56 protein-coding genes, 2 pseudogenes and 1 riboswitch (2 of these 59 cut by a window edge) are annotated in these 54644 nt (G+C 73.4%); of the genes and pseudogenes, 28 read left to right on the top strand and 30 right to left on the bottom strand.

Going from position 1 to position 54644, the window contains the following annotated elements; translation table 11 throughout:
- From ACIP9H_RS08670 to ACIP9H_RS08660, 3 genes are all read right to left on the bottom strand, one after another.
- Positions 1 to 624: the 5' portion of a BMP family protein gene (locus tag ACIP9H_RS08670; protein WP_401580996.1), read on the bottom strand. 429 nt of this gene lie to the left of the window's left edge; only the first 624 of its 1053 coding nucleotides appear in the window; its start codon is at positions 622 to 624; its stop codon lies off the left edge, out of view.
- A gap of 154 nt (positions 625 to 778) precedes the next feature.
- Positions 779 to 1981: an amidohydrolase gene (locus ACIP9H_RS08665; protein ID WP_401958341.1), complete on the bottom strand. Its 1203-nt coding sequence runs from the start codon at positions 1979 to 1981 to the stop codon at positions 779 to 781.
- Between the two features lie 257 nt (positions 1982 to 2238).
- Entirely contained in the window at positions 2239 to 3813 is a 1575-nt protein-coding gene (locus ACIP9H_RS08660; RefSeq protein WP_401580998.1) for a glycosyltransferase, read from the bottom strand.
- A gap of 207 nt (positions 3814 to 4020) precedes the next feature.
- Here ACIP9H_RS08660 and ACIP9H_RS08655 point away from each other — a divergent pair, with 207 nt between their 5' ends.
- Genes ACIP9H_RS08655 through ACIP9H_RS08645 form a run of 3 tightly spaced genes read left to right on the top strand, consistent with a single transcriptional unit; the run spans position 4021 to position 7137 of the window.
- Positions 4021 to 5907, top strand: a complete 1887-nt coding sequence (locus ACIP9H_RS08655; protein ID WP_401958337.1) for a hypothetical protein — start codon at positions 4021 to 4023, stop codon at positions 5905 to 5907.
- The gene (locus tag ACIP9H_RS08650; RefSeq protein WP_401958335.1) at positions 5904 to 6293 is read left to right on the top strand and encodes a hypothetical protein; all 390 of its coding nucleotides are present in this window, start codon (positions 5904 to 5906) and stop codon (positions 6291 to 6293) included. Before ACIP9H_RS08655 ends, ACIP9H_RS08650 begins: the two co-directional genes overlap by 4 nt.
- Positions 6286 to 7137, top strand: coding sequence for a SecDF P1 head subdomain-containing protein (locus tag ACIP9H_RS08645; RefSeq protein ID WP_401958332.1), 852 nt, complete (start codon positions 6286 to 6288; stop codon positions 7135 to 7137). The genes ACIP9H_RS08650 and ACIP9H_RS08645 overlap by 8 nt, the downstream gene beginning before the upstream one ends.
- Before the next feature lie 35 nt (positions 7138 to 7172).
- Here the strand turns inward: ACIP9H_RS08645 and ACIP9H_RS08640 are convergent, their stop codons facing one another.
- From ACIP9H_RS08640 to ACIP9H_RS08625, 4 genes are read right to left on the bottom strand one after another with little or no spacing between them, the layout of a single operon-like run.
- Complete coding sequence (locus tag ACIP9H_RS08640; protein ID WP_401581006.1) at positions 7173 to 8294, bottom strand: hypothetical protein; 1122 nt, start codon at positions 8292 to 8294, stop codon at positions 7173 to 7175.
- A 3-nt stretch (positions 8295 to 8297) separates the two neighbouring features.
- A complete protein-coding gene (locus ACIP9H_RS08635; protein ID WP_401581007.1) occupies positions 8298 to 9251 on the bottom strand; it encodes an N-acetylneuraminate synthase family protein in 954 nt (317 codons plus the stop codon).
- Positions 9248 to 10564 (bottom strand): cytidylyltransferase domain-containing protein, encoded by a 1317-nt coding sequence (locus ACIP9H_RS08630; protein ID WP_401958327.1) that lies wholly within the window; start codon positions 10562 to 10564, stop codon positions 9248 to 9250. The genes ACIP9H_RS08635 and ACIP9H_RS08630 overlap by 4 nt, the downstream gene beginning before the upstream one ends.
- Positions 10565 to 10590: 26 nt before the next feature.
- Complete coding sequence (locus ACIP9H_RS08625; protein ID WP_401581011.1) at positions 10591 to 11901, bottom strand: DUF6716 putative glycosyltransferase; 1311 nt, start codon at positions 11899 to 11901, stop codon at positions 10591 to 10593.
- Between the two features lie 186 nt (positions 11902 to 12087).
- Here ACIP9H_RS08625 and ACIP9H_RS08620 point away from each other — a divergent pair, with 186 nt between their 5' ends.
- The gene (locus ACIP9H_RS08620) at positions 12088 to 13068 is read left to right on the top strand and encodes a glycosyltransferase family 2 protein (protein WP_401581013.1); all 981 of its coding nucleotides are present in this window, start codon (positions 12088 to 12090) and stop codon (positions 13066 to 13068) included.
- Positions 13068 to 14417, top strand: coding sequence for a polysialyltransferase family glycosyltransferase (locus ACIP9H_RS08615; protein ID WP_401958323.1), 1350 nt, complete (start codon positions 13068 to 13070; stop codon positions 14415 to 14417). Before ACIP9H_RS08620 ends, ACIP9H_RS08615 begins: the two co-directional genes overlap by 1 nt.
- A 19-nt stretch (positions 14418 to 14436) precedes the next feature.
- On the opposite strand, the pseudogene ACIP9H_RS08610 reads toward ACIP9H_RS08615, so the two are convergent.
- Positions 14437 to 14814, bottom strand: a pseudogene (locus ACIP9H_RS08610) (TetR/AcrR family transcriptional regulator C-terminal domain-containing protein); the annotation flags it as partial.
- Positions 14815 to 14852: 38 nt separating this feature from the next.
- Here ACIP9H_RS08610 and ACIP9H_RS08605 point away from each other — a divergent pair.
- Positions 14853 to 15044 carry a hypothetical protein gene (locus ACIP9H_RS08605; RefSeq protein ID WP_401958320.1) on the top strand — a complete coding sequence of 64 codons (192 nt, stop codon included), beginning with the start codon at positions 14853 to 14855 and terminating at the stop codon, positions 15042 to 15044.
- 7 nt (positions 15045 to 15051) lie between these two features.
- On the opposite strand, the gene ACIP9H_RS08600 is transcribed toward ACIP9H_RS08605, so the two are convergent.
- Positions 15052 to 16641, bottom strand: a complete 1590-nt coding sequence (locus ACIP9H_RS08600) for a methylmalonyl-CoA mutase (protein WP_401958318.1) — start codon at positions 16639 to 16641, stop codon at positions 15052 to 15054.
- 124 nt (positions 16642 to 16765) lie between these two features.
- On the opposite strand from ACIP9H_RS08600, the gene ACIP9H_RS08595 reads away from it, so the two are divergent.
- The gene (locus ACIP9H_RS08595; protein WP_401958316.1) at positions 16766 to 17668 is read left to right on the top strand and encodes a L,D-transpeptidase family protein; all 903 of its coding nucleotides are present in this window, start codon (positions 16766 to 16768) and stop codon (positions 17666 to 17668) included.
- Positions 17669 to 17685: 17 nt separating this feature from the next.
- Here ACIP9H_RS08595 and ACIP9H_RS08590 read toward each other — a convergent pair whose 3' ends face one another.
- The 3 genes from ACIP9H_RS08590 to ACIP9H_RS08580 form a co-directional block, all read right to left on the bottom strand.
- Positions 17686 to 18123: an SRPBCC family protein gene (locus ACIP9H_RS08590; protein WP_401581174.1), complete on the bottom strand. Its 438-nt coding sequence runs from the start codon at positions 18121 to 18123 to the stop codon at positions 17686 to 17688.
- A 242-nt stretch (positions 18124 to 18365) separates the two neighbouring features.
- Positions 18366 to 19301 carry a hypothetical protein gene (locus ACIP9H_RS08585; protein WP_401958313.1) on the bottom strand — a complete coding sequence of 312 codons (936 nt, stop codon included), beginning with the start codon at positions 19299 to 19301 and terminating at the stop codon, positions 18366 to 18368.
- Positions 19298 to 19930: an RNA polymerase sigma factor gene (locus ACIP9H_RS08580; protein ID WP_401581025.1), complete on the bottom strand. Its 633-nt coding sequence runs from the start codon at positions 19928 to 19930 to the stop codon at positions 19298 to 19300. The genes ACIP9H_RS08585 and ACIP9H_RS08580 overlap by 4 nt, the downstream gene beginning before the upstream one ends.
- A gap of 993 nt (positions 19931 to 20923) precedes the next feature.
- On the opposite strand from ACIP9H_RS08580, the gene ACIP9H_RS08575 reads away from it, so the two are divergent.
- From ACIP9H_RS08575 to ACIP9H_RS08555, 5 genes are all read left to right on the top strand, one after another.
- Positions 20924 to 21739: a 2-oxo-4-hydroxy-4-carboxy-5-ureidoimidazoline decarboxylase gene (locus ACIP9H_RS08575; protein WP_401581026.1), complete on the top strand. Its 816-nt coding sequence runs from the start codon at positions 20924 to 20926 to the stop codon at positions 21737 to 21739.
- Between the two features lie 128 nt (positions 21740 to 21867).
- Entirely contained in the window at positions 21868 to 22248 is a 381-nt protein-coding gene (sdhC, locus tag ACIP9H_RS08570; RefSeq protein ID WP_319658631.1) for a succinate dehydrogenase, cytochrome b556 subunit, read from the top strand.
- Between the two features lie 8 nt (positions 22249 to 22256).
- Positions 22257 to 22727, top strand: coding sequence for a succinate dehydrogenase hydrophobic membrane anchor subunit (locus ACIP9H_RS08565; protein WP_401958309.1), 471 nt, complete (start codon positions 22257 to 22259; stop codon positions 22725 to 22727).
- A gap of 27 nt (positions 22728 to 22754) precedes the next feature.
- On the top strand, positions 22755 to 24509 hold the full coding sequence (gene sdhA / locus ACIP9H_RS08560) for a succinate dehydrogenase flavoprotein subunit (protein WP_401581030.1): 1755 nt from the start codon (positions 22755 to 22757) through the stop codon (positions 24507 to 24509).
- Complete coding sequence (locus ACIP9H_RS08555; protein WP_401581032.1) at positions 24509 to 25267, top strand: succinate dehydrogenase iron-sulfur subunit; 759 nt, start codon at positions 24509 to 24511, stop codon at positions 25265 to 25267. Before sdhA ends, ACIP9H_RS08555 begins: the two co-directional genes overlap by 1 nt.
- A 65-nt stretch (positions 25268 to 25332) precedes the next feature.
- Here ACIP9H_RS08555 and ACIP9H_RS08550 read toward each other — a convergent pair whose 3' ends face one another.
- Both ACIP9H_RS08550 and ACIP9H_RS08545 read right to left on the bottom strand, forming a co-directional pair.
- Positions 25333 to 26331, bottom strand: coding sequence for a hypothetical protein (locus ACIP9H_RS08550; RefSeq protein ID WP_401958306.1), 999 nt, complete (start codon positions 26329 to 26331; stop codon positions 25333 to 25335).
- Complete coding sequence (locus tag ACIP9H_RS08545) at positions 26328 to 27575, bottom strand: DUF4132 domain-containing protein (protein WP_401958303.1); 1248 nt, start codon at positions 27573 to 27575, stop codon at positions 26328 to 26330. Before ACIP9H_RS08545 ends, ACIP9H_RS08550 begins: the two co-directional genes overlap by 4 nt.
- A 127-nt stretch (positions 27576 to 27702) precedes the next feature.
- On the opposite strand from ACIP9H_RS08545, the gene ACIP9H_RS08540 reads away from it, so the two are divergent.
- Positions 27703 to 28929 (top strand): D-alanyl-D-alanine carboxypeptidase family protein, encoded by a 1227-nt coding sequence (locus ACIP9H_RS08540; RefSeq protein ID WP_401581036.1) that lies wholly within the window; start codon positions 27703 to 27705, stop codon positions 28927 to 28929.
- 28 nt (positions 28930 to 28957) lie between these two features.
- Here ACIP9H_RS08540 and ACIP9H_RS08535 read toward each other — a convergent pair whose 3' ends face one another.
- Complete coding sequence (locus ACIP9H_RS08535) at positions 28958 to 29395, bottom strand: DUF4234 domain-containing protein (protein ID WP_401581038.1); 438 nt, start codon at positions 29393 to 29395, stop codon at positions 28958 to 28960.
- A 159-nt stretch (positions 29396 to 29554) separates the two neighbouring features.
- Positions 29555 to 30130 (bottom strand): MarR family winged helix-turn-helix transcriptional regulator, encoded by a 576-nt coding sequence (locus ACIP9H_RS08530; RefSeq protein ID WP_401958300.1) that lies wholly within the window; start codon positions 30128 to 30130, stop codon positions 29555 to 29557.
- A gap of 68 nt (positions 30131 to 30198) precedes the next feature.
- Here ACIP9H_RS08530 and ACIP9H_RS08525 point away from each other — a divergent pair, with 68 nt between their 5' ends.
- The 4 genes from ACIP9H_RS08525 (at position 30199) to ACIP9H_RS08510 (ending at position 33254) form a co-directional block, all read left to right on the top strand.
- A complete protein-coding gene (locus tag ACIP9H_RS08525) occupies positions 30199 to 31482 on the top strand; it encodes an MFS transporter (RefSeq protein WP_401958298.1) in 1284 nt (427 codons plus the stop codon).
- A 71-nt stretch (positions 31483 to 31553) separates the two neighbouring features.
- Positions 31554 to 31964, top strand: a complete 411-nt coding sequence (locus ACIP9H_RS08520) for a hypothetical protein (RefSeq protein WP_401581043.1) — start codon at positions 31554 to 31556, stop codon at positions 31962 to 31964.
- 5 nt (positions 31965 to 31969) lie between these two features.
- On the top strand, positions 31970 to 32536 hold the full coding sequence (locus tag ACIP9H_RS08515) for a thiol-disulfide oxidoreductase DCC family protein (protein WP_401958295.1): 567 nt from the start codon (positions 31970 to 31972) through the stop codon (positions 32534 to 32536).
- Positions 32537 to 32546: 10 nt separating this feature from the next.
- Positions 32547 to 33254 carry a TetR/AcrR family transcriptional regulator gene (locus ACIP9H_RS08510; RefSeq protein WP_401581047.1) on the top strand — a complete coding sequence of 236 codons (708 nt, stop codon included), beginning with the start codon at positions 32547 to 32549 and terminating at the stop codon, positions 33252 to 33254.
- Positions 33255 to 33284: 30 nt separating this feature from the next.
- On the opposite strand, the gene ACIP9H_RS08505 is transcribed toward ACIP9H_RS08510, so the two are convergent.
- A complete protein-coding gene (locus ACIP9H_RS08505) occupies positions 33285 to 33680 on the bottom strand; it encodes an ATP-binding protein (RefSeq protein WP_401581177.1) in 396 nt (131 codons plus the stop codon).
- A gap of 239 nt (positions 33681 to 33919) precedes the next feature.
- On the opposite strand from ACIP9H_RS08505, the gene ACIP9H_RS08500 reads away from it, so the two are divergent.
- Together ACIP9H_RS08500 and ACIP9H_RS08495 are read left to right on the top strand one after the other, a co-directional pair.
- Positions 33920 to 34099, top strand: coding sequence for a hypothetical protein (locus tag ACIP9H_RS08500; RefSeq protein WP_401581049.1), 180 nt, complete (start codon positions 33920 to 33922; stop codon positions 34097 to 34099).
- Positions 34096 to 35121, top strand: coding sequence for a UbiA prenyltransferase family protein (locus ACIP9H_RS08495; protein ID WP_401581052.1), 1026 nt, complete (start codon positions 34096 to 34098; stop codon positions 35119 to 35121). The genes ACIP9H_RS08500 and ACIP9H_RS08495 overlap by 4 nt, the downstream gene beginning before the upstream one ends.
- A gap of 63 nt (positions 35122 to 35184) precedes the next feature.
- Here ACIP9H_RS08495 and ACIP9H_RS08490 read toward each other — a convergent pair whose 3' ends face one another.
- Entirely contained in the window at positions 35185 to 35433 is a 249-nt protein-coding gene (locus ACIP9H_RS08490; protein WP_401581054.1) for an SCO4848 family membrane protein, read from the bottom strand.
- A 270-nt stretch (positions 35434 to 35703) separates the two neighbouring features.
- On the opposite strand from ACIP9H_RS08490, the gene ACIP9H_RS08485 reads away from it, so the two are divergent.
- Positions 35704 to 37008, top strand: coding sequence for a D-alanyl-D-alanine carboxypeptidase family protein (locus tag ACIP9H_RS08485; protein ID WP_401581057.1), 1305 nt, complete (start codon positions 35704 to 35706; stop codon positions 37006 to 37008).
- Positions 37009 to 37154: 146 nt separating this feature from the next.
- Complete coding sequence (locus ACIP9H_RS08480) at positions 37155 to 37373, top strand: hypothetical protein (RefSeq protein WP_384294810.1); 219 nt, start codon at positions 37155 to 37157, stop codon at positions 37371 to 37373.
- Positions 37374 to 37392: 19 nt separating this feature from the next.
- Here the strand turns inward: ACIP9H_RS08480 and ACIP9H_RS08475 are convergent, their stop codons facing one another.
- Together ACIP9H_RS08475 and ACIP9H_RS08470 are read right to left on the bottom strand one after the other, a co-directional pair.
- Entirely contained in the window at positions 37393 to 37596 is a 204-nt protein-coding gene (locus ACIP9H_RS08475; RefSeq protein WP_401581059.1) for a DUF397 domain-containing protein, read from the bottom strand.
- On the bottom strand, positions 37593 to 38405 hold the full coding sequence (locus ACIP9H_RS08470; RefSeq protein ID WP_401581062.1) for a Scr1 family TA system antitoxin-like transcriptional regulator: 813 nt from the start codon (positions 38403 to 38405) through the stop codon (positions 37593 to 37595). The genes ACIP9H_RS08475 and ACIP9H_RS08470 overlap by 4 nt, the downstream gene beginning before the upstream one ends.
- On the opposite strand from ACIP9H_RS08470, the pseudogene ACIP9H_RS08465 reads away from it, so the two are divergent.
- Together ACIP9H_RS08465 and ACIP9H_RS08460 are read left to right on the top strand one after the other, a co-directional pair.
- Positions 38404 to 38847 (top strand): annotated as a pseudogene (locus ACIP9H_RS08465) (ATP-binding protein); the annotation flags it as partial. The gene ACIP9H_RS08470 and the pseudogene ACIP9H_RS08465 overlap by 2 nt on opposite strands.
- Positions 38848 to 38934: 87 nt before the next feature.
- Entirely contained in the window at positions 38935 to 39507 is a 573-nt protein-coding gene (locus ACIP9H_RS08460) for an exonuclease domain-containing protein (protein WP_401581180.1), read from the top strand.
- Between the two features lie 18 nt (positions 39508 to 39525).
- Here ACIP9H_RS08460 and ACIP9H_RS08455 read toward each other — a convergent pair whose 3' ends face one another.
- From ACIP9H_RS08455 to trpS, 5 genes are all read right to left on the bottom strand, one after another.
- Positions 39526 to 39990, bottom strand: coding sequence for a hypothetical protein (locus ACIP9H_RS08455; protein WP_401581064.1), 465 nt, complete (start codon positions 39988 to 39990; stop codon positions 39526 to 39528).
- The gene (locus ACIP9H_RS08450; protein WP_360902186.1) at positions 39987 to 40874 is read right to left on the bottom strand and encodes a YihY/virulence factor BrkB family protein; all 888 of its coding nucleotides are present in this window, start codon (positions 40872 to 40874) and stop codon (positions 39987 to 39989) included. The genes ACIP9H_RS08455 and ACIP9H_RS08450 overlap by 4 nt, the downstream gene beginning before the upstream one ends.
- Before the next feature lie 33 nt (positions 40875 to 40907).
- Positions 40908 to 42320 carry a pyridoxal phosphate-dependent decarboxylase family protein gene (locus tag ACIP9H_RS08445; RefSeq protein ID WP_401581066.1) on the bottom strand — a complete coding sequence of 471 codons (1413 nt, stop codon included), beginning with the start codon at positions 42318 to 42320 and terminating at the stop codon, positions 40908 to 40910.
- 96 nt (positions 42321 to 42416) lie between these two features.
- Positions 42417 to 43019, bottom strand: a complete 603-nt coding sequence (locus tag ACIP9H_RS08440) for a 2'-5' RNA ligase family protein (protein WP_401581068.1) — start codon at positions 43017 to 43019, stop codon at positions 42417 to 42419.
- A 217-nt stretch (positions 43020 to 43236) separates the two neighbouring features.
- A complete protein-coding gene (trpS, locus tag ACIP9H_RS08435; protein ID WP_360902195.1) occupies positions 43237 to 44250 on the bottom strand; it encodes a tryptophan--tRNA ligase in 1014 nt (337 codons plus the stop codon).
- A gap of 140 nt (positions 44251 to 44390) precedes the next feature.
- Here trpS and ACIP9H_RS08430 point away from each other — a divergent pair, with 140 nt between their 5' ends.
- The 3 genes from ACIP9H_RS08430 (at position 44391) to ACIP9H_RS08420 (ending at position 46581) form a co-directional block, all read left to right on the top strand.
- Positions 44391 to 44942, top strand: coding sequence for an RNA polymerase sigma factor (locus ACIP9H_RS08430; RefSeq protein ID WP_401958287.1), 552 nt, complete (start codon positions 44391 to 44393; stop codon positions 44940 to 44942).
- Positions 44939 to 45679, top strand: a complete 741-nt coding sequence (locus tag ACIP9H_RS08425; protein WP_401581074.1) for a hypothetical protein — start codon at positions 44939 to 44941, stop codon at positions 45677 to 45679. The genes ACIP9H_RS08430 and ACIP9H_RS08425 overlap by 4 nt, the downstream gene beginning before the upstream one ends.
- A gap of 197 nt (positions 45680 to 45876) precedes the next feature.
- On the top strand, positions 45877 to 46581 hold the full coding sequence (locus tag ACIP9H_RS08420; RefSeq protein WP_401581075.1) for a hypothetical protein: 705 nt from the start codon (positions 45877 to 45879) through the stop codon (positions 46579 to 46581).
- A 216-nt stretch (positions 46582 to 46797) separates the two neighbouring features.
- Here the strand turns inward: ACIP9H_RS08420 and ACIP9H_RS08415 are convergent, their stop codons facing one another.
- The gene (locus ACIP9H_RS08415) at positions 46798 to 48240 is read right to left on the bottom strand and encodes a glycine hydroxymethyltransferase (RefSeq protein ID WP_401594952.1); all 1443 of its coding nucleotides are present in this window, start codon (positions 48238 to 48240) and stop codon (positions 46798 to 46800) included.
- A gap of 26 nt (positions 48241 to 48266) precedes the next feature.
- A riboswitch (ZMP/ZTP riboswitch) is annotated at positions 48267 to 48353 on the bottom strand.
- A 137-nt stretch (positions 48354 to 48490) separates the two neighbouring features.
- Between ACIP9H_RS08415 and rocD the strand changes: the two genes are divergently transcribed.
- A complete protein-coding gene (gene rocD, locus ACIP9H_RS08410; protein ID WP_360902210.1) occupies positions 48491 to 49696 on the top strand; it encodes an ornithine--oxo-acid transaminase in 1206 nt (401 codons plus the stop codon).
- Positions 49697 to 49712: 16 nt separating this feature from the next.
- Here the strand turns inward: rocD and ACIP9H_RS08405 are convergent, their stop codons facing one another.
- Positions 49713 to 50231 (bottom strand): carboxymuconolactone decarboxylase family protein, encoded by a 519-nt coding sequence (locus ACIP9H_RS08405; RefSeq protein WP_401594955.1) that lies wholly within the window; start codon positions 50229 to 50231, stop codon positions 49713 to 49715.
- 50 nt (positions 50232 to 50281) lie between these two features.
- On the opposite strand from ACIP9H_RS08405, the gene ACIP9H_RS08400 reads away from it, so the two are divergent.
- Positions 50282 to 51730, top strand: a complete 1449-nt coding sequence (locus tag ACIP9H_RS08400; protein ID WP_401594957.1) for a PLP-dependent aminotransferase family protein — start codon at positions 50282 to 50284, stop codon at positions 51728 to 51730.
- Between the two features lie 70 nt (positions 51731 to 51800).
- Here ACIP9H_RS08400 and ACIP9H_RS08395 read toward each other — a convergent pair whose 3' ends face one another.
- From ACIP9H_RS08395 to ACIP9H_RS08385, 3 genes are all read right to left on the bottom strand, one after another.
- A complete protein-coding gene (locus tag ACIP9H_RS08395) occupies positions 51801 to 52790 on the bottom strand; it encodes a malate dehydrogenase (RefSeq protein WP_401594960.1) in 990 nt (329 codons plus the stop codon).
- A gap of 147 nt (positions 52791 to 52937) precedes the next feature.
- Entirely contained in the window at positions 52938 to 53849 is a 912-nt protein-coding gene (locus tag ACIP9H_RS08390) for a DUF2690 domain-containing protein (RefSeq protein WP_401958281.1), read from the bottom strand.
- Between the two features lie 96 nt (positions 53850 to 53945).
- Positions 53946 to 54644 carry the 3' portion of a helix-turn-helix domain-containing protein gene (locus tag ACIP9H_RS08385; RefSeq protein WP_401958278.1) on the bottom strand. Its footprint extends 195 nt past the window's final position, so the window shows 699 of its 894 coding nt (coding positions 196-894); the start codon falls outside the window, past its right edge; its stop codon occupies positions 53946 to 53948.

Genomic DNA, 54644 nt, shown 5'->3' with positions numbered 1-54644 from the left:
GTCGGAACCGCTCGTCAGGTACTGGGTGGTGACCGTGACCTTCGGGTTGGTCTCCGTGACGCCCTGGCGGAAGCCGGCCTCGAACTTGTTGATCAGCGGGATGTCGACGCCGCCGATGAAACCGACCTTGTTGTCCTTGGTCTTCAGGGCCGCGGCGACACCGGCGAGGTAGGAGCTCTGCTCCTCGGTGAAGGTGATGCTGTCGACGTTCTTGGCGTCCACGACGGAGTCGACGATCGCGAAGGTGGTCTTGGGGTACTTGGCGGCGGCGGCCTTGATCGAGTCGCCGTAGGCGAAGCCGACACCGATGACCGGGTTGTAGCCCGCGTCCGCGAGGTCCTCGAGGCGCTGCTCGCGGTCGGCCTCGGTGTCCGAGGTCTTCGCGGTGAGCTCCTTGATCTCGATGCCGAAGTCCGTCTTGGCCTTGTCCAGGCCCGCGGCGGCGGAGTCGTTGAACGAGTGGTCGCCACGGCCGCCCACGTCGTAGGCGACGCCGACCTTGAGCGCACCGCTCTTGGCGCTGTCGCTGTCGCTGTCCTTGGAGCTGCTGCCGCATGCGGTCGCGGTGAGCGCGAGGGCCGCGGAGGCTATACCCGCGGCGGCGAACTTGGTTACCCGGCGCAAGAGGGTACCCCTTCACTAGAAGCGCCCCGTCCGGCGCTGGCTTAACCCGGAGCTTAACGCGCGTAGATGTCAGGTAAAGGGGGGTTGGCGGCCCGTTATCGGATCGACGCATTTCGGCCAGGTGACCCGGCCGTGTCAGCCGGGTCACCCACCGTCATGCCAGCAGCGCAGCGGAGGTGAACAGCTCCACCCCGACCTTGATCGCGCCCTCGTCGACGTCGAAATCACCTTGATGCAGATCACGCTTGGAATTGTCCCCCACCGGACGCACCCCGAGCCGCGCGAGGGCGCCCGGCACCTGCTCCAGGTACCAGGAGAAATCCTCCCCGCCGAGGCTCTGCTCGGTGTCCTCCACCGTGTGCGCGCCGTAGCGGGCCGTCATCGCGTCGCGCAGCAGCTCCGTCGAGTCGTGCTCGTTGACCACCGGCGGGACCCCGCGGTGGTACGTCAGCTCCCACTTGGCGCGATACATGCCGGCGATCTGGTCGATCACCTCGTGCACCAGGTCCGGGGCCTCGTGCCAGGCGGTCAGGTCCAGGCACCGGACCGTGCCCTCCAGCTCGGCGTGCTGCGGGATGACGTTGCAGGCGTGGCCGGCCTCGATACGGCCCCACACGATGCTCATCCCGGACCGCGGGTCCACCCGGCGGGCCAGCACGGCCGGCAGCTCGGTGGCCATCTTGGCGGTGGCCGTCACCAGGTCGGTGGTCAGGTGGGGGCGGGCGGTGTGACCGCCCGCGCCGTCCAGGGAGAGCTCCAGGCGGTCCACCGCGGAGGTGATCGGCCCCTGCCGCAATCCGATCCGGCCCACGTCGACCTTGGGGTCGCAGTGCACGGCCAGGATGCGGCCCACGCCGTCCAGCGCGTTCGCCTTGATGGCGTCCAGCGCGCCGCCCGGCATGACCTCCTCGGCCGGCTGGAACAGCAGCCGCACCGGCCGCCGCAGCTTGCCCTCGCGCAGCAGCTCCGCCAGCACCAGGCCGGCGCCCAGCACCACCGTGGTGTGCACGTCGTGGCCGCAGGCGTGCGCCCGGCCGGGGACCGTCGACCGGTAGTCGACCCGCTTGGTGTCCGGGATCGGCAGCGCGTCCAGATCGGCGCGCAGGGCCAGCCGGGGCCGCTCCGGGTCCGTGTCCCCGATGTCGCAGATCAGGCCCGTCCCGCCCGGCATCACGCGCGGCTTGAGACCGGCCTGCTCGAGGCGGGCCTTCACCGCGGCCGTCGTACGGAATTCCTGGCGGCCCAGTTCGGGATGCATGTGCACATCCCGCCGGAACGCCACGAGCTCCGTCCGCAGGCGCTCGGGGAGCACACCCAGAAGGGCGTCGTCCGGCGCGGCAGGAACGGTTGGGGCCACTGACACAGGGGTTCCGGAGGGTTCGGAGGGTGAGTCGTTCACCTCCGACAGGCTAGACCGCATCTGCACTCCCGATCGCTGGATCGCCGTAAATTCATTCCGCGCGAGGAAGAAAAACTCCCCCGTTCGGCGCGTACCCGGCTCCGTACAGGGGTATCAACACGGTTTACCCCTCGCCTCTCCATAGTGGCTCAACGATCGCGCCGTCGCGCGGCAACGCCCCGTGAGCGGCGTCACCACGGCGTGGCGGGCGGCGGTCAGCGCGGACCGAGCAGCCGGGAGTAGAGGTCCAGGAGCGGGGCGGACTGCGTCTGCCAGGACCACTCACGCAGCGTGTCGCCCCGGTCGTACGCCTTCCGGTAGCGCCGCGGGTTGGTCAGCACGGCGCCGACGGCGCGGACGAAGTCGGCGGTGTCCAGGGAGCGGAACACCTCGCCGTTGCCGATCTCCAGCGTCGGCCGGGCCAGCACCCGCACATCGCTGACGACCACGGGCAGGCGGGCGTGGGCGTACTCGAAGTAGCGGGCCGGCAGGGCCACCTGGTGCGCGGGCAGGCGGTGCACGGGCAGGACGCCGATGTCCGCGGAGGACAGGAAGCGCGGGATGTCGGCGGGCGGCACATAGGGCAGCACATGCAGGCGGCCCTCGACGCCGAGCTCCGCCGCACGATCGGTGAGGACGCGCACATAGGCGTCGCCGGGGTCGGGCACGACCAGCGCCGCGTGCAGGTCGTACAGCTTGGGCAGCGCCTCGATGACCGTCAGCAGCCCCCGGGCCGGCCCGACCGCGCCGCTGTGCACCAGGAGGGGGACCTCGGGGGCCAGATGGCAGTGGTCGCGGACCCCGGAACGCGGCGGCGCGGCATGGGAGGAGGGTGAGGGTGAGGCCGAAGCCGGCGGGGCCTCGTACGGCGGGGCGTTGCGCGCCACGGCCGGCCGGGCGGCGAGGCCGTGGCGCTCGCGCAGCCGGTCGGCGTAGGTCTCGGCGACGGTGACGACGCCGTCGACGAGCGGCACATAGGTGCGCTCGTGGGCGTCACGGGCGACGGCGGCCCGATGGCTGGGCTCGGTCTTGGCCGTGGTGTCCCAGACGACCTCGACACGGTGCCCGGTGCCCTCCGCCCGCAGCGCGGCGCGGACGGCCGTGCCCAGGGTGCGGTGCCCGAGGGCGTGCACCAGGTGCGGGCGCAGCTCGTCCAGGACCGGTCCGTAGGCGATCTCCAGGTCGAGCAGCAGCGGGTCCAGCCTGCGCCAGCTGCGCTTGCCGAGCAGCAGGCGCGTGGTGGCGGTGGACAGCCGGTCCAGCAGCCCGTCGGGCGTGGCCCTGCGGCGGACGGCGGCCCGGTACTGCGCCGAGCGCAAGGCGTTCCAGGCCCGGCGCACCGCGTGCTGGAGACGTGCGCCGCCGTGGCCGAGCCGGGCGGCGGCCTTCACCGGTAAAGGGCTGTAGATCACGTCCAGCTCGGCCTGGCGGGAGGCCAGCAGGGCCGTATGGGCGGCCACGAAGGCGTTGCGGTACGCATAGGACTCCGCGCTGCGGTAGGCCAGGGCGCGCAGCAGGCCCGGACGGGGGCGCTGCAGGCGTCTGCGGTGCAGGGTCTCGGCGACGGAGACGCGGATCAGGCGCACACCTTCGGGCGCGATCCCGGCGCTGTCATCCCGGCAGTCCCGGCAGTCCCGGCAACCGTGGCCCTCGGCGGCGCGGCCGATGATCGTGACCTCGTAGCCCGCCCCGGCGGCGGCCGCCGCCACGCGGTGCGCCCGTGAGTCGCGCTCCAGCGCACTGTCCGCGAGGACCGCGATGCGCCGCGCGGGCCTCGGTGCCGTTGCCATGGAGCAAGGCAACCTGGTTCGGGTGACTGATCGGTTACGTACGGCTTGCGCGGAGCGGAACGCCCCCGGCAGCCGGAACACGCGCCCCTGCGCGCCCCTCGCGCCTCGAAGCGCCCCGGCGCGCCTGGTTTTCGCACATCCCCTGCCTTTTCGGGACTTGTGCGGGCGCCCACACTGATGGGAACAGGGGGAAATGGGGTGGGGGATGTGACATGGCGACACCCGGGTGCCGGGAGCCCGGGGGACACGGCCGGGACCGGCGTCGAGGACGGCACGGGGGACGGCGGGGAAGAGCCTGCCGCCCGCGTCGCGGGGACCGCCGCGAGGCGCCTGCCGCCCCCGCGTCCGGCGGTCGCGCCGGGCGGCAGTGGCAACACCGGCACCGGCGAGGATGACTGGAGCGCGTCGACCCGCTACATGTGCGCGGGTGCCCGCCTCGACGAGGGCTTCGCCCGCCGGGTGGTGCACGAACTGCGGCACGAGCGCTACCGGGCCTGCGCCCCCTCGTACGGTGTCGACCTCGGCCGGGTGGGCACCCACGCCGAGCAGACCCTGCGGGACCTGCGCAGGCGCGACCTGGCCGTCGGCGGCGCCTTCCTGGTGTCCCTGCTGCTGGCCCCGGTCGCCACCGTCGTGTACTGGTTCGCCACCGCCTTCCTGCCCGGCGGCCCCCCGCAGGGCCCCGCCGCGTCCCGGTGGGTGCGCGGCCGGGAGCGGTCCCGCGAACCGGCCGTCCCGGCCGTGCTGCGGGCCCTGGCCGTCCAGGTGCTCGTGCTGCTCGCGGGCGCCTGGCTGACCCCGCTGGTACCGCTGTGGCTGAACGACGTGCCGGTCGCCACGTTCCTGCTCACCCTCGTCCTGCTGGTCGTCTGCCCCTGGGCGTTCACCTGGGAGCAGCGCGGCCGGGCGTGGGGGGCGATCGGCGAGCAGCTGACCCGCGAGGCGTTCCGCTCCGCCGCGGACGGCCCGCCGCCGGGCGGGCACACGGGCGGGCTGCCGCAGTCCTCGGTCGGCGGCGACGCCAACCTCGTCGTCTACAGCGGCTACCGCCCCTTCGTCGGCGCCGGCGACGAGGTCACGTCCTGGTCGTTCGCCATGCGGCTGACCCCCGAGGGGCACGAGCCGGGCACGGGCACCGAACCGCCCCCGGTGCCCTTCGACACCGCGGGCCTGGTCCGGCGGATGGCGGACGACCTGGACGCACTGCGCGCGGGTGCCGGTGCGGGCCCGGCCTTCGCGGCCGACCGCGTCCCCGGTCTGGAGGTCACCGAGAAGGTCTTCGTCCACGGCACCGAGCTGCGGCAGAACGCCCTGTTCGGGGAGGCCGTGTTCTGGCCCGGCGCCGCCGGGCACTGGCCGCCCGAGGGCAGGCCCGCCGACCAGCTCTCCTCGGAGCGCATCGCCACCGCCCGCGGCAGCGTCGACGGGCCGGTGCGGCACTGCCTGTGCGCCCAGGTGCGCAGTTGGGGCACCGACCTGGTGCTGTCGGTCTTCGTCCAGGTCGCCGTGAGCGCGGCGACGCTCTACCTCCAGGCGAACACCCTGGTGCTCACGCCGGTCAAGGAGGAGTACCGGGTGGCCGACTCGCTCGCGCGCCCCGGAGACCTCCAGGACCCGGGGAGCGCCGTCCCGGGGCTCGCCGACGCGCTCCTGCACAGCCGCTCGGTGCTGCAGGAGGCGCCGGCCGCCGCCTTCTCGGAGCTGCGCGCACCCGCCCGGCGGCAGCGCGCCCTCCAGGCGCAGCGCGCGGCCATGTCCGACGACCGGCGGTACGACTTCGGGGCCCGGCTCAGCCTTCGCGAACTCGCGTCGTCGCACGCCTTCCGGGACTTCTTCCAGCGTGTGGACGTCAACCGCATCGGCAAGCAGATCGAGCTGCAAGTCCTCGGCACCGCCGCCGAGTTCCTCGCCGAGCACGGCCTGGACCTCGGCGACCTGACACGGCACCGCAACCTCATCCTCAACCAGGGGATCATGATGACCGGAGGATCCATGAGCGGCAGCATCGCCGCCGGGGCCGGCGCGGCGGCGCTCTCCACCGCCCCCGCGCCGCAGCGGGCCGCCGACCCCGGCGAGGGGGGTGGCACGCGATGACCGGCACGGACGAACCGCGGACCAACCACGGCATCGTGATCGGCGGCAGCGCCAGGGTCGGCGACTCGGCGCTGGCCGCCGGGGCCGGCGCCGTCGCCCACCGCACGGGACCGGCGTCGACGGCCGCCGACGGCGCGCTCGCCGCCCTCGGTGAACTGCGGCGCAGGCTCGACGCCTTGGAGGACCCGGGGGTCGGCGGGGCCGCGCGCACGGAGGCGGCCGCCCTGGCCGGGGAACTGGCGGATGAACTGGCCGCGGGGCAGGCGGACGGCGAGCGCGTCGAGCGGCGCCTCGCCCGGCTCCGCGCCCTCATCGGCGACGCCACCGCGCTGACGGGCCTCGTCACCGCGGTGCACGCGAGTGTGCGGGCGGTCACCGGTGGCTGAGCGCCTGAGCCGGACGACGGCGCTCGCCCTGCTGCTCGGCTGTGTGACCGCCGCCGCCTGTTCACCGGCCGGGCACTCCCCCGCCGGCAAGGGCGGCGACGGTCCTCGTACGACGGCGGTGTTCACCCCGCGTGAGCCACTGGGTGAAAGGCGGTTGGGGCAGACCGCGGACCTGATGCGCCGCCGCGCCGAGGGGTTCGGTCTGCGGGACGTCGTGGTGCGCACGGCCGACGGCAAGGTCACCGTCACCGCGCCGGGGGCCACCCCCGAGCAACTCGCCTCGCTCGGCGAACCGGCGGTCCTGGTGCTCCGGCCGGTGGTCGCCGTCGCACCGTCCGGCGACGGGGCGCCCGCCCCCTCGCCGGGGGCCGGGGTCGCGGAGTTCCAGGCGCTCGACTGCTCGTCGGCCGCCGGCCGCACGGATCACCAACGGGGCGACGGTGAGCGGGCGGTGGCCTGCGCGACGGAAGTGGTGGGCGGGGTCCGGGCGAAGTACCTGCTCGACCCGGTCGCCCTCAACGGCACCGAGATCAGCGAGGCCGAGGCGGTGTTCGACCAGGAGAACAGCACGGGATGGCAGATCCGGTTGCGGCTGACCTCCGCCGGGGCGAAGACGTTCACGGAGGTCACCGGGCGGCTGGCCGCGCAGGTGAGCCCGAACAACCAGTTCGCGATGGTGCTGGACGGGGCGGTGCTGTCCGCGCCCGCGGTGAACAGCGCGATCCCCGGTGGGATTGCCGTCATCACCGGCAACTTCACGCGCGCGTCGGCCGGTCTGCTGGCCGCGCAGATCAGCGGCGGCGCGCTGCCGACACCGATGGACGTGTCGTCCATGACGCGCTGAGGCGCCTCATGGACGACGACGTCCGCGGTGCGGGATCAGGGCGCGAGGACCGTGGTCTGCCCGGAGACCACCGACGCGAGGCCGTGCAGGTCGCGGGCAGTGCCGGTGATGCCGGACAGGAAGCTCTGCGCCCGGGGCGAGGCCGAGTCTGTCAGCCACTCCGGGTCGACGTCGCAGACCTGGATCTTGACGCCGGTGCCCTCCAGCGCGAGCGGGAGGGTGTGCACGACCGTGGAGGGGAAGCTCAGGATCGTGTGGCCGATCGGACCGCGCCGGGCGACCAGTTCCAGGGGCAGGTCGGGACGCACGATCTGCAGACCGGTCTCGACGGAGAGCCGGTGCAGCTTCTCGACGCTCTCACGGCGGTGCGCGAAGTAGCGGGCGGCCCCGTTGCTCCTGGCCAGGATGGCGACCGCGGTCAGATACCGCTCCAGGTCGACGACGCCGGTCTCCACCAGGGAGGTGCCGACGATGTCGGTGCCGCTGCTGATGGTCGGCGGGCCGAACCGGGCCCGCGTCCAGGCGAACCGGTTGGCGCGCAGCGCCATCCCGGACGGCGGGGTGGCGGGCATCGAGCTGAACAGCTCGACCTGCCGGCCGCGGCCCGGGGTGAGGCGCCGCCGGGCGGCCGAGGCGAAGACGCCGAAGGCGGCGTCCGACGGGGAGGGCCGCCGGCCGCTGCGGTGCCAGCGGACCAGCCGGGCGCCCTTGCTCAGCAGCTCGGTGAACTCCATGGTCGCCGTGCCGTCGTCCACGACGATGATCTCCCGCGCCCGGGTGAGCGGCAGGAGGACCTGCACCAGCCGGGAGAAGGGGTCACCGAGGACGACCCGGCCCGCGGAGCGCAGCGCCGGGGTGAGTTCTGCCGCGGTGCGCAGCAGGGAGCCCCGGGAGGAGCGCGCCTCGCACCAGCGGACCGTGATGCCCTCGTCCATCGCCAACTCCGCCATCCGGCGCAGCTGTCCCCGCGTCATGGGGTCGCTCGGGGCGAGGGCCACCACGGTGATCGGTCGACCGGGTGCCACCGGGCCCGGGGCGGCCGAAGCCGCCCCGGGTCGCGGTGTGGGCACCGCGGGCGGGTGAACATGCGCCCACTCCAGCACGTTGAGCAGCTGAACGGGGCTCTCTACGAGTGCCAGAGTGCCGCTGTCGCCCATGGATCAGGCCGACACCGACTCGGCGTCGGCGGCGGCGGCAGCGGCCGCCTCCTGCTCGGCGATGACGCCGGGCACGCGGCGCAGCTTCTTCATCGGGCCGAGCTCGCCCTCGTAGACCTTCTTGACACCGTCGCCGAGCGCGGACTCGATGATGCGGATGTCGCGGACCAGGCGGTCCAGACCCTGCGGCTCGACGGAGGCGGCCTGGTCGGAGCCCCAGTTCGCGCGGTCCAGGGTGATGTGGCGCTCGACGAAGACGGCGCCGAGGGCGACCGCCGCGAGGGTGGTCTGCAGGCCGATCTCGTGGCCGGAGTAGCCGACGGGCACGTTCGGGAACTCACGCTGCAGCGTATTGATCATCCGCAGGTTCAGCTCCTCGTGCTTCGCCGGGTACGTCGACGTGGCGTGGCACAGGATGATGTTGTCGCTGCCGAGGACCTCCACCGCGTGGCGGATCTGCTTCGGCGTGGACATGCCCGTGGAGAGGATCACGGTCTTGCCGGTGGCGCGCAGGGCGCGCAGCAGCTCGTCGTCGGTCAGCGAGGCCGAGGCGACCTTGTGGACGCGGACGTTCTCGAACTTCTCGAGGAACTCGACCGAGGGGACGTCCCACGGGGAGGCGAACCAGTCGATGCCCTTGCTGACGCAGTACTCGTCGATGGCGCGGTACTGCTCCTCACCGAACTCCACCTTGTGGCGGTAGTCGATGTAGGTCATCCGGCCCCAGGGGGTGTCCCGCTCGATCTCCCACTGGTCGCGGGGGGTGCAGATCTCCGGGGTGCGCTTCTGGAACTTCACCGCGTCGGCGCCGGCCTCGACGGCCGAGTCGATCAGGGCGAAGGCGTCCTCGAGGGAGCCGTTGTGGTTGATGCCGATCTCGCCGGTGACGTAGACGGGCTGGCCGGGGCCGACCAGGCGGTCGCCGATCGGACGAAGGCGGGCGGGGGTGGTGGTCACTGGGAGAGTTCCCTTCGGGAAAGAGAGGGGCCGAGGATCCACGAGGCGACCTCGCGGATCGCACCGCGCCCTCCGGGCGTTGCGGTGATGGAACGGGCCGCGTCCTTGACGACGTCGTGCGCGTTGGCGACGGCGGTCGGCCAGCCGACGAGCGCGAAGCAGCCGAGGTCGTTGACGTCGTTGCCGACGTAAAGGACCCGCTCGGGGGCGATACCTTGCTCCTCGCACCACTGCTTCAGTGCGAGGTCCTTGCGGTCGATGCCGTGGAGCACGGGGACCTTGAGCTTGCGGGCCCGTGCGGCGACGACCGGGTTGGTCTCCGTGGACAGGATCAGGACCGGAAGTCCGTTGTCGCGCAGGGCGGCGATCCCGAGCCCGTCACCACGGTGCACCGTGACGGTCTCGCGTCCCTCGGAGTCGACCAGCACCGTGTCGTCGGTCTGGGTGCCGTCGAAGTCGAGTACGACCGCGTCGATGTCGGCGCGGGTCGGCAGTGCGGCCGGTGCCGCGGACTCCTCGGTCCGGGCGGCGGAGCCGGTCGCGGGGTCGAGCAGCGGGGCCAGGGCGCGGGCACGGGACAGGTCGTCCGGCTCGTCGATCTCCAGCACCCGTGCGGGGTCGGTGCGCACCAGCGCGGTGTGGCCGAAGAACCGGTGCTTGGCCTCGCGGAAGCCCTCGACGCGCATCGCGTAGGCGGCGCCGGTCTCCAGCAGGTCCTGCGGGCGGTCCTGACGACGCGGCCGGTGCGCCTTGTCGTGGTTGACACCGTACCCGCCGGTCGTGGTGGCGGCCAGGGCCGTACGGCCCTCGCCGGTGACGGCTGCGGCGCCGGAACGGTCCGTCGCGACGGCCGCGGCGCCCATCTCGTCGGCGGCGTCGCGCCAGATGAAGCCGTGGAACGGGGCCACGGTCACCGCCGTGTCGGCGCCGTCCTCGACGACCGCGGCGGCCACGCCGTTGACGTCCTCGACGGAGATGAACGGGCTGGTGCACTGCACGAGCAGCACGACGTCCGCGCTGACCCCGGACATCGCCTGGTACGCGTCCATCGCGTGCAGCACCGCCGCCTCGCTGGTCGCGGTGTCGCCGGCGATGGCGGCCGGGCGCAGCACGACCTCGGCGCCGGCGGCGCGGGCCGCGTCGGCGATCTCGGGGTCGTCGGTGGAGACGACCACGTCGGTGATCAGCTCGGCCTCGCGGCAGGCGCGCACGGCGCGGGCGACCAGCGGGACGCCGCCGACGGGGGCGAGGTTCTTGCCGGGTACGCCCTTCGACCCGCCGCGTGCGGGAATGACGGCCAACACCGTTGGCATGGGGGCTCCTTGCGAATTGTGGGGACTCACAGCTGGCCCCATCGGCGGATCACGGGCGCGACGCGCTGAACGCCCTGGCGGTACGCGGTGCGCGCGGAGTTGCGCGCGAAATCGCGGACGGCGCGGCGCAGCGCGCTCGGCTCGGCGGGCTCCACGGCGGCGCCGGGCAGCGGCTCGCCCTTCGGGTCCAGGCTGTGCCGGGCGAGGACCCCGGGGAGGTAACCGGGCGCGGTGGCGGTGGTGTAGTACGGCGCGAGCGGGGGCAGCTCGGCCGCGCCGGCGAGCGCGGTGACGCGCTCACGGACGGTGCGGAACGGGTCGCCCTCCGAGGCGATGCCCTGGGCGCGGGCCCACGCGGGGCGCACGCGGGGCACCTGGCCCGCGTCGATGTGGTCCCAGGAGGCGTAGGCGCCGGACCCCAGGAAGTGGTGGTTGCCCAGTGCCTCGCGGATGCCGAGATCGGTGAGGATCGCGGTCGGGATGCCGCGGTGCATGGACTCCAGCGCGGCCGTGGAGCTGACCGTGACCAGCAGGTCGGTGCGGTCCAGCACCTCGCCCATGTTCCCGTAGACGAGCTTGAGGTTCCTGGGCGGGTCCAGCCGGGCGACCAGCTTCTGGTACGGCTGTTCCTCGATGTGCGTGGTGTGCTCACCGGGCTTGCTGCGCAGCTTGACCAGTACCTCGCGGTCCGGGTGGAAGCGGGCGTGGTCCACCGCGCGGCGCAGCAGGTACATGCGGTCCTTGCGGCTGTCCGGGACGGACGGCTGGACGGCGAAGACGACGGTGAACGGCCGGTCCGCGGAGGCCTCGTACGGGTTGCCCTCCAGGAACGGCAGCGCGGTCTCCACGATGGAGCCCGCGTCGGCCCCGACGCCCTCGTACACCGCGCGGAAGCGGTCGGCGTCGTGCGCGCTGTTCGCCAGGACCGCGTCGGCGCCGGAGCGCAGCAGCAGGCCGTCGGCGAGCTTCTCGTAGACGACGCCGACGTAGCCGGTGACGACGACGGGCCGGCGGGGGGTGCCTTCCCACGCGCGGGCCAGGCCGTGCAGCATGGCCTGGACGGTGCCGCCGACACAGGACAGGACGACCACGTCGGCGCTCTCGCGGGTGGTCGTGGCCAGGAAGTCCGCCGCCGTGACCTCGCGCATGGAGTCGGCGGGGATGCCGACCTCGGCGAGCTGGCGCTCGGTCGGCGTCGCACGCCCGCGAAGGAGGCGCGCGTCGAGCCGCGCGTGGGGGGCGATACGGCGAGCCGTCAGCGCACCCCATTTCCATCGGGTGTCCGAGTCGGCGAGGACGGTGACCTTGATCGGGTCGGTGGTGGTACTTGCTGGCACGCCGCAAAGTTAGGAAGACATTCCTAGCGGGCGCCCAACGCCACGCCAACGGACGGTTAACAACACGCCGCCGGATGAAGAACCAGCACGCCAGGCTGACGCATTCACAAACCCGACACCCCACGTTCACCAAAGAGCCTGCGTCGTGTCAGCACGACGGGCACCGGGAGTCATAGGGTGCGCCCCGTGAGTAAGCTTTCCGTCATCGTCCCGTTCTACAACGTGCAGGCGTTTGCTCCTGACATGTTGAGAAGTCTCCGTGCGAACGCCCGGCCGGATTTCGAATTCATCCTGGTGAACGACTGCGCCACGGATGAGACGCCGAAGATCCTCGAGCGCGCCCTGCCGGACCTCCCCGGGGCGAGACTGATCTCGCACGAGCAGAACGGCGGCCTCGCCACCGCCCGCAACACGGGCATCGACGCCGCCACGGGCGAGTACGTGACCTTCCTCGACGGCGACGACTGGCTGGCCGAGGGCTACCTGCCGCAGCTGCTGGACGCCATCGAGACCCTCGGCACCGACTTCGTCCGCACGGACCACGTCGTCTGCCACGGCCGCAAGCGCACCGTCGCCCGCGTCCCGCACGGCCGCCGCGGGGTCTCGCTCGACCCCCGCGGGGCGATCCTGCCGCCCGACCGCACGACCTCGGTGGACTACCCGTACGCCTGGGCCGGGATCTACCACCGCCGGCTGGTCGACGCCGGGCTGCTGCACTTCCCGGACGGGCTGCGCACCGCCGAGGACCGGCCGTGGATCTGGCGGCTGCACCGCGAGGCCAAGAGCTTCGCCGTCGTCGGCCTGCTGGGCGTCTTCTACCGGCGCGGGGTGGCCACCTCGCTGACGCAGATCGGCGACGTCCGGCAGCTGGACTTCATCCGCTCCTTCGACCAGGTGCTCGCCGAGACGGCGACGGACCCGGAGGCGGACCGCTTCATGCCCAAGGCCGTGCGCACCTACTGCGCGGTGATCTCGCACCACCTCGGGGCCATGGGCCGCTACGAGCCGCAGGTGGCCCGTAAACTCAAGGCCATGAGCGCCGCCGCCCTGAGGCAGATGCCGCAGGACCTCCTCGCCGAGGCCCTTGACTCGATGGACATGGAACGCAGCCTGCGCCTGCGCCGGCTGCTGCGCCGGCGTATCGGCGGCGGGGCGGTGGCCGCGTAATGGGCCGTACCCAGGTCTTCCTGGCGGCGGGCCTGACGGGCGTGGCCGCGATGGCGGCCGCGCTGGACGCGGGACTGCTCACCCCGGCCGACCGGCGGCTGCTGGTGATCAGCAACAACGCCCCGGTGCCCGAGATCTCGCCCGCCGCGGACGCGATGGCGGGCTTCGAGGCGCTGCGCGGCCGCTTCGACCGCGTGCTGTCGTGGAACGAGGCGATCTCCCCGCTGCACCCGCGCGGCTGGACCCCGCGTCCGGACGACGTGCCGATGTGGGAGCGCCATCTGCGGCGGCTGTGGGACCTCGGCGACGACGACGTGGAGCTGGTCGTCGAGTCGGTGCACATCGACCCGGCGCTCGCGCTGGTCACCGCGTTCACCGCCGCGCCGGTCGTGGCGTACGCGGAGGGGCTCACGGCCTACGGCCCGACCCCCAACAAGCTGGAGCCGCTGGTCTCCACGCGTATCGGCCGGCTGCTGCACCTGGGGCTCGTGCCGGGACTGCGCCCGCTGATGCTGACGGAGTACGGCGTGCCGGAGGAGGTCGTCCCCGCCGAGGCGTTCACCAAGGTCCTCGCGGAGGTCGCCACGGCCGCGGAGCTCACCGCGGACGGCGGCACGCCGGCCAGGGGCGGCGCGCTCCTGCTCGGCCAGTACCTGTCGGGGCTGGAGATCCTCAGCGACCGGCAGGAGGAGGAGCTCCACCTGCGCATGCTGCGCGCGGCCGTCGCCGCCGGGCACCGCACGATCGTCTTCAAGCCGCACCCGACGGCTCCCGCGCACCGCGCGGGGCAGCTGGAGCGCGAGGCGGCGGAGCTGGGCGCCGAGCTGCACGTGGCGGATCCGGCGCTGCCGGCCGAGGCGCTCTTCCAGAGCGTCCGCCCCGAGCTGGTCGCCGGCTGCTTCTCGGCGGCGCTGTTCACCGCGTCCACGCTCTACGGGCTGCCGGTCGCCCGGATCGGCACCGAGACGGTGCTGGAGCGCTTCTCGGTCTACGCCGACAGCAACCGCGTGCCCGTCACCATCGCCGACCGCCTCCTGCCCGACCTGGCCGACGCCGCCGCGGTGGCCGGCTGGACCCCGCCGGCCGCCGAGCGCGTCGCGTCCGAGGTCGGACCGCTGCTGCGCGCCGTCGCCTTCTGCATGCAACCGCAGATCTACGCGTCCCTGCGCAACGAGACCGCCGCCTATCTGTCCAACCGCCTCAACTCCGGCAGCCAGCGCTACTTCACCCGGCGCCGGCTCAGCAGGCTCGCCCTGCCCGGCGGGGTTCCGGCCCAGCTGGCCTTCCTGCCGAACAACCCGGCCGTGCGCCGGGCGGCCCGCCGGCTGCGGCACGTGGCACGCCGCTGACCCCCGCGGACGGGGCGCGTCAGCGCGCCCCGTCCGGTGCGAGGGTCTGTGCGACACCGGCGACGAGGTTCCGCAGGCCGGTCTCGAAACGGGCCTCGTAATTGCCGAACATCTCCCCGCTCACCGCTCCCAGCAGCGGGTACTCGGCGCCGAGCCGCGCCCGGCGCTCCTCGGGGTCGTAGCGTTCGTCGCGCTCGCCGGGGACCGGCTGCACCGCCTGCTCCTCGATCACGAAGCCCACCGTGAAGGTGTAGGCGGTGAACCAGGCGTTGAGGGCGTTCTCGACGGTGAACCCCTGCGCCACGAAAGCGCTCATCCACCGCTCCAGTGACGCCGCGTGCGTGTCGTCGGTCAGATGGGTACCGCTGAAGACCCGGGCACCGTCGCGGTGGGCCGGCTGGGCGTCTCGACTTCTTCCGCGGCCCGCACTTCACCGTGCCGGCGATCGGCGCGGAACCGCCCGCCGCGCTGCCGGGGTTCACCCGCGCGCACCGCGAGGAGTCCGGCGGCGCCGCCCACCGGGCGTACGGCGACGGCCTGTTCGTCGTCCGCCCGGACGGTTACGTGGGGCCGGCCACGGACGATCCCCGGCAGGTCGGCGGGTACCTGGCCCGTTTCGGCGGCTGAGCCCGCCTCAGAAGGCGTCGACTGGGACGTAGGTGCCCCAGACCTCGCGCAGCGCGTCGCAGACCTCGCCGACCGTGGCCCGGGCGCGCAGCGCGTCCTTCATCGGGTACAGCACGCCCGCCCCGCCCGGCCCGCTCTCCGCGGCCGCGCGCAGCGCGCCCAGTGCCGCCGCGACGGCCCGCCGGTCGCGCCGGGCGCGCAGGGCGGCGAGCCGCTCGGCCTGGGCGGCCTCGATCGCCGGGTCGACACGCAACGGCTGGTACGGATCCTCCTCGTCGAGCCGGAAGCGGTTCACCCCGACGACGACCCGTTCGCCGGAGTCGGTCTCCCGCGCGATCCGGTAGGCGTTCCGCTCGATCTCCGACTTCTGGAAACCGCGCTCGATGGCGCCGACCGCGCCGCCCATGTCCTCCACCCTGCGCATCAGGTCCAGCGCCGCCGCCTCGACCTCGTCGGTCATCGTCTCCACCACGTACGAGCCGGCGAACGGGTCCACCGTCGCCGTCACGTCGGTCTCGTAGGCCAGCACCTGCTGGGTGCGCAGCGCGAGCCGGGCCGACTTCTCCGTGGGCAGTGCGATGGCCTCGTCGAAGGCGTTGGTGTGCAGCGACTGCGTGCCGCCGAGCACCGCCGCCAAGCCCTGCACGGCCACCCGCACCAGGTTCATCTCGGGCTGCTGCGCGGTCAGTTGCACGCCCGCCGTCTGGGTGTGGAACCGCAGCATCCAGGACCTGGGGTTCCGCGCCCCGAACTCCTCGCGCATGACGCGGGCCCAGATCCGGCGCGCGGCACGGAACTTGGCGACCTCCTCCAGCAGCGTCGTCCGCGCGACGAAGAAGAACGACAGCCGGGGCGCGAAGTCGTCCACGTCCATGCCGGCGGCGACGGCGGTGCGGACGTAGGCGATGCCGTCGGCCAGGGTGAAGGCGATCTCCTGCACGGGCGAGGCCCCGGCCTCGGCCATGTGGTAGCCGGAGATGGAGATCGTGTTCCAGCGCGGGATCTCGGCACGGCAGTAGCGGAAGAGGTCCGCCACCAGCCGCAGGGAGGGACCCGGCGGGAAGATGTAGGTCCCGCGGGCGATGTACTCCTTGAGCACGTCGTTCTGGACCGTGCCGGTGAGCCGGTCCGCGCGGACCCCCTGCTCCTCGCCCACCAGCTGGTACATCAGGAGCAGCAGCGCGGCGGGCGCGTTGATGGTCATGGACGTGGAGACCTCGCCGAGCGGGATGCCGCCGAACAGCACCTCCATGTCCTCCACCGAGTCGATCGCCACCCCGACCCTGCCGACCTCGCCGTGCGCGAGCGGGGCGTCGCTGTCGTGGCCCATCTGCGTGGGCAGGTCGAAGGCGACGGACAGGCCGGTCGTGCCGTGGGCGATGAGCTGCCGGTAGCGGGCGTTGGACTCCGCGGCGGTGCCGAAGCCGGCGTACTGGCGCATCGTCCAGGGGCGGGTGGTGTACATCGCCGGGTGGACGCCGCGGGTGAAGGGGTAACCGCCCGGCTCGCCGAGCTTCTCCGCCGGATCCCAGCCGTCCAGTGCGGCGGGACCGTAGACCGGATCGATCGGCAGACCGGATTCGGACTCGCGTGCCATGCGTCATCCTCCAGGGAATCGCCCCCTGGTCCCAGTGTGCGCGGATTTCCCGCGATGTTGGCGCAACTACATGCCAGGGAAATCAGTCCAAGGGGATACCGGTTCTCACAGGGGGATGACAGACATGGCACTCATATCGATCGCGCGATCACGCGCGGCCGCGGTGGCCGCGGCACTTCTCACCGGGGCGCTGCTGGCCGGCTGCGCCGCCCACGCCACCCAGCCGGTGGCAGCCCAGGGCCCGTCCGCGTCGTCGGCCGGCGGGGACAGCCCGAGCCCGGCACCGTCCACGAGCACGAGCACCTCGCCGGCCCCGACGCCGGCCCCGAGCTCGACGCCGTCCACCGCGAAGCCCAGCCCGTCCGGCACGCCGAAGGCCCCGCACACCGCGCGCCCGGCCGTGGTCGTGGGCCCCGGCAGCAACAGCGCCCGCGTACGCGAACTCCAGGCCCGCCTGCGGCAGCTCGGGCTCTTCGACCGGGCCCCCACCGGCTACTACGGCAGCGTCACCGCGAGCGCGGTCCGCTCCTTCCAGGGCAAGCACGGCCTCGCCGCCTCCGGCTCCGTCACCAAGTCCACCTGGACCACTCTCCGTTCCCTCACCCGGCAGCCCTCCCGCGCCGCGATGTACCCGCCGACCACCAACCCGGTCGCCAAGCTGGACCCGCGCTGCCTGAACGGCCGCGTCCTGTGCATCAGCAAGACCAGCCGCACCCTGGCCTGGGTGATCGACGGCAAGGTCGTCTCGGCGATGGACGTCCGCTTCGGCTCCCAGTACACGCCCACCCGCGAGGGCACCTTCAGCGTCTTCGCCAAGAGCCGCCACCACGTGTCGACGATCTACCACACGGCCATGCCGTACGCGATGTTCTTCAGCGGCGGCCAGGCGGTGCACTACTCCGCCGACTTCGCGGCGCGCGGCTACGCGGGCGCGTCCCACGGCTGCGTCAACGTGCGGGACGCCGGCAAGATCGCGGCACTCTTCGACCAGGTCCGGATCGGCGACAAGGTCGTCGTCCACTGGTGAACGCCCACGGCCGGCCGCTAGGGCCGGTCCCCGGCGAGCAGCGCGTCCAGCGCGCGCCCGAACACCCGTCGGCCGGCCCACGCCGTGGGCCGGCCGAACGCCTTCGGAAGCCCGCGCACCCGCAGTTCCTCGCGCCACACGATCCGCGACCCCGGCCCGGGGTCCCGCGGCCACACCTCGATCTCGGCCCAGCCCAGCACGACCGCGCCGCGCTTCTCCAGCCGGCACCGGCCCGGCCCGCCACCGGCGTCCGGCGGCTCCCAGCGCACGATCTCCATCGGGTCGGCAAAGGACAGCGGGCCGACACCGGTCCGCGCGATGAAGCCCGTGCCGCCGTCGCGGACCTCGACCGTGGTCAGGGGGACGTGGGCGGCGTGCCGTTCCCAGTCGGTGACCCGGCGCCAGGCCTCGGCGGGCGGCAGCGGCGACTCGCGCTCGACGCGGAAGGCGGGCACGGAGGTCGTGGTCACGAGGGCAATCTATGCCGCCGCGGGCCGGAGAGCGGGGACGCGGGCAGGGCGGGGGGAAAGCGCCCCGCCCACGTCTCTCGTTGGGGGCCCGGTACGGGGAGACCGGGCTGCCCCTCGACCGATGACCAGTCGGTCTACTCGTTAAAGCGCCCAGGGGGCCGAAAGTGTCACTCGCCCCGCGGAGGCCTCACGTGCTCCGCCGGGACGCGTGGGACGGCCCGCAGGTGTCACTGCCCGCCGGCGCGGGGCGAGTGCCGCTCACCGAAGCGGTGATGGCCGCCGGAACGGTTCTTCCCGTTCCCCTTTCCCGCGTGGTGCAGCCGGCCGGGGGCGTCGTCCTTCGGGCCGGCGTCCTTCGGGCCGGCGTCGCCCGCCCTGCCGACGCGGCGGCCGTGCGGCCCGAGCACCGCGGCGCAGTAGCGCCGCACCATGGGCTGGCCGCCGCCCGCGGCCTTGCGGAGCTGCTTCCAGACCTGCTCGTCCGTCTTCCCCCGGCGCCAGCCGGCGGCCGCGTAGGCACGGCACAGCGCCGTCGGACCGGTCATCGCCCCGGGCGGCGGCACGGAGACCCGCGGCGCCCCGGGCGCGGCGGGCGCGCCACCCGGCACGGTGCCCACCGGGACGCCACGTCCGGACCGCGAGGGCGCGGGCGGGCGGGGGGAGACGGCCGGGGTCGCCGGACGGGTGCCGCCCGTCGCCTGCGGCGCCGCGCCCTGGGTGTGCACGGGGGCGGGCGCCTCGTCCCCACCGCCCAGCAGCACCGGCAACGCGCCCGCCGCGGCGGCGAGGGCCACCCCGGCGACGGCCGCGGTGGCCAGCAGGGCGCCGCTGAAGGCCCTGGCGGTACGGCTCTTGGGCCCACCGGAACGCCGGCCCGCCGCGTCGCGGCCTCCGTCCCCGCCGCCCTCCTCGTTGCCGCGGCCGCCGCCGACGGGCGACAGCTCGGGACCGCCGTCCCGCGCGTCCCGGAAGGCGGCGAGGGCCGCCTCCTCGCGCGCGGGGTCGAGCGCCGCGGGTACGGCGGCCGCGGCGAGCGTCCGGGCCAGCGCCGCGGCCCGCGGGTCCGTCCATGCCGGGCCGGCGGTGTCGTTCTTCGCCGCCCCGCGCAACAGCCTTTCGGCGGTGGTGTCGTCGAGCCAGTCCTGTCCCTTGTTATCGCTCATCTCATGTCCTCAAGCGCTCGAGACGCCGAAAACGTCACACTTGACGACCCGTCGTCGGATTCCAGCAGTTCAGCGAGGCGCCGCAGGCCGCGGCTGGTGGCCATCCGCATCGCCCCCGGCCGTTTGCCCACCACCGCGGCGGCGGCGCGGGAGTCCAGCCCCATCACGACGCGCAGCAGGACCGCCTCCGCCTGGTCCCGGGGAAGGGCCGCGATCGCGGCCAGCGCGGCCCCGGTGCCCACCGCGGCCACCGCCTCCTCGGCGGTGTCGGAACCGCCGGGCCGGTCGAGGAGCTCCTCCACCCCAGCGGCGGTCAGCGGACGGCGGCCCACGGCCCGCAGGTGGTCCAGCGCGCGGTTGCGGGCGATGCGCGCCGCCCAGCCGCGCAGCGCGTCCCCGTCGCCGTGGAACGACGACAGGTCCCGGGCTATCTGCAGCCACGTCTCCGATGCCACGTCCTCGGCGTCCCCCACGCCGACCAGCGAGCGTACGTACTGCAGCAGTTGCGGTTGCACCGCTCGGTACACGAACCGGAAGCCGTCCTCGTCCCCCTCTTGCGCCGCGCGTACCGCGGTCGCCAAATCCACGTTCGAGCCTCCCCCTTGGAATCGCGCACCATACTGCCCCATGCGGCGCGTTCCGACAGGCCCTGGGGGGCGGCTACTCACGGGTCACAAAGCTGACGAAAACAGCCGCGCCACCGCCGGGACCACGTCGGGCCGACGCGGTTCCCGGGAGGGGGTGTGACACTTTCGGCCCGCAGGACGCTGAACAAGACAGAAGCGGCCGGAGACGCTCCTGTGGGGGGAGGCGGACTTCGGCCGCTTCACCTGCGACGGCGACCGTCCGGCCCCCTCACCCGTGCCGCCGGAGCCGCGAATTCCCGCCAGCTCCCTCCGGGCCGGCCCGGGTCCCGCAACGGCAGGCGCCTGCGGGCCGCGCGGCTTCCGGCACAACCCCGGCCCTCGTCGCAGGCACCGCAGCACGGCGGCGCCGGCCGCGGCACCCCCGGGCGTGGGAAACCGGCGCGCGGAAGGGGCGTTCCCGGCCGCGCCCGGTCGGCGCCCCGCGCTCGCCGCCGCCCGAGTGCCGGGCACCGCGGGGCAGAGCGGCGCGAACCGCCGAAGGCAGTGTGCGGCATGACACCGGGGACTCGGCCGGCACCCGTCCGGCCGAACGGAGCCCGGGAATCCCGCGTGTGGCGCGGAACCCCCGCCGGCGGCGCCGGCAGGCACCATCACCCCCGTTGGAGGACGTGACTGCTCCTCCGTTCGGGTGAAAGCGGCAAGCCGATCCCGCCGGGGCCGGACTCGCCGCCCGTACGAGGTCCGCCGGCCGGCGCCCTCCGGCGACGGGCGCGGGGTGGCAGAAGACGCGGATCGCAGCGGAGGATACGGTGCGGCCGCCCCCTCGCCGGCCGCGGGACCGGGGCCGCGGCGCGCACAGGACCGGCGGGCGACGCGGCGGCAAGTGCGGCCGTGCCGGCCCGGGCCGCCGCCCGCTTCGCCCGCATGTGCCATATGACCTGACGTTGTGTCCGGATGGCGCACCCCGCCGTGCGGGCCCTCGACGGACGTGCACTTTCGTTCCCGTACGGGTGAAATTCGCGCATCCGTCGTACAGTGCCGAACATACGCCGATACGGTGGCGCTCACGCGCCGTCCATTCCCACGGACGCCCCACGCGTCACCGTCGGTTCCCTCGGTCCCCATACCGCCCGCACCGCCCGCAGTACCGCGCAGTCCCCCCACCCCGCAGTCCCCCGCAGTTCCAGGAGAGCACCGCTGACCAGCGACACTCCGTCCGTCCCGCCGGCGACACCGCCGCTGCTCCCGCCGCAGTCCCGCGGCGGCGCCGACCGGACGGCCCGGACGTCCCGCCCGGCCCCGCAGCCCGGCCGCCCGCGCGGCGGACTGGACGGCTTCAACGACGCCCCGCCCGCGATCGCCGAGGCAGCCCTGCTCGACTGCTGCGGCAGCCTGCGCTGGGCCCGCCGGGTCGCCGCCCACCGCCCCTACCCGGACGTGGACGCGCTGCTCGCCGCCGCCGACGAGGCCGCCTACGACCTGTCCCCCGCGGACCTGGCCGAGGCCCTCGCGGGCGAGGCCGCGGGCGCGCCGCCGGACATCGCCCCCACCCGCGGCAGCCTCGCCGCGCACACCGCGCTGCGGGCCGCCCAGGCGGCCTACGAGGCCCGGTTCGGCCATGTCTTCGTCGTCAGCCTGGACGGCGTCGACCCCGACGAGACCCTCGGCCTGCTGCTCGCCTCGCTCCGCCGCCGTCTGGGCCACGACCCCGACGAGGAACGGGTGGTCGCCGCCGAGGAACTGCGCCGGGTGACCCGCGCGCGGCTGGCCCGCCTCGCGCGCGGGGACGATCCGGTGGGACAAGGGGTTCCCGGTGGATACACCCACCCGTGCGGGATCGATCACACCTGACGGACCCGGCAGGACGTAGCCGACAGGCCGTCGCTACGATGGCCAGGGCCGGAGGACCGTACCCGGCCGGGCCCGACCGACCAAACGAAGCCGGCAGGCCCTTCACCGCTCCCGGAGGGTTTTTTTCCGTGCCGGCTGGAACGTTGTACCGCGGCCGGGAAGGCATGTGGTCATGGGTGGCTCATCGTGTCACCGGTGTCCTCATCTTCTTCTTCCTGTTCGTCCATGTCCTTGACACCGCGCTGGTGCGCGTCTCCCCCGAGGACTACGACAAGGTCGTCGACACCTACAAGCAGCCCATCGTCAGCCTTCTCGAGTACGGGCTGGTCGCCGCTGTCCTCTTCCACGCTCTGAACGGCCTGCGCGTCATCGCCGTCGACTTCTGGTCCAAGGGCCCGAAGTACCAGAAGCAGATGCTGTGGTCGGTTGTCGGAATCTGGGTCGTCCTGATGATCGGGGCCATCTACCCCGTCCTCGGTCACGCCGCTCGAGTGCTGTTCGGGAGCTGAGTCCATTCATGTCCGCAACAGATCACGTGGAGCTCAGCTCCTCCAGCGCCGCGTACAGCCCCGAGAACCCGGCTCCGTACATCGAGGCGCCGCGCTCCCGTTCCCAGCGCACGCCGCGCGCCACCCGGACCAACTTCGAGCTGTACGGCTGGCTGTTCATGCGCCTGTCCGGCATCGTGCTCGTGGTCCTGGTCATCGGCCACCTGCTGATCCAGCTCGTCCTCGACGGCGGTGTCACCAAGGTCGGCTTCGCCTTCGTGGCGGGCCGCTGGGCGTCCCCGTTCTGGCAGACCTGGGACCTGATCATGCTGTGGCTGGCGATGCTGCACGGCGGCAACGGCCTGCGCACCGTCATCAACGACTACGCCGAGCGGGACAACACCCGGTTCTGGCTCAAGATGCTGCTGTACACGGCGACGGCGTTCACCATCATCCTCGGCACGCTGGTGATCTTCACCTTCGACCCGAACATCCGCTAGCCGGGCTGGACAGGGAAGCGACCCCTCATGCAGATCCACAAGTACGACACCGTCATCGTCGGCGCGGGTGGCGCCGGCATGCGCGCCGCCATCGAGGCGACGAAGCGCAGCCGCACCGCCGTGCTGACGAAGCTCTACCCCACCCGCTCCCACACCGGCGCGGCCCAGGGCGGCATGGCCGCGGCCCTCGCGAACGTCGAGGAGGACAACTGGGAGTGGCACACCTTCGACACGATCAAGGGCGGTGACTACCTGGTCGACCAGGACGCCGCCGAGATCCTGGCGAAGGAGGCCATCGACGCGGTCCTCGACCTCGAGAAGATGGGCCTGCCCTTCAACCGCACCCCCGAGGGCCGGATCGACCAGCGCCGCTTCGGCGGCCACTCCCGCAACCACGGCGAGGCCCCGGTCCGCCGCGCGTGCTACGCGGCCGACCGCACCGGTCACATGATCCTCCAGACGCTGTACCAGAACTGCGTCAAGGAGGGTGTGGAGTTCTTCAACGAGTTCTACGTCCTCGACCAGCTCCTCGTCGAGGAGGACGGCGTCCAGAAGTCCGCCGGTGTGGTCGCCTACGAGCTGGCCACCGGCGAGATCCACGTCTTCCAGGCAAAGTCCGTCGTGTACGCCTCCGGCGGCACCGGCAAGTTCTTCAAGGTCACCTCCAACGCGCACACCCTCACCGGTGACGGCCAGGCCGCCGTCTACCGCCGCGGTCTGCCGCTGGAGGACATGGAGTTCTTCCAGTTCCACCCGACGGGCATCTGGCGCATGGGCATCCTGCTGACGGAGGGCGCCCGCGGTGAGGGCGGCATCCTCCGCAACAAGGACGGCGAGCGCTTCATGGAGAAGTACGCGCCGGTCATGAAGGACCTCGCCTCCCGCGACGTCGTCTCCCGCGCGATCTACACCGAGATCCGCGAGGGCCGCGGCTGCGGTCCCGAGGGCGACCACGTCTACCTCGACCTGACCCACCTGCCGCCGGAGCAGCTGGACGCCAAGCTCCCGGACATCACGGAGTTCGCGCGCACCTACCTCGGCATCGAGCCCTACACGGACCCGATCCCGATCCAGCCGACCGCGCACTACGCCATGGGCGGCATCCCGACCAACGTCCAGGGCGAGGTCCTCTCGGACAACACCACGGTCGTCCCGGGCCTGTACGCCGCCGGCGAGGTCGCCTGCGTCTCCGTGCACGGCGCCAACCGCCTCGGCACCAACTCGCTGCTCGACATCAACGTCTTCGGGCGCCGCGCCGGCATCGCCGCCGCGGACTACTCGGCGACCGCCGACTACGTCGAGCTCCCCGAGAACCCGGCCCAGCTGGTCGAGACCCAGGTCGAGACGCTGCGCGCCTCCACCGGCAACGAGCGGGTCGCCACGCTCCGCAAGGAGCTCCAGGAGACCATGGACGCCAACGTCATGGTCTTCCGCACCGAGCAGACCATCAAGACCGCGGTCGAGAAGATCGGCGAGCTGCGCGCGCGGTACAAGAACGTCTCGATCCAGGACAAGGGCCGGCGCTTCAACACCGACCTGCTGGAGGCGATCGAGCTCGGCAACCTGCTCGACCTCGCCGAGGTCATGGCGGTCTCCGCCCTGGCCCGCAAGGAGTCCCGCGGCGGCCACTACCGCGAGGACTACCCGAACCGCGACGACGTCAACTTCATGCGGCACACGATGGCGTACCGCGAAGTGGGTGCCAACGGCACCGATGCGATCCGTCTCGACTACAAGCCGGTCGTGCAGACCCGCTACCAGCCCATGGAGCGTAAGTACTGATGAGCACCGCGACCCTCGACAAGGTCGAGGCCGAGGCCCAGGCCTCGCCCTACATCACCGTCACCTTCCGCATCCGCCGGTTCAACCCGGAGGTCTCCGCGGAGCCCACGTGGCAGGACTTCCAGCTCGAGATCGACCCCAAGGAGCGGGTCCTCGACGGCCTCCACAAGATCAAGTGGGACCTGGACGGCACGCTGACGTTCCGCCGCTCCTGCGCCCACGGCATCTGCGGCTCCGACGCCATGCGCATCAACGGCCGCAACCGCCTGGCCTGCAAGACCCTGATCAAGGACATCAACCCGGACAAGCCCATCACGGTCGAGCCCATCAAGGGCCTGACGGTCCTGAAGGACCTGATCGTGGACATGGACCCGTTCTTCCAGGCCTACCGGGACGTGATGCCCTTCCTGATCACCAAGGGCAACGAGCCGACCCGCGAGCGCCTGCAGTCCCCCGAGGACCGCGCGCGCTTCGACGACACCACCAAGTGCATCCTGTGCGCGGCGTGCACGTCGTCCTGCCCGGTGTTCTGGAACGACGGCCAGTACTTCGGTCCGGCGGCCATCGTCAACGCCCACCGCTTCATCTTCGACTCGCGTGACGAGGCGGGCGAGCAGCGTCTCGAGGTCCTGAACGACAAGGACGGCGTCTGGCGCTGCCGCACGACGTTCAACTGCACGGACGCCTGCCCGCGCGGCATCGAGGTCACCAAGGCCATCCAGGAGGTGAAGCGCGCGCTCATCACGCGCCGCTTCTGATCCCGCCTCCCCGGCCACGCCCGAGGGCCCCGCACCCGTTTCCCGGGAGCGGGGCCCTCGGGCGTTCACGCGGTCAGCGCGTTCTCGATCTGCCTGCGGGTGACCGTGTGGCCGACGCACCCGGCGAGCCTGCGCAGTTCGGCCTGCCCGGCGCCGTCCGCGAGCCGGGCCAGAGCGCGCACGCCGGCGCCGGCGACGACGTTCTTGACCGGTGACCGTTCGACCAGGGCGCCCAGGGTGCGGACCGTCTCCGGGTGCGGGAGCAGCGCCGGGGACGACAGCAGCCAGGCCAGACCTCGGACGCCGGTGACGTTCCAGGAGTCGTGGCCGCTGTCCCCGGCGCTGCCGCCATGGGTCGCCAGGGCGAGCCATGGGGTGACGGTCCTGCGTACGGTCTCGGGGTCGATGCCGTCCAGGATCGCCGCGGCGGCCCGGTCCCAGCGCGCGCTGGGCGCCGCCTTGGCGTCGCGCAACCACGGGATCAACCGCCGCCAGGGCCCGCCGAGGTGCGGCAGTTCGGCCAGCACGCGGTCGGACCAGGGTTCGCCCGGGTTGAGGGGCGGCTCGGGCAGCCGGTCCAGGAGGACGGCGGCCCAGTCCAGGCAGCCGTCGTACGCGGATCTGCGGAGCAGCCCGACCACCTCGCCGGACAGCGGCCGCCCCGCGTCGAGCAGGGCCTCGGCGAGAGCGGGCAGTTCATCGCTGGTGCCGGAGAAGTACCATCGCCGCGCCCAGCCCTCCAGGAGGGTGTTCCACTCCTCGCACCACACCGTGCGCGGGAAGCCCCGCGAGATCACGGCCAGCAGCACCATGCCCTGCCTGCGTGCGTCACCGCCGAGGCCGTGCGCACCGATGTGCTCCACGACGACCCCGGCCAGGGCCCGGCGCCGCTCCTCGGGCATGGCCCGCAGGACGGCCGCTGTCCGGTGGCCCTCGCCGTCGCTCCGGTGCAGCAGCCGGCCGGCGAGCTCGGCCGGCTCTCCCTCCGCGGCGAGGCGGGAGACGAGGTCGACCCGGCCCGGGTCCTCCCAGGGCGAGGGGTGGTAGGTCCGCACGCGGCTCACAGCTGCCTCACGATCGTGGGGTCGGTGATCCGGTCGTCGTGGGCGAGCAGCGCGGCCTTGCCGAGGACGGCCGACAGCATGCGGTCGCCCTCGTGGGGCAGCCAACTCGGCTGCGTGCCCTGAGCGGTGGCCGGGGCGACGGGCAGGTGGCGGTCGTCGGGCAGCAGCACCTGGGCGGAACCGAGGTGGATCCGGTAGGTGTGGCGGACGCCGCGGACGTGCAGGAAGCGGCCCTCGGTGCGGCAGCGGTCGCCCAGGGCGAGGCGCGGCAGCAGGCGGGCCAGTACGTCGCGGCGGGCCACGGCGCCGGGGCCGAGCTCCCCGAAGGCGCTGGAGGCCCACAGGGCCCGGTCGTGGCCGCCGGGAGGGGCGGCGGCACCGCCGATACCGGCGGCCTCCACGAACAGGCTGATGTCGCGCGCCACTTCGCTGACGACGAGCGGCGGCACGGCGGCGGACCCGAGCGGGTGGAACCGCGGCCCGCCGAGGCCTACGACCCGGTCGCCCGTGAACCGGACGACGTCGACCGGCAGTTCGGCGCGCACGCCCCACTGCGGCAGGTCGCGCGTGAGCGCGGTGCGATCGCCGCCGTGAGTGGGCCGCCAGCCGAGGGCGGCGGCCCGGTCGTGCAAAAGGTCCTCGCGCACCAGGTGCACCGAGAGCGGTTCACCGCCGCCGACCTCGCGGTAGGCCTGCGGGAAGGGCTGCGTGATGCCGTGCCGCTCCAGCCGGTCCCGCCAGGCGGCGACCTCCGCGTCGTCCCGCCCGAGGGGATGCCACAGTTCCACCGCGACGCCCGCGCCGACCGGTGCCCCCGTCAGCGTGCACAGGGCGCCGTCCGTGTGGGCGCACGCCACCCCGTCCACGGTCCACAGCAGGCGCCGGGCGAGGGTGCCCACGAGCGGATGGTCGAGATACCGCTCCTGCCAGTCGCCGTACTCCCAGGGGCGGCGCCGCAGGAACGCGCGCTCCAGCTGTGCGGCCTGGGCCGCCAGTGCCTGTTCGATCTCGCGTACGGCCGCCCGCAGCCGTCCCAGCTCCCCAGCCTGCTCGCGCCGTACGCACGACGGGATCCCCCGCACGGCCCTGCCCGCGGTGTCCCGCCAGTCCACCGCGACCTTCCCGCCGCGCACCACGAGCTCGGCGCTCGCTCCGCCCAGCCGCCACACGCCCCGCCCCGGGCCGCTCAGCCCGTACGCGGGAACGGCCCGTTCCGCTTCCCCCACGACCGTTCCAGTCCCCATGTCCGCGAGCGTAGAGAGGGGGACTGACAGCGGCCCCCCGGTCCGCCACCGTCCGAACGAGTGCCACTTTCAGCCGGGACCCGCCCCCTGTTCCCCCTCGGGGCGGCATCGCTTGTACGGTCTGCGGGTGCGCGACTTCCCCCACATCTCACGTCGCGGCGCGCTCGGCTTGGCAGCGGCCGCCCTCCCCTCCGCCCTTGCGGCGTCACGTCCCGCCGCGGCCGCCACCAGATCCGTGGTCGGCGGCGCCCGCCTCGCCCTCTCCGGGGTCCAGGTCGACGGCGGGGCGCCGGACCTGCCGGAGACGAACTCGTTGTCGTGGGTCGTGGCGGACGCCGGCTCCGGCGAGGTCCTGGCCGCGTACAACGCGCATCGCAGGATGCCGCCGGCGAGCACGCTGAAAATGCTGTTCGCGGACACGGTGCTGCCGAAGTTCGACCGGGCCATGCGGCACAAGGTGACGGCGGAGGACCTCGCGGACATAGGAGAGGGCAGCAGCCTGGTCGGGATCGAGGCGGGGATCACGTACACCGTCGAGCAGTTGTGGCTCGGGGTGTTCCTGCGGTCGGGGAACGACGCGGTCCACGTGCTGTGCTCGATGAACGGCGGCGTGGACAAGACGGTGCGGGAGATGCGGGCGCGCGCGCTGGAGTTGCAGGCGAACGACACGCACGTGGTGAGCCCGGACGGCTACGACACGCCGGGGCAGCTGTCGTCGGCGTACGACCTGACGCTGTTCGCGCGGGCCGGGCTGCGCGATCCGGACTTCCGGGACTACTGCCGCACGCAGGTGGCGCACTTCCCCGGGGAGCGCGGCAGCACGTTCGAGATCCAGAACACCAACCGGCTGCTGGGCCGCTACACCGGCGTGATCGGCGTGAAGAACGGCTACACGACGAACGCGGGCAACACCTTCACCGGTGCGGCGAAGCGCGACGGCAGGACGCTGCTCGTCACCGTGATGCACCCGGAGTCGGGGTACGACGAGGTGTACAAGGAGGCCGCCGCGCTGCTGGACTGGGGCTTCGGCGCGACGGGCCGCGTGACGCCCGTCGGGGCGCTGGTGCCGCCGCTCAGCGAGCTGAAGTCGTCCCCCCGGCCGCGCGGCGGCGAGGTGAGCGCGAGCACGGCGGCGAAGGGCTCCGGGTGGTTCGGCCCGGGAGCAGGGGCGGGGCTGGTGGCACTGGTCACGGCCTTCGTCCTGGCGATCCGCAGGCGGCCCCGGCCGAAGATCGCGGCGGGGGGCGGCCGCCGCCGCGCGGGCGGCGGTACCCAGGCCGACCCGCGGACCGGGGCGCGCACCGCCGCACGCGACACGGAGCGGGCCGGCGGACGGCGACGGCGCTCCTCCTGAGGGGCGCCGGGCGCGGCGCGGGCCCGCGCTAGTTGCGGGCGACCCACACCCGGTTGAGCTGTTCCTGGTAGTAGAACGGCGTCAGCGCGAGCGCCGGCGCGAGCAGGACGCCCTTGAAGCCGGAGACCGAGCCGGCGAGGCCGGCGCGCCGCTGGGCGCGGGCGATGCGGCAGCCGGTGTTGTAGAGGGAGATCGCGGCGGGCACCAGCAGCAGGGCGCCGAGGGAGACCGCGAGGACGGCGAGGGCGGGACGGACCCTGATGCCGGGGTCGAAGTCGCGCAGTTCGCGGTTGGCGCGGTAGTACCAGATCAGCCAGTACACGCCGAGGGTCGCGGTGCCCAGGAGCCAGACCCGGCCGGGGCGGCGCAGCGCGCCCGACGGCGTGGCGAGGTACCTGCGGGTGGTGACGGGGAAAGCCGCGATGACCGGACGGGTCAGGGTCCGGTAGCGGTCCTCGTGGTACATGCTGCCCCCGAGCGATATGCCGGCGAAGGTGGCGTGGAAGGCAAAGCTACTCGGCGGTTCGGCCGAGTGTCAGGGGTCGGCGGCGACATATTCCGCACAGACTCCCGGGTCAGGATATGGCGATGGCGTGTACGACATGTACGGGGCGGCCGCTCCCGCTCACTTCGCCCCGGTACGGCCCGCCTCGCCGCCGCCCGTCCCGCCGTCGCCCGCTTCGCCGCCCGCCTCGGCCACGGCCATGACGCGGCGCAGCAGGTCGGACAGCAGTCTGCGCTCCCCCGCGTCGAGGGCCCCGAGCAGCCGGTACTCCTCGTGTCCCAGGACGTCCATCGCGCCGAGCCAGGCGGCGTGGCCCTCGTCGGTGAGCTCGACGTCGATGCGGCGGCGGTCGGTGGTGGAGTGGGTGCGGCGGACGTAGCCGCGCCGTTCGAGGCCGTCGACCCGGCCGGTGACGGAGGCGGGGGCGAGGTCGAGGTCGGCGGCGAGTTCGGAGGGGGCGGCGCGGCCGCCGCGCCCGGCGAGGGCGTGCAGGGTGTGGAACTCGTGCCCCTGGAGGTCGAAGTCGGCGAGCGACTGCTCGCGGACCCTGTGCAGGTGGCGGGTGACCAGCTTCATGCGCGTGACGGCGCCCTCGATGTCGGGGTCGAGGTCCGGCAGGACGGGCAGCCAGCGCTCGACGTGGCCGTCGGTCCAGTCCCGTTCCGTCCGGGTCGTGCGCGGTGGCTCGGCTGTCATGGCCGAAATCCTACGGCACCATAAATTTCGGTGGCGAATCTTTCGGTGCCGAAATACATTGCGGGCCCATGACACCCACGCACCCGCTCCGGCTCCGCGCCTTCCGCCTGTTGTTCACCGGACGCGTCCTGTCCCTCCTCGGGGACGGGGTCGTGCCCGCCGCGCTGGTCATCGCCGTGACCCGGGTGACCGGCGACGTCTCCGCCCTCGCGCTCGTCCTGGGCTGCGCGATGGTGCCCCGGCTGCTGCTCCTGCCCCTGGGCGGCGTGGTCGCCGACCGGTTCGACGCCCGCCGGGTGGCGCTCACCACCGATCTCGTGCGCTGCGCGGCGCAGTTCCTGGTCGGGGCCGAACTGCTCGGCGCCTTCGGCGACGGTCCGGTCCTGGCGCACATCGCCGTCGCGGAGGCGGTGGGCGGTGCCGCCTCGGCCTTCGCCATGCCGACGCAGGCGCCGCTGGTGGCCGGCATCGTGCCCGGGTCCGGCGGGGGCGAGGCCCGCCGGAAGGCCAACGCGCTGATGGGCGTGGCCAACAGCGCCACCCGGCTGTGCGGGCCCGGACTGGCCGCGGCGCTGATCTGGGCGGCGGGGCCGGGCCTGGCCTTCGTCCTGGACGCGGCCTCCTTCGCGGTGAGCGCGGCCCTGCTGACCGCGGTCCGGGTCGAGCGCGTCCCGCTGCCGCGGGCCTCGGTGCTCACGGACCTCAAGGAGGGCTGGGGCGAGGTGCGTTCCCGCGACTGGTACTGGACGAGCCTGGTGGCGCACGCCACGTGGAACGGTGCCGCCGCCGTGCTCACCACCCTCGGCCCGGCGGTCGTGATCAACAGGCTCGGCGGCGAGGGCGTCTGGTTCTGGGTGCTGGAGGCGGGCGCGATCGGTCTGGTGCTCGGCTCGCTGCCGGCCGCCCGGCTGCGGCCCCGCCGGCCCGTGATGGTCGCCAACCTGGGGCTGGCGACGTACGCGCTGCCGCTGGCGCTGCTGGCCGTGGCCGCCCCGGCGCCGCTGCTGATCGCGGCCTACGGGATCGCGCTGGCGGCGCTCGGCTTCCTCACCCCGGTCTGGGAGACCGTCGTCCAGCAGCAGGTGCCGCCGCACGCGCTGGCGCGGGTCACCTCGTACGACTGGCTGCTGTCGCTCGCCGCGATGCCGGCCGGTTACGCGCTCGCGCCGCCGGCCGCGGCGGCGTGGGGCAGCGCGGTGCCGCTGTGGGTGTGCGCGGCGCTGGTGGCGATCGCCTGCGTGGCGACGGCGGCGGTGCCGGGCGTTCGGGAGGTCGGCACTTCCGGACCCGCTCCCTCCGCTTCCCCCGCGACCCCCGAAACCGCCGGAAAGCCTGGCCCGCAAGCGACTTGAACGTGTTCAAAAACAGGTCTACAGTCAATCCCGCAACGGGTTTTGAACACGTTCAAACAAGGGTGGGACCCATGGACCTCACGGTCGTCGCGTATGTCATCTACCTGCTGGTCAGCATCGCGCTGACGGTGTGGGTGGCCCGGACGCTCAGCAGGGCGGGCAAGGTCTTCCTCGAAGACGTCCTCCACGGCAACGAGAAGCTCGCCGATGCCGTCAACCACCTCCTGGTGGTCGGCTTCTACCTCGTCAACCTGGGCTTCGTCGCCCTCTACCTGAAGAACGCCGACGCGGTCGACGACGCCCGCGGCCTCTTCGAGGCCCTGTCGGTCAAGCTCGGCGTCGTCCTGCTGGTGCTGGGCGTGCTGCACCTGGGCAACGTCTGGGTCCTCAACAGGATCCGCCGCCGCGGGGTGATGGACCGCGAGCAGATCCCGCCGGTCGCGCCGCAGGGCTGGACGCCCCCGGCCGTCCCCGGGGTATGACGGTGATGGACCGCACCTCGGCGACCGGGGCCGCCACGGCGGCCCCGGTGCCGGTCCGCCGGCTGACCGTGCTGTACGACCCCGACTGCGGGCTGTGCTCCTTCGTCCGCGGCTGGCTCTCCCGGCAGCGCCAACTGGTGCCGCTGGAGACCGTCCCGGCCGCCTCCGACGAGGCGCGGCACCGCTTCCCGCGGCTGGACCACGCCTCGACGCTGCGCGAGATCACCGTCATCGGCGACTCCGGCCAGGTCTACCGCGGTGACGCCGCCTGGCTCGTCTGCCTGTGGGCGCTGTCGGAGTACCGGCCCACCGCCCACCGGCTCAGCACCCGCTCCGGGGCGCCCCTCGCCCGGGCCGCCGTGCTCATGGCCGCCCGCTACCGCGAGTCCCAGTGGAACCGCGGGGCGGCCGCGGCCGGGCCCGGCTGGGGCGGCCGGGTCTACGGGACCGCCGACGGCTGGACGTACGACACCCAGGCCGGCTGGACGTACACCGGCACCGCCGCCGGCCCGGACACCCCCGCCCCTGCCGCACCCGGCGCGTGTGCGGGCGGCTGCGCGCCGCCCGGTTAGGCTCTCGACCGTGGACGAAGCACCCCCCGGCAGGACCACCGGGACCCCGCGCACCGCCAAGAGCGAGCAGACCCGGGCCCTGATCCTCGAAACCGCCCTGCGGCTCTTCGAGGAACGCGGCTACGACAAGACGACGATGCGCGCCATCGCCAACGAGGCCGGGGTCTCGGTGGGCAACGCCTACTACTACTTCGCCGGCAAGGAACACCTCGTCCAGGGCTTCTACGACCGGCTCGCCGCCGACCACGAGGCCGCGGTCAAGGGGGTGCTGGCCGGGGGCGGCGACACGGACCTGGCCGGACGGCTGCTCACGGTCATGGACGCCTGGCTCGATGTCGCCCGCCCTTACCACCAGTTCGCGGCGCAGTTCTTCAAGAACGCCGCCGACCCGGCCAGTCCGCTCAGCCCGTTCTCGCCCGAGTCGCACCCGGCCCGCGACGCGGCGATCTCCATCCACGAACGGGTGCTCTCCGGCGCGGACATCAAGCTGGACGCCGAGCTGGCCGAGGTGCTGCCCGAACTGATGTGGATGTACCAGATGGGCATCGTCGTCTACTGGGTCTTCGACCACTCCCCCGACTGCGAGCGCACCCGCCGCCTGGTGGCCCGTACCGCACCGCTCGGCGCGCGCATCCTCAAACTGTCCCGTTACCGCCTGCTGCGGCCGATCGTGCGCGAGGTCCGCGAACTGCTCAAGGAGTTCCTCTTCGAGCGCTAGCCGCGGTGCGGCCCGCCGCCGGTCCGGGCGCTACGCGGAGGCCAGTACGGCCCACACCGTCTTGCCGTCCCGGCCGCGTTCGCGTACGCCCCAGTTCCGCGACAGCGCCTCGACCAGGCGCAGGCCCCGTCCCGACTCGTCGCCGTCCGCGGCCTCGCGGGGCACCGGCCGCACGTGCGCCGCGCCGTCGGACACCTCCACCGTGCACGAGCCGTCCGCCTCGATCGTCACCGCCACCTCGAACTCCCGCTCCAGCAGCGGGCTGTGGCGAACGGCGTTGGTGGCCAGCTCGGAGACGACGAGCACCACGGACTCCACCGTCTCGTTCTCCCGCTCCCAGCCCTCCAGGTGGTCGCGCACCCGGTGCCGGGCCAGGCCCACCGACGTGGGATGTCTGGGCAGCCGGAACGTGCTCCGCCTCATCAGGTCACCCTCCCCATGAGCGAACCTCCCCCTTGCCGTTGCGGCATGCATTTCCGGATTCGGGGCCGCCGAAGCGCCGATCGACGGAATTGCCGCTCCCGGTGGGCGCTTTCCGGCCAAACTCGAACGCCGGTCGGGCGCCCTCGCACCGCGGGGAACCTGAGTATCCGTACTCATGGCCCGGGTTCGCACGCTCCCGATAATCGTGGCGTCGGGAGCAGAACTCAACGAGGGGCCGACCCATGCCTGATACGCCGTCCTCCGACATGTCGCACGACCCGCCGCTCCGCCGGCCCCGGAGGTCCCCCTGGGCCACCGCGGGCATCGTCCTCGCGGTCGTCCTGACCGTCGCGGGGCTCGCGGTACTCGGCCTGTTCGTCCTCGCCTCCGTCGCACTGTCCAACTGGGGGAGCAACAAATGACAGCCCGTCTGCGTCTGCTGGTCCTGCTGAGCAGGCCCCCCGTGGCCCTGCTCCTGGCCCTCTACACCGCCGTCGGCCTGGGCCGGGCCGGCCACGGCCAGGACCCCGCCCTGCTGGCCGGATCACTGGTCGCGGTCCTCGGCTTCCTGCTGTTCTCGGTGGCCTGCAACGACCTGGCCGACGTCGCCATCGACCGGGTCAACCTCCCCGGCGCGGCCGGGCGTCCACTGGTGACGGGCAGCGCCGCGCGGCGGGACATGGTCGTCGTGGCGGCCACGTCGGGTGTCCTGGCCCTGGGGACGAGCCTCGCCCTCGATCCGTGGGCCGGCGCGGTCACCGCGGCCGGTCTCGCGGTCAGCGCCGGGTACTCGCTGCGCCCGGTGCGCCTGGCGGACCGGGGCGCGGTCGCGGCGCTCGTGCTGCCCGCCTGCTACGTCGCCGTTCCCTACCTGGTGGGCGTACTCGCCGCGCGCCCCTTCGTGCGGCCGGACGACCTGCTGCTGCTGGCCGGCCTGTACATCGGGTTCATCGGCCGGATCCTGCTCAAGGACTTCCGCGATGTGCGCGGTGACGCGCTGTTCGGGAAGCGGACGTTCCTGGTGCGCCACGGACGCCGTGCGACCTGCCTCTTCAGCGCCTGCTGCTGGGTGGCCGGTACGGCGGTGCTGATCGCGGCCGCCCGCCCCGGGCCCGCGTACGCCGTCAGCACCGGCCTGTGCCTGGCCGGGGCCCTGTGGCTGCTGCGCGCCCTGGCGACCGGGCCCGGCCACCGGCGGGAGGAGGCGCTGATCTCCGCGATCGCCATCGTCGGGCGCGGCATGGTGCTGCTCCTGCTGGCGCACCTGTCGATGCTCCAGGCCCACTGGACGGTGCTCGGGGAGTCGGCCGCCCTGGCCGCCCTGCTGGTGGTGACCGCCGGCCAGGCCGCCACGATGGCCGTGTCCGGTCCGGTCACCCGGCTGACCGTGCCGTTCTCCGAGGCGAAGGCCGGGGCCGGCTCCTCCGCGCGGCGCCCGGCCTAGCACCGCCGCCCGGTACCGGGCGCTGTTCCGTACGCGGCAGCGCCCGGACGGGCCGGGACCGGATCAGCGCGCGGCGCGCAGCGCCCGCAGTCCCCGGACCCCGAGCACGCCGATCGCGGTGCCGAGCACCAGCGAGGTGATTGCGAGGGTGAGATGGACCCAGAAGTACGTGGTCGGCGAACCGTGGTCACCGCCGTCGAAGGCAAGCCCGCTCGCGTCCTTCCACAGGTTCTTGACGAACGTGGTCCAGACGATCCAGCTCCACACCCCGAAGGCGGTCAGGAACCAGGACACGGGGCGGCTGAGCTTCATACGACCAGTATGCGGGCCCCCTCCCGGAGCCCGGCACGCGGGCCCGCGAGGCCCTGGTCACATCCGCCCCGAACGTCGAAGTTCACCCCGCTATGCACCTTTTGGGCATCGTTTGACGCCCCCGCCGCTCACGCCGGGCGGCACACTGCGACACAGCACAAGACGGCCGGGCGGGGCGGATGGTTGCGCTCCGCGGGCGTGGGAACGGTCACGGCCAGGATCCACCCCCGCCGCTGCCGGAGCGTCACCCTCGCCCTGTAGCTTCTCCCCGTGCCCAACTCCTCCCGCCGTTCCGTGCGCCGCCCTGCCCTGGCCGTCTCCGCCTTCGCACTGTCCTGCGCCGCGGCCCTGACGACCGCCCCTCTCGCGTACGCGAAGGGCCCGTCGTCGACCCCCACCCCGACCCCGCCCGCGGGAATGTCGACCGTGGGCGGCGACCAGCTGGGAGCACCGGGCACACAGGTCAGCCCGCTCGGCGGCGCCCCTGCGCTGCCCGGCAAGCTCACCGCGCGGTCCTGGATCGTCGCGGACGCCGAGTCCGGCCAGGTGCTCGCCGCCCACAACGCGCACTGGAAGCTGCCACCCGCGAGCACGCTCAAGATGCTCTTCGCGGACACTGTGCTGCCGAAGTTCGACAAGACGCAGACGCACAAGGTCGCGGTCTCCGACTTCGACGGCGTCGGCGCGGGCAGCAGCCTGGTCGGCCTCAAGGAGAACCTGACCTACACCGTCAAGGACCTGTGGCTGGGCGTCTTCCTCCGCTCCGGCAACGACGCGGTCCACGTGCTGTCCGCCATGAACGGCGGTGTCGACGCGACCGTCCTGGAGATGCAGGCCAAGGCCAAGGACCTCCAGGCCGACGACACCGAGGTCATATCCCCCGACGGGTACGACATGCCGGGCCAGGTCTCCTCCGCCTACGACCTCACCCTCTTCGCACGCTCCGGCCTGCAGAACGAGGACTTCCGCGCCTACTGCTCGACCGTGCGGGCCTCGTTCCCCGGCGAGTGGCGGACCATCAAGGCCAAGGGCGGCAAGAAGGCGACGAAGAAGCGCGAGACCTTCGAGATCCAGAACACCGACCGCCTGCTCACCGGCGACTACGACCTGCCGTCGTACCCGGGCATCGCCGGCGTCAAGAACGGCTACACCAGCAACGCGGGCAACACCTACACCGGCGTCGCCCAGCGCGGCGGCCGCACGCTGCTCGTGACCGTCATGCACCCCGCCGACGGCCACAACATGGTCTACAAGGAGGCCGCGAAGCTCTTCGACTGGGGCTTCCAGGCGGACGGCAAGGTCACCCCCGTCGGCGTCCTCGTGCCCCCGAAGTCGGTCGCGACCGCCTCCCCCGCGGCCCCGCCGTCCGCCTCCGCCGGCACCGCCCGGGCCGGCAACCCGGCCGCGCCCACGTCCGCGTCCGCCGCCACGTCCTCCGGCGGCGGCCTGTGGACCGCCATCGCCGTCACCGGCGGATCGGCCCTGGTCGTCGGCGCGGTCGCGTTCTTCGTCCGCAAGCGGTGGCCGCTGCCCAAGCGGACGACCACCGCGGAGGCCGGTGCCGAGCAGTCCTGACCCGTTTCGCGGGGGCGCTCGACGGCGCTCATGCGGCGCGTGCGCCCACCCCGCTCCGACCGCCCCCCACCGCCCAGGTGGTACGGACCCCCGGCCCGGACATGACCCTGGTGACAGGGACGGGGGGACAGGGAGGGAACAGGTCAATGGGCATACTGTCCGTCATCGGGCTCGTCATGGGGCTCGCGGTCGCCGTCTACTGCGTCCGCGCCGCCTTCCGCACCAGGATCCCCGCCGCACGCTTCGGCTGGGCCGCCGCCGCACCGGGAGCGGTCGTCGTGGGAACGTACCTGGCGGGATTCATCCTGGTCACCGCGGTCGTCCTGGCCGTCACCTGGTTCACGGTCGCGCACTTCCTCCGCTGAACCGACGCGTCGGCGGCGGTCACGGACCGCCGCCGTCCGCGTCGTGCGTGAGCGCGAAGGCCACGAACGCGCGCCACGCGTCGGGCCTGAACGCCAACCGCGCCCCCGCCCTGTCCTTGGAGTCCCGCACGAGGACGGCCCCGGGGCCGAACGCGACCTCGACGCAGGCGCCTCCGTCCGAATTGCTGTAGCTCGACGTGAACCAGGTCAGTTCACCGCTCATGGCTCCTCCGCCAGCTCAACGATCAACCGTTCCGAACCCTCCGGGCTGAGTGCAAGCCGCGCGATCATGTCATGGCGTCGCATGAAGATGCTGACCTTCGCCGGGTCCGCGTGGAGCACACCCGCCACCTGCCCCTCCTCGTACGCCAGATGTTCGTGATCGGGAGTCTCGAGCAGGACGAAGGGCCCTTGCAGTCCGGGGTGGAAACGTCCTGAGGTCGGCATGATCTGAATCGTCACGTTGCGCTGGGCGCCGACTTCCAGAAGGTGCCGCAGCTGCCGAACCCGCGCTTCGGTCGTACCCCACCGCCGGCGCAGGACACCTTCCTCGACAACGAAGTTGAACGACTTCGTCGGCTCGCGCAGCAGTGCTTGCCGTTCCAACCGGCCGGCGACGCGCTCCTCCCTGGTCTCCGTGCCGAGCGGTGGCCAATGCGACGCCAGCAGTTCGCGGACGTACTCCTCGCTCTGCAGCAAACCAGGCACGAACTGGGTCTCGTACCAGCCGAGCGCAATGGCCTCGGCCTCGTACCGCATGAAGTCCTGCGAATACGACGGAAACCGCTCCGGCTTCAAGAAGGCCTCCGCCGCCGTGAGTTTGCCGCCGGCGCCGCACATCTGGTCGGCGACCTGGAGCAGCCGGATCGTGGGGCGGCGGCGGCCGAGCTCCATGGAGCGGACGGTCTCGCGGCCGTAGCCGGCCTCGTCGGCGAGCTGTTCGCGGGAGACGCCCGCCTGTTCGCGCCAGAGCTTGACCTGGTTGCCGCAGTAGCGCCACGCCATCGGGGGCGGGGACGTCTCACTCGCCATGGGGTACAACCACCCTCCGTACACGCCCGGTCACTTCCGAGGCTACGCAGTGACCTGCACCTTTGGAGCCATGAACGAGACAACTCCCCCCACGGAGTGGCGCTTTCCGCGGCGGGCGGCCAGTGTGCGCCTGGCGCGGGCGCGGTTGCGCGAGCAGGCCGCGGTGTGGGGGCTGCCCGCGGAGACCACCGAGACCGCCGTACTGCTGCTGAGCGAGCTGGTGACCAATGCCGTACGCCATGCGCGGGTGCCGCCGGACCGCCATGTGGCGGCGCGGGCGGTACTGGCCGGGGGCCGGCTGCGGGTGGAGGTGTGCGACGCGAGCACCGCGTACCCGCGTCCCCGTGCCGCGTCACCGCAGGACGAGTCGGGGCGCGGGCTGGCGCTCGTGGAGGCGCTGGCCGACGCGTGGGATGTCCGGCCACGTCCGTACGGGATCGGCAAAACGGTCTGGTTCGAACTGAGAGTGGTAAATACCTGCGCAAAGAGTAGTGACCGGTGGCCGGAAATAGACGTACTGTTTCCCGTCATGGAGAGTGATGAGGGACTGCTGAACGTCGTGGATGTCGAAGCGACGTGCTGGGACGGCGAGCCGCCACCGGGCGCGGTGAGCGAGATCATCGAGATCGGGCTGACCGTCGTGGACCTCCACCGCGGCGAGCGCGTCGCCCGGCACCGCATTCTCGTACGGCCCACGCGGTCGCAGGTGAGCGACTTCTGCACCGAGTTGACCGGGCTCACGCAGGCCGAGGTCGACCAAGGCCTCGACTTCTCCGACGCCTGCAAGCTGCTGGCCGCCGAGCACCGCGCCGGCCCCCGGGCGTGGGCGAGTTGGGGCGACTACGACCGGCACCAGTTCAACCGGCAGTGCCGGGCCACCGGGACCACGTACCCCTTCGGCAGCAGGCACATCAACGTCAAGACGCTTTTCACTCAAGCCCACGGCCTGGCCAAGCGCCCCGGCATGCTGGAGGCCCTGCAGATCGCCGGGCTCCCCCTCGAAGGCCGTCACCACTGCGGTGAGCACGACTCCTGGAACATCGCCGCCCTCGCCCTGGCGCTGACCCGCCGCGGCGCCTGGCCGGGCCTGCCCGGCCGCTGACCGCTCCGGCCCGGCGCGTCAGGGCGCGCCGCGGTAGCTCACGTGGTCGCCGCCGCGGAAGAAGACGCGCCAGGACTCGGCGCGTTCGGAGGTCACCGGCAGGATCTCCAGGACCCAGGCGTCCGCCATCTCCACCGTGAGGCGCCCGCTGTCCCCGAGCGTGGAGCGCACCACGTCGAGCGGGCTGTCGCCCAGCCGGCCGCACAGCTCGCGCGCCTGCTCGTCGTAGAGCGTGGTGAAGTCGGCGAGGGCGGCCGCGGGGTCGGCGCCGCGGACCCGCGGCCACCGCATGTCCTCGGAGCCGAGCACGAGGTCGCCCCCGTGCGTGATCCGGAACGGGCAGTGGGCCTGGAGGACGGCGCCGGGCGCGAGGGACTCCCGGGCCGCGAACGCGAAGACACCGGTGAGCGCGTCCCGGTCGATCCCCGTCAGCGTGTAGGGGACGAGGCAGGCGACGGCTTCGTGCAGGGCGATCTCGGTCAACTCGGCTCCTTCGTCCCGGCCGCGGCCCGCAGCTCGGCGCTGTGCGGCGTGGCCGTCCAGGCCGCGCAGAACAGCAGCAGCTTTGCCGTGAAGTTCATCCACAACAGGAGCGCGATGGGCACACCGAAGGCCCCGTACATGCTCTTGGTGGCGACGCTCTGCAGATAGCCGCTGATCAGCAGCTTCAGCACCTCGAAGCCGATGGCTCCTATCAGGCTCGCCACGACGACGTCGCGCCGGTTCGGGGTGACACCCGGCAGGAGGGTGAGCAGGTAGGCGAAGATGCCGACGTCGATGAGGACGGCGACACAGAAGCCCACGACGGACAGCAGCACCCGGCCGATGCCGTTCTCGTCCAGGCCGATGGCGTCGCCGAGGCGGTTGATGGCCGTGCCCGCGAGGGTCGAGCAGACCACGGACAGCAGGGCCACGGCGCCCAGGCCGATCAGGACGCCGAGGTCCTTGAGCCGGGTCAGGAAGGGGTTGCCGTTCTCGTCGTCCTTGTGCCAGACGGCGCGCAGGCAGTCCCGCAGCGCGGCGATCCAGCTGACGCCGGTGAGGACCAGCAGGATCGCGGCGATGGCCCCGACCGTGCCGGCGTTGTCCACCAGCCCGTTGATGTTGAGCTTGTCGGCGATCCCCGGCACCTGCTCCGCGAGCTTGTCCTGGAGCTGCTTGAGCTGCGACGGGGACAGCAGGGCCGCGCCGACCGCGGCGCCGACGGTGAGCAGCGGGAAGAGCGCGACGAAACTGACGAAGGTGATGGCGGCGGCCAGCCGCGTCCAGTGGACGCTCTCCAGGTGCTCATAGGTGCGCCAGGCGTGGGTGCGCATGAGCCGCGCGATCCACGGGCCGATCACCGGGATTTTCGTCAGCCATTCCATACCGCGCGCCTACCCTCCGTCACCCCCCGCACTCTAAGTGGCGGGCGCCGTGGCGGCGACGACCGCCTCGAAGACGCGGTCCGTGTCGGCCTCGGACGTCCGCCAGTTGCTGAACGCGGCGCGCAGGGCGGGCACCCCGGCGTGGACCGTCGGGGTGAGGAAGGCCTCGCCGGAGGCGGCCACGGCGCGGGCCGCGGCGGCGACGCGCTCCCGCAGTTCGTCCGCCGGGGTGTCGCCCGCGAAGGTGAAGCAGACCACGTTGAGCCGGACGGGTGCCAGCAGCCGCAGGTGCGCGGTGCCGGCGACGCGGTCCCCGAGGCGGTGGGCGAGGGCGGCGTTGCGTTCGACGATGTCGCGGTGGCCCTCCCGGCCGTAGGCGGTGAGCGAGAACCAGGTGGCCAGGGCGCGCAGGCGGCGGGAGTTCTCGGGCGTCAGGTGCAGGAAGTCGGGGTCGGGCAGGGCCGGCAGGCCGAGGTAGGGCGAGGCGTTGTGGAAGACCCGCACCTGAAGGTCCTGGCGGCGGGTGAACTGCACGGCGGCGTCATAGGGGACGTTGAGCCACTTGTGGAGGTCGACGCAGACGGAGTCGGCGGCGTCCAGGCCGGCCGTGAGGTGGGCGTGGCGGGGCGACAGCGCGGCGAAGCCGCCGAAGGCCGCGTCGACGTGCAGCCAGAAGTCGTGACGGTCCTTCAGGGCCGCGACGGCGCGCAGGTCGTCGAAGTCGACGGTGTCGACGGTTCCGGCGTTCGCGACGACGATCGCGGGCGCGCCGTCGAGGGCGTCCAGAGCCTCCGCCAGCCGGGCGACGTCCACCGCCTCACGGCCGCCGGGCAGCAGCGGCACCCGGGTCAGGCAGGCGCGGCCGAGCCCGAGGACCGACAGGGCCTTGTCGATGCTGGAGTGCGGGGCGCCGGACAGGACCGTCACGGGGCCCAGCGCCGCGACGCCGTCCCGGGACACCGACACGCCCCGCCGCTCGCCGAGCCACTCGCGGGCGACGGCCAGGCCCACGGTGTTGGAGACCGTCGCGCCGGTGACGAACGCCCCGCTGTGCGCGGCGCCCAGGCCGAACAGCTCCCGCAGCCAGGTCAGGGTCTCGCGCTCCAGGGCGCCCGCCGAGGAGCCGATGTCCGACGAGCCGTTCTGGTCGTACGCGGCGGTCAGCCAGTCGCCCGCAACGGCGGCGGGAGTGGCGCCGCCGGTGACGAAGCCCAGGTAGCGGGGCCCCGCGCTGCCCGAGAACCCCGGTGCCCAGCGCCGTGCGAAGCGCTCCAGCGCGCCGTCGGCCCCGGCCCCGGCGTCCGGCAGCGGCTCCGGCGCGGGGACCGGGCCGGGAGCGGCGACCGGGCGCTCGTCGACGGCGGCCAGTTCACGGGCGGCGAACTCCGTGACGGAGCGCAGGAGGTCGGGGAAGCGGTCGCGGTCCGCGGCGAGGAAGGGATCCATGGCGGCAGATTAGGCACGGCGCGACGGGCATGTCCGGGGCCACGGGCGAGGAAGTGGCCCGCCGGCGGCATCGCACAGCGGGGCGGGACGGGGTCCTCAGGCCGGCTGCGTACCTCGCGCGGGAGCCGTGCCGAGGGGTTCGCAGGCCCCCGGCTGCTGCGGGAGCAGGGGGTGGGCGGTGGCGGCACCGAAGGCGTAGTCGCGCAGGGGGCGCCAGACGCCCTCGTCGTCCTGCTCGTACAGGGAGAAGCAGCTCGCCGTCCACGCGGCGGTGAAGTCGGCGAGTTCCAGCTGCGCGCGGTCCAGCGCCTCGTCCGGGATGCCGTGGCCGATGGTGACGTGCGGGTGGTACGGGAACTGCAGCTCGCGGCGGACCGGGCCGGACCGCACCCGCTCCTGGAGCTCGGCGCAGTCCAGGCCGCCCTGCGCGAGCTCGACGAAGACCACCGGGGTCAGCGGCCGGAAGCTGGCCGTGCCCTCCAGGCGCATCGGGAAGGGGTGGCAGGCGGCCGCGACCTCGTCCAGGTGCGTGCGGAAGGCGGGGAGGACGGCGGTGTCCACCTCGGTCGGCGGGAGCAGTGTGACGTGGGTGGGGATGCAGTAGGCCAGTGGGTCGCCGAAGTCGGCGCGGCACTGCTGGAGCAGGCTGCCGTAAGGCTCCGGGACCGCGATGGACACGCCGATCATGCGGTTTCCCACGAGTTCACCCCTTTCCGGTCGTACCCCGGTCGTCGCCCCTCGGTTTCCCGCCCGCTCCCGTCCGGGTCCCGGGCGGGCCGGAGGCATCGTACGCACGGTGTGCGGCACAGCGCCTCCGCAGCAAGTGTGACGCGCTCGCACCCCGGGGCGCGAGCGTCGTCCGTCACATTCACGCGGGACCAAAGGCCCGCGCCGCGGGACGCCGGGATGCCCCCGTTCAGTGCTTGGCGGGCAGGAAACCGACCCTTTCGTACGCGTTCGCCAGGGTCTCGGCGGCCACGGCGCGGGCCTTCTCGGCGCCCTTGGCCAGCACGGAGTCCAGGCTCTCCGGGTCGCCGAGGTACTCCTGCGTGCGCTCGCGGAACGGGGTGACCCACTCCACGAAGACGTCCGCCAGCTCGGTCTTCAGCGCGCCGTAGCCCTTGCCCTCGAACCGCTGCTCCAGTTCGGGGATCGCGGTCCCGGTGAGGGTGGAGTAGATGGTCAGCAGGTTGCTGATGCCCGGCTTCCCCTGCTCGTCGAAACGGATCACGGTGTCGGTGTCGGTGACCGCGCTCCTGATCTTCTTCGCCGAGGACTTCGGTTCGTCCAGGAGGTTGATGAGGCCCTTCGGGGACGCCGCCGACTTGCTCATCTTCGCCTGCGGGTCCTGCAGGTCGTAGATCTTCGCCGTCTCCTTGACGATGTACGGGGCCGGGATGGTGAAGGTGTCGCCGAAGCGGCCGTTGAAGCGCTCGGCGAGGTCCCGGGTGAGCTCGATGTGCTGGCGCTGGTCCTCGCCGACGGGGACGGCGTTCGCCTGGTACAGCAGGATGTCCGCGACCTGGAGGATCGGGTACGTGAACAGGCCCACGGTCGAGCGGTCGGCGCCCTGCTTGGCGGACTTGTCCTTGAACTGCGTCATGCGCGACGCCTCGCCGAAGCCGGTGAGGCAGTTGAACACCCAGCCGAGCTGCGCGTGTTCGGGGACGTGGCTCTGGACGAAGAGCGTGCAGCGCTCCGGGTCGAGCCCGGCGGCGAGCAGCTGGGCGGCGGCCAGCCGGGTGTTGGCGCGCAGCTCCGCCGGGTCCTGCGGCACGGTGATCGCGTGCAGGTCGACGACCATGTAGAAGGCGTCGTGCGTTTCCTGCAGGGCCACCCACTGGCGGACCGCGCCCAGGTAGTTGCCCAGGTGGAACGAGCCTGCGGTGGGCTGGATGCCGGAGAGCACACGGGGACGTTCGAGAGCCATGCCTCTCATTCTCTCAGGTCCCCGGCGATTGTCCGCCCTCAACGGGAACCGGGCGGGAGGGAGCGGTGTAGAAGGGGTGACGGGGTCGCGCGGGGGCGGCCGGGGAGCGAAAGGGGGCCGCCACGGAGGGGGAGGCGGCGGTGATCGCACGCGTACGCGCCGGGGACCGTGAGGCGTACGCGGAGCTGGTGCGCGTCCACGCGGACGTCGCCCATCGCACGGCGGTGCTGCTCGGGGCCGGTGCCGACGCGGAGGACGTGGTGCAGAACTCGTTCGTCAAGGCCTACCGGGCCCTCGGCGGCTCCCGGGAGGACGCCGCCTTCCGGCCGTGGCTGCTGCGCATCGTCGCCAACGAGGCGCGGAACGCGGCACGCGCCGCCCGCCGGCTGCGCTCGGCCGTCGAGCGCAACGCCGTGCTGGAGGCCGTGCCCGGGCCGGACCAGGACCCGCAGACCCTGGCGGTCACCCGGGAACGCCATGCCGCGCTGCTGGCCGCGGTCGGAGGGCTGAGCGAGCCGCACCGGCTGGTGGTCACCTGCCGCTATCTGCTCGACCTGGACGAGGAGGAGACGGCGGCGGTGCTGGGCTGGCCGCGCGGCACCGTCAAGTCCCGGCTGCACCGCGCCCTGGCGAAGCTGCGGACCGGGCTCGGCGAACCGCTGCTGGCCGCGGGGGACGGGGGGCTGCGATGACCGACCGGCTCCCGGAGGAACTGCGCGAGGCGGGGCGGCGGCTGGACATCCCGGCGCCGTCGCCGGACTCCGTGGCCGAGCAGGTGCTGGCCCGGCTGCTCGCCGAGGCGGTGCCCGGTGAGGGACGGGTGCGGCGCGCCCGGTTCAGGATCGCGGCGCGGTGGCGGGCCCTGGTGGCGTTGCTCTGCGGGGTGCTGGTCGTGCTGGTGCTCACCCCGCCGGTCCGGGCCGCGGTCTCGGACTGGTTCGGCTTCGGCGGCGTCGCCGTGCGCCACGACCCCTCGGCGACACCGGGCGCGGGGAGCCCGCCGCCGGTGCGCGGACACGCGCCGCTGGACGGGGCGTTCGTCCCGGCGGCGCTGGGCGGGCCGGACGGGGTCGCGGTCACCGACGGCGGGCGGGTGCTGTCGATGAGCTGGCGGCGCGACGGCCGCACGATCCGGCTCGACCAGTTCCGGGCCTCGATCGACGTGGTCTTCCTCAAGACGACCGGCTCCGCGGCCGAATGGGTGGAGGTCGACGGCGCATTCGCCGTGTGGTTCGCCGAACCGCACTACGTCCGGCTCGTCGATCCCGAGGGACGGACGCGCAGCGAACCGCCCAGGGCGGCCGGGCCCACCCTGCTCTGGCAGCGCGGCGAGGTGACGCTGCGTCTGGAGGGCGTCCCCGACCGGGCACGCGCGCTGGCGATCGCGGAGTCGGCCCGGCCCCAGGAATCCCCCCGCCCGCCCGCCTGACCTGCCGGTGGTCCTTCCGCCGGGCCCGGCAACACCGCGGGGCCGGCGCCCCCTTGGGGTGCCGGCCTTCCGCCCGCCCGCAGGACCAGCGGGGCCGCAATGATCTCGGCATCGAGGCGGTGGAGGCCCAGGAGCGGGAACCCGGTCGGTCCGGGCGGTGTATCAGGGGCAGGACCGAGCGAGAGGGGGACCACCGCATGGGGATCAGAAGGTTCGTCACCTGGGCGGGTGTCACGGCCGCGGCACTCGCCGCCGTGCTCACCGGCGCGGGACCGGCCGCGGCCGGAGGGCCGACCAGCGTGATGCTGGTCGCGCCGGGCAGCGGCACGGCCGCGGCGATCTACACGTCGTCCCCGGACTACGCGGCGCTGGACGCGTCCATCGGGCCGGTGGCCGAGGCCGCCGATCCGCCGTCGCCGTCGGATGCGGGGGCCGCCGGGCAGCGCCGAGTCACCGTCACCTGGCTGATCCACGACGTCTCCGTGTGGCGCGTGGACTTCGTCTACCCGGACGCCGCCGGAGGCCCGTGGGTGCACAGCCGCCAGGTGGGGGACGCGGGCCTGCCGGAGCAGGGGGCCTGGCACCGGGCCGCCCAGCCGAAGGTCCTCAGCGCACTGCTGGACCGCATGGGGCTCATGGGCCCGGACAAGGGCCTCGGCGTCAGCGCCCCCGACTACCCGCTCGGCCTCGGCGACGACCCCGCCACGGCCGCCGCCTCGGCACCTCCGGCGGCCACCGCCGCGAGCGGCGGCGACGGCGGCAGCAGCGACTGGTGGTGGTCCTTCCCCGGGCTGGGCGCCGGCCTCGCCCTCGGCTGCGCCGGCACCCTGCTCGCCTCACGCCTCATATCCCGCCGCACGCCCCGCGAGCCGGGCCCCCGGCAGGAACTGGCCGACGTGTGAGACCCCGGCCCGCTCTGGGGCGTGTTTCGAAAGTAGCGCCGGCCGCCCGGAGGGCGGGTCCCGCGGGGTCTGGTGCGGTGCATCGCAAGGCGGAGAGTCGTCCTCGTAGTGGGCTACTCGGACGATTCGACAACGTAGCGAGGTGCCGTGCCTGGGGGCACCTCCCAGCGAAGCTGGGGGAGCGTCGCGGGACAGGCGGGACTTTCGAAACACGCCCTAGCCGAGGTCGATGCCCGGGTAGAGCGGGAAGCCGGCCAGCAGGTCGGCGGCGCGCTGCGCGATCTCGTCGGCGACCTTCGCGTCCAGCACGTGCTGCGCCTTGGACGGCTTGCCGGCCGAGGTGACCCCGGCCTCCGTCGTGGTCAGCACGCGGTCGATGAGGCCCGCGATCTCGTCCATCTCGCCCGTGCCGAGGCCGCGGGTGGTCAGGGCCGGGGTGCCGATGCGGATGCCGGAGGTGTACCAGGCCCCGTTCGGGTCCTGCGGGATGGAGTTCCGGTTGGTGACGATGCCGGACTCCAGCAGGGCCGCCTCGGCCTGGCGCCCCGTGAGGCCGTAGGAGGACTCGACGTCGATGAGCACCAGGTGGTTGTCCGTGCCGCCGGTGACCAGGGTCGTGCCGCGCCGCAGCAGCCCCTCGGCCAGCGCCTTGGAGTTGTCGACGATGCGCTGCGCATAGCCGTGGAAGTCGGTGTGGCGGGCCTCGGCCAGGGCGACCGCCTTGGCCGCCATGACGTGCGGCAACGGGCCGCCGAGCACCATCGGGCAGCCGCGGTCGACCTGTTCGGCCAGCGAGGAGTCGCACAGCACCATGCCGCCGCGCGGGCCGCGCAGCGACTTGTGCGTGGTGGTGGTGACAATCTGCGCGTGCGGCACGGGGTCGAAGTCCCCGGTGAGGACCTTGCCGGCGACCAGGCCCGCGAAGTGCGCCATGTCGACCAGCAAGGTGGCGCCGACCTCGTCGGCGATCTCCCGCATGATGCGGAAGTTCACCAGCCGGGGGTAGGCCGAGTAGCCCGCGACGATGATCAGCGGGCGGAACTCGCGCGCCGTCCTGCGCAGCGACTCATAGTCGAGCAGGCCCGTCTCCGGGTCGGTGCCGTAGCTGCGCTGGTCGAACATCTTCCCGGAGATGTTGGGCCGGAAGCCGTGGGTGAGGTGACCGCCCGCGTCCAGGGACATGCCGAGCATGCGCTGGTCGCCGAGCTCGTGGCGCAGCCGCGCCCAGTCCGCCTCGGACAGCTCGTTGACCTGGCGCACCCCGGCGCGCTCCAGCGCCGGCGCCTCCACCCGGGCGGCCAGCACGGCCCAGAAGGCGACCAGGTTGGCGTCGATGCCGGAGTGCGGCTGCACATAGGCGTGCTCGGCGCCGAAGACCGCCCGCGCGTGCTCGGCGGCGACGGCCTCGACGGTGTCGACGTTGCGGCACCCGGCGTAGAAGCGGCGCCCGACGGTGCCCTCGGCGTACTTGTCGCTGAACCAGTTGCCCATGGCCAGCAGCACCGCCGGGGAGGCGTAGTTCTCGCTGGCGATGAGCTTGAGCGAGGCCCTCTGGTCCTCGATCTCCTGGCCGATCGCGTCGGCGACGCGCGGCTCGACCCCCCTGATCACGTCAAGGGCACTGCGGAAGGCGGTGGACTCGGTGGGACCACTGGACATGCGGACCTCCTGCGCGGCACGGCATACCGGATGGCCCAGGCGCACGGCACACAGTTCACGGGCCGCTCCCCGATGGTCCGTCCCATCCCAGCGCGCCAGTCACGGCCCACGGCCAGCCTAGCAACGCGAGGTCGGGACGTCGCCGCAATGTTTCTTCACATCCCGGGCGAGCGACGATAGGAACAATGGGAAGGAGCCCCACCGGGCTCCAGCGCCCCATCTCCCGACGTACCACGAACGGAGCACTCACGTGTCGACCGCCGCCGAGCACATCGCCGCCGCAGAAGCGCACAGCGCGCACAACTACCACCCGCTCCCCGTCGTCGTCGCCTCCGCGGACGGCGCCTGGGTGACGGACGTCGAGGGCCGCCGGTACCTCGACATGCTCGCCGGCTACTCGGCGCTCAACTTCGGCCACCGCAACGCCCGCCTGATCGACGCGGCCAAGGCGCAGCTGGACCGGGTCACGCTCACCTCGCGGGCGTTCCACCACGACCGCTTCGCCCGGTTCTGCACGGAACTCGCGGAGCTGTGCGGCATGGAGATGGTGCTGCCGATGAACACCGGCGCGGAGGCCGTGGAGACCGCGGTCAAGACGGCCCGCAAGTGGGGCTACCGGGTCAAGGGCGTGCCGGACGGCCAGGCGAAGATCATCGTGGCCGCGGACAACTTCCACGGCCGCACGACCACCGTCATCAGCTTCTCCACCGACCCCGAGGCCCGCGCCGACTTCGGCCCGTACACACCGGGCTTCGAGGTCGTGCCGTACGGCGACCTCGCGGCGCTGGAGGCGGCGATCGACGCGAACACGGTGGCCGTGCTGATGGAACCCATCCAGGGCGAGGCCGGGGTGCTGGTGCCGCCGGCGGGCTACTGGGCCGGGGTGCGGCGGCTGACCTCCGAGCACGGGGTGCTGTTCATCGCCGACGAGATCCAGTCGGGCCTGGGCCGTACGGGCAGGACGTTCGCCTCGGAGCACGAAGGCGTCGTCCCGGACATGTACGTGCTGGGCAAGGCCCTGGGCGGCGGCGTCGTCCCCGTCTCGGCGGTCGTGTCCTCCGCGGAGGTGCTCGGGGTGTACCGCCCGGGTGAGCACGGCTCGACCTTCGGCGGCAACCCGCTCGCGTGCGCCGTGGCCCTGGAGGTCCTCGCGATGCTCCGCACGGGTGAGTACCAGCAGCGGGCCACCGAACTCGGCGACCATCTGCACCACGAGCTGTCCCTGCTGACCGGCAGCGGCACGGTCACGGCGGTCCGCGGCCGCGGCCTGTGGGCAGGGGTCGACATCGCCCCAGGCCACGGCAGCGGCCGCGAGGTCTCCGAGCGGCTGCTGGGCCGGGGTGTCCTGGTCAAGGACACCCACGGCGCCACGATCCGGCTGGCCCCGCCGCTGGTGATCTCCAAGGAGGACCTGGACTGGGGCCTGGACCAGCTGCGGGAGGTGCTGTCCGCCTGAGAGCCGGCCCCCAGGGTCAGATCCCCTCGGGGCGGGGCGCCGGGGACATCCGCGTGGTGATGCCGATGCGGTTCCAGGCGTTGATGGTGATGCACATGGCGATCAGACGGGGCAGCTCGTCCTCGTCGAAGACCCGGGCGGCCTCGTCGTAGACGTCGTCCGGGACACCGTGCTCGCCGAGGCGGGTCACCGCCTCGGCGAGGGCCAGGGCGGCCCGCTCGCGCGCGGTGAAGAAGGGGGTCTCCCGCCACACGGTGAGGCCGTGCAGCTTCTGCTCGGTCAGGCCCAGCTTGCGGGCGTCCGCGATGTGCTGGTCGACGCAGTAGGCGCAGCCGTTGACCTGGGAGGCACGTGCCTTGACCAGCTCGACGACCACCGGGTCCAGGCCGTTGGCAGCCGCGGTGTCGAGGGCGATCATCGCCTTGTAGAAGTCGGGGGCGGCCTTGGCCAGCGCGATGCGGGGGGCGGGGGCGGGAACGGGCTCGTCCGGGCCGTGGCCGGAAGTGCTGCCCGCGGGAGCGGTGATCGTCGTCATGCCACCCAACCTATCGACGCGGTGGCCCTGCTCCGTGGTCCACTTGAAAGGTGAACGATTGGGCCACTTCCGGAGTCGATCTCCATCTCGACCTCGTCGGGGGCGCCGGCGCGCGGGCCGGGCTGGAGCGGGCGCTGCGTGAGGCCGTCCGCGTCGGCCGGCTCGCCCCCGGCACCCGGCTGCCGTCCTCGCGCGCGCTGGCCAAGGATCTCGGCCTCGCCCGCAACACCGTCGCCGAGGCGTACGGGCAGCTCGTCGCCGAGGGCTGGCTGATCGCCCGCCAGGGCTCGGGCACCCGCGTCGCCGACGGCCGGCCCCCGTCCGCACGCCGCGGCCAGGCCGCCGTCCCCCGCGGCACGGACCGGGGCACCCGCGGCGGCCCCCTCACCGTGACGCCCGGGATCCTGCCCGACCCGGACCGGTTCGCCTACGACCTGCGCCCCGGCTCCCCCGACCTCTCGTCCTTCCCGCGCGCCGCGTGGAGCGCGGCGGCCCGCCGGGCACTGGCGGCGGCGCCGCACGAGGCCTTCGGCTACACCGACCCGCGCGGCCGGCCCGAGCTGCGCGAGGCGCTCGCGGCCTATCTCGGGCGGGTGCGCGGGGTCCGCACGAGGCCCGAACTCCTCACGGTGTGCTCGGGGTTCGTGCAGGCCGTCGGAGTGCTCGGCCGCGCGCTGCGGGCCGGCGGGGCGCGCCGCGTCGCCGTCGAGGCGCCCGGCTACGCGCACACCGTGGAGATCCTGCGCAGGGCGCGGCTGACGACCGTCCCGCTGCCGGTGGACGACAACGGCGCCCAGATCGGCGCCCTCGGCAGCGACGTGGACGCCGCGCTGCTCACCCCCGCCCACCAGTTCCCGACCGGCAGCCCGCTGTCCCCGGAGCGGCGCACGGCGGCGGTGGCCTGGGCCCGCGCCACCGGCGCGGTGGTCGTCGAGGACGACTACGACGGGGAGTTCCGCTACGACCGCCAGCCGGTCGGCGCCCTCCAGGGCCTCGCCCCCGAGCACGTCGTCTACGCCGGAACCGCCAGCAAGAGCCTCGCGCCCGGGCTGCGGCTGGCCTGGCTGGCACTGCCGCCCGCCCTCGTCGAACCGGTCCTGGACGAGAAGCGGATGGCCGACCACCACTCCCCCGTCCTGGACCAGTTGACGCTGGCCGAACTGATCGTCTCCGGCGCGTACGACCGCCATGTGCGGCGGATGCGGCTGCACTACCGGCGGCGGCGCGACCGGCTCGTCGCGGCGCTGGCCGAGCACGCCCCCGCCGTCCGGGTGTCCGGCATCGCCGCCGGACTGCACGCGGTGCTCCGGCTGCCGCCCGGCACACCGGCCGCGCAGGTCGTCGCCGAGGCGGCCGCCCGGGGCCTGGGACTGCAGAGCCTGGACGAGTTCGGCGGCCGGGACACCGAGGATCTCGTCGTCGGCTACGGCACCCCGCCCGAGCACGCCTTCGCCGGCGCGCTCGACGCGCTGTGCGCGCTGCTGGCCGCGCGGACCTAGCGGCTGGGAACGCCAACGGCCCGCCGCCGGCCCCCTCTTCGGGGACCGGCGGCGGGCCGCCGGACGCGCGTCAGATCAGGCCGAGGCCGCGGACCGCGTCGCGCTCCTCCTCGAGCTCCTTGACGGAGGCGTCGATGCGGGCGCGGGAGAACTCGTTGATGTCCAGGCCCTGGACGATCTCGAACCTGCCGTCCTTCGCGGTGACCGGGAACGAGGAGATCAGGCCCTCCGGCACACCGTAGGAGCCGTCGGAGACGACACCCGCGGAGGTCCAGTCGCCCTCGGCGGTGCCGTTGGTCCAGGTGAAGACGTGGTCGATCGCGGCGTTGGCGGCCGACGCGGCGGAGGACGCGCCCCGCGCCTCGATGATGGCCGCACCGCGCTTGGCGACGGTCGGGATGAACTCCTCCGCCAGCCACTTCTCGTCGTTGACGGTCTCGGCGGCGTTCTTGCCGGCGACCTCGGCGTGGAAGACGTCGGGGTACTGGGTGGCGGAGTGGTTGCCCCAGATGGTGAGGCGGCGGATCTCGCTCACCGGCACGCCGGTCTTCTTCGACAGCTGCGACATCGCGCGGTTGTGGTCCAGGCGGGTCATCGCGGTGAAGCGGTCGGCCGGGACGTCCGGGGCGGAGGACTGCGCGATGAGCGCGTTGGTGTTGGCCGGGTTGCCGACGACCAGGACGCGGATGTCGTCCGCGGCGTGGGCGTTGATGGCCTTGCCCTGCGGGCCGAAGATGCCGCCGTTGGCCTCCAGCAGGTCGCCGCGCTCCATTCCGGCGGTGCGCGGGCGGGCGCCGACCAGCAGCGCGACGTTGGCGCCGGCGAAGGCGACGTTCGGGTCGTCGCTGATGTCGATGCCCTGGAGCAGCGGGAACGCGCAGTCGTCGAGCTCCATCGCGGTGCCCTCGGCGGCCTTGAGCGCCGGGGTGATCTCCAGCAGGCGCAGCTTCACCGGGACATCGGGGCCGAGCAGGTGGCCCGACGCGATGCGGAACAGCAGCGCGTAGCCGATCTGTCCGGCCGCTCCGGTTACGGTGACGTTGACGGGAGTGCGAGTCATTGCCTTCTCCTGGCCTTCTGCTGCTGGATCCCATGCCGCCCCGGCAGCGTCCCTTGCTCCCGGAACGGGGATCTCTCGGCGTCAAGAGACCCACGCCAGGCTATACCCGTGCCGTCCCGGCGGCTGCCACACCGGGTGTGGCCCCGGTCACCGCCCGCCCGGCCCCAGGGACGGGGAGGCGACCTGCGGCGCCGCGCACCCGTGGAGACCCGAGGCGAGCGTGGCGCAGGAGAGGACGGCGGTGGGAGCGGTGGCGGCGAGCATCGGGGTGTACGCGGCGGCCGTCCCGCCGATGCGGGTGCGCTGGACCTGACCGCCGGCCCCCGCGGGGCCGACGGTGAGGGTGTCGCCGGGCGCGGCGGCGGACATCCGCGCCCAGGCGGCGGCGCAGACCTCGCTGTACCTCGTCTCGACCAGGGCGCCGCCGATCCAGGCCGAGGCCGTCGTCCGCGCGTGCGCCCCGCCGCACCCCATGCCCTCGGGGTCCTCGCCGGTGCAGGTGGCTCCGGTGCACTTGACCCCGGAGGGGAGCGCGGCCGCGTGGGCCGTGCGGGAGGAGTGCGGTGCCCGTGGCTGCCCCGCGCGGTCGGTGCCGCCGCCCCCGCCTGCGAGCACAGTCGCGACGACGACCGCCAGCACCACGGCCACCGCGCCCGCGGCGAACAGCACCAGGGCGCGCCGGGACCGGCGCGGGGCCGGACCGGTGCCCGGCGCGGGCCCGAACTCGCCGAGCGCGGCGCGTGCTTCGGCGACCCGTCCGGCCTCCATCGTGACGTCGTGCCGGTTCTCGGCGCGGCTCCAGGCCCGTTCGGCGACCTCCCACAGGGTGACGAGGTGCCGCGGGTCGGCGCCCGTCGCCTGGGCGAGCGCGACGACGGCGTACCGGGGCGGCAGAAGCCGGGCGGACAGATACCGCTCCCAGGAGCTTCTGCTGTACCCGGTGGCGTCGGCGAGCGCGGCGGCGCTCAGGCCGCCGCGGTCGACCTGCCGTCGCAACTGCTCGGTGAACTCCCGGACGCGCGGGTCGAGATCGTCCGCCAGCGGTCGCCAACGGGTCATGGTGCGCTCTCCCTGCTCGTCCTGCCGTCGTGCTGTCGTGCCGTCGTGCTTGCCGTGCTTGCCGTGCTTGCCGTGCTGGCGTACGAGGGGGTGCCGTCACCCGATGCAGATGCCGAGGACGATCAGCCCCAGGCACAGTCCGTGGCCCGGGGTCGGGCTCGGTGCCGCGGGGGTGGGCGTGGGGGTCGGGGCGGGCGGGGCCGTGGTGGCGGGCGGTTGCGTGGTGGCGCCGCTGCCCGGCGCTGTCGTGCCGTGGCCACCGGAGGAACCCGTGCCCCCCGGGGAACCCGTGCCGCCGGAGGACCCCGAACCGCCGGAGCCGCCGGTCGCGGGGGCGTGGCTGCCCTCAGTGTGCTCGCTCATGTCGTCGACCGGCGCCGCGGGCGTCCCGCCGTCCGGGGTGACCGCGCCGGCCCCGGTGCGCGGGGCGGCGGGCCGGACCGGCGATTGCGTCGGCACCGAGGAGGCCTTACCCGGCCGGGCGACCGGGGACCCGGGAGAGGTGGCGGACGGCGCCCCGCCGCCCGCGGCGGCCCCCCGGGGATGCGCCGACAGCGGCGCCTGAGCCCGCATACTCCCGTCGGTGGCGATCCCGGCGACGAGCAGCAGCCCGAACGCCCCGGCCAGCATCCCGAAACCCACCAGCAGCGCCCTGCGCCGCCGCCGGGCCGCGTGCCGGGGCATGCCCTCGACCGGGGCCAGCGGATCGAGCGGATCGGAGTACCGGAAGCCGGTCATCGTGTCGGTCACCCCGCGGTCGGCCAACTCCCACAGGGCGATCAGCCGTTGGTAGTC

It is taken from the genome of Streptomyces sp. NPDC088732, assembly GCF_044751205.1.
GTDB lineage: Bacteria > Actinomycetota > Actinomycetes > Streptomycetales > Streptomycetaceae > Actinacidiphila.
This window is presented reverse-complemented; position numbering and strand designations above follow the sequence as displayed.

Bases quoted from the DNA above. Each gene is read 5' to 3' on its own strand.
- ACIP9H_RS08660 (WP_401580998.1), bottom strand. From the start codon at position 3,813: ATGGCAACGGCACCGAGGCCCGCGCGGCGCATCGCGGTCCTCGCGGAC.
- ACIP9H_RS08650 (WP_401958335.1), top strand. From the start codon at position 5,904: ATGACCGGCACGGACGAACCGCGGACCAACCACGGCATCGTGATCGGC.
- ACIP9H_RS08640 (WP_401581006.1), bottom strand. From the start codon at position 8,294: ATGGGCGACAGCGGCACTCTGGCACTCGTAGAGAGCCCCGTTCAGCTG.
- ACIP9H_RS08630 (WP_401958327.1), bottom strand. From the start codon at position 10,564: ATGCCAACGGTGTTGGCCGTCATTCCCGCACGCGGCGGGTCGAAGGGC.
- ACIP9H_RS08615 (WP_401958323.1), top strand. From the start codon at position 13,068: ATGGGCCGTACCCAGGTCTTCCTGGCGGCGGGCCTGACGGGCGTGGCC.
- ACIP9H_RS08600 (WP_401958318.1), bottom strand. From the start codon at position 16,641: ATGGCACGCGAGTCCGAATCCGGTCTGCCGATCGATCCGGTCTACGGT.
- ACIP9H_RS08595 (WP_401958316.1), top strand. From the start codon at position 16,766: ATGGCACTCATATCGATCGCGCGATCACGCGCGGCCGCGGTGGCCGCG.
- ACIP9H_RS08585 (WP_401958313.1), bottom strand. From the start codon at position 19,301: ATGAGCGATAACAAGGGACAGGACTGGCTCGACGACACCACCGCCGAA.
- ACIP9H_RS08580 (WP_401581025.1), bottom strand. From the start codon at position 19,930: ATGGGGCAGTATGGTGCGCGATTCCAAGGGGGAGGCTCGAACGTGGAT.
- ACIP9H_RS08565 (WP_401958309.1), top strand. From the start codon at position 22,257: ATGTCCGCAACAGATCACGTGGAGCTCAGCTCCTCCAGCGCCGCGTAC.
- sdhA (WP_401581030.1), top strand. From the start codon at position 22,755: ATGCAGATCCACAAGTACGACACCGTCATCGTCGGCGCGGGTGGCGCC.
- ACIP9H_RS08555 (WP_401581032.1), top strand. From the start codon at position 24,509: ATGAGCACCGCGACCCTCGACAAGGTCGAGGCCGAGGCCCAGGCCTCG.
- ACIP9H_RS08545 (WP_401958303.1), bottom strand. From the start codon at position 27,575: ATGGGGACTGGAACGGTCGTGGGGGAAGCGGAACGGGCCGTTCCCGCG.
- ACIP9H_RS08535 (WP_401581038.1), bottom strand. From the start codon at position 29,395: ATGTACCACGAGGACCGCTACCGGACCCTGACCCGTCCGGTCATCGCG.
- ACIP9H_RS08530 (WP_401958300.1), bottom strand. From the start codon at position 30,130: ATGACAGCCGAGCCACCGCGCACGACCCGGACGGAACGGGACTGGACC.
- ACIP9H_RS08525 (WP_401958298.1), top strand. From the start codon at position 30,199: ATGACACCCACGCACCCGCTCCGGCTCCGCGCCTTCCGCCTGTTGTTC.
- ACIP9H_RS08520 (WP_401581043.1), top strand. From the start codon at position 31,554: ATGGACCTCACGGTCGTCGCGTATGTCATCTACCTGCTGGTCAGCATC.
- ACIP9H_RS08515 (WP_401958295.1), top strand. From the start codon at position 31,970: ATGGACCGCACCTCGGCGACCGGGGCCGCCACGGCGGCCCCGGTGCCG.
- ACIP9H_RS08500 (WP_401581049.1), top strand. From the start codon at position 33,920: ATGCCTGATACGCCGTCCTCCGACATGTCGCACGACCCGCCGCTCCGC.
- ACIP9H_RS08495 (WP_401581052.1), top strand. From the start codon at position 34,096: ATGACAGCCCGTCTGCGTCTGCTGGTCCTGCTGAGCAGGCCCCCCGTG.
- ACIP9H_RS08490 (WP_401581054.1), bottom strand. From the start codon at position 35,433: ATGAAGCTCAGCCGCCCCGTGTCCTGGTTCCTGACCGCCTTCGGGGTG.
- ACIP9H_RS08480 (WP_384294810.1), top strand. From the start codon at position 37,155: ATGGGCATACTGTCCGTCATCGGGCTCGTCATGGGGCTCGCGGTCGCC.
- ACIP9H_RS08475 (WP_401581059.1), bottom strand. From the start codon at position 37,596: ATGAGCGGTGAACTGACCTGGTTCACGTCGAGCTACAGCAATTCGGAC.
- ACIP9H_RS08470 (WP_401581062.1), bottom strand. From the start codon at position 38,405: ATGGCGAGTGAGACGTCCCCGCCCCCGATGGCGTGGCGCTACTGCGGC.
- ACIP9H_RS08460 (WP_401581180.1), top strand. From the start codon at position 38,935: ATGGAGAGTGATGAGGGACTGCTGAACGTCGTGGATGTCGAAGCGACG.
- ACIP9H_RS08450 (WP_360902186.1), bottom strand. From the start codon at position 40,874: ATGGAATGGCTGACGAAAATCCCGGTGATCGGCCCGTGGATCGCGCGG.
- ACIP9H_RS08445 (WP_401581066.1), bottom strand. From the start codon at position 42,320: ATGGATCCCTTCCTCGCCGCGGACCGCGACCGCTTCCCCGACCTCCTG.
- trpS (WP_360902195.1), bottom strand. From the start codon at position 44,250: ATGGCTCTCGAACGTCCCCGTGTGCTCTCCGGCATCCAGCCCACCGCA.
- ACIP9H_RS08425 (WP_401581074.1), top strand. From the start codon at position 44,939: ATGACCGACCGGCTCCCGGAGGAACTGCGCGAGGCGGGGCGGCGGCTG.
- ACIP9H_RS08420 (WP_401581075.1), top strand. From the start codon at position 45,877: ATGGGGATCAGAAGGTTCGTCACCTGGGCGGGTGTCACGGCCGCGGCA.
- ACIP9H_RS08415 (WP_401594952.1), bottom strand. From the start codon at position 48,240: ATGTCCAGTGGTCCCACCGAGTCCACCGCCTTCCGCAGTGCCCTTGAC.
- ACIP9H_RS08405 (WP_401594955.1), bottom strand. From the start codon at position 50,231: ATGACGACGATCACCGCTCCCGCGGGCAGCACTTCCGGCCACGGCCCG.
- ACIP9H_RS08395 (WP_401594960.1), bottom strand. From the start codon at position 52,790: ATGACTCGCACTCCCGTCAACGTCACCGTAACCGGAGCGGCCGGACAG.
- ACIP9H_RS08390 (WP_401958281.1), bottom strand. From the start codon at position 53,849: ATGACCCGTTGGCGACCGCTGGCGGACGATCTCGACCCGCGCGTCCGG.